Here is a 57,671-nt window from a genome sequence, read left to right as displayed (position 1 = left end):
TGGTCGGCTCCGCCGCGGGGCGGCCGTTCGTCGCGTCGCCGCTGCTCAAGCAGCGCTTCGACCTGGAGACGGGTGCGTGCCTGGACGACGACGAGGTGACCGTGCCGGTCTTCCCGGTCCGCACCGACTGAACTTGCCTCGTTCATGACATGTTGGAGCTCCGGCCACCGCGCACCTCTACTGTCCTGACGTTCGCCCCGCCGGGCCGACCGGACCGGCGGGCCCGCACGTCACCCGTGGAGTGATCGTGGAACGTCGGACCTTCTTGCGCACAGCGGTGATCGGCACCTCGGCGGCGGCTTTCGGCGGCACCCTGTGGCGGGGTGCCGCCTTCGCGGCCCCCGCCCAGCCGGCCACCGGCCCCTACGGCCCGCTGCAGGCGGCGAACGGCAACGGCATCCTGCTGCCGGCCGGTTTCACCAGCAGGATCGTCGCCCGCTCCGGGCAGACCGTCCCCGGCACGTCGTACTCCTGGCACAGCGCGCCTGACGGCGGTGCCACCTTCACCGACGGCAGCGGCTGGATCTACGTCTCCAACGCCGAGGTGTCCGCGGGCAGCGGTGGCGGGGCGAGCGCGGTGCGCTTCAGCTCCTCGGGGACGGTCACCTCGGCGTACCGGATCCTGTCCGGCACGAACAACAACTGCGCGGGCGGCCGGACTCCGTGGAACACCTGGCTCTCCTGCGAGGAGGTCACCCGCGGCTTCGTGTACGAGACCGACCCGTGGGGAGTGAACGCGGCGGTGCAGCGTCCCGCGATGGGCCGCTTCAAGCACGAGGCGGCGGCCGCGGACCCCGACCACGGTTACGTCTACCTGACCGAGGACGAGACGGACGGGCGGTTCTACCGTTTCCGCCCCACCTCCTGGGGCGACCTGTCGTCCGGCACGCTCCAGGTGCTGGTCGCGGGCACCGGCACCTCGGGCCCGGTGACCTGGACGACGGTCCCCGACCCGGACGGATCGCCCACCCAGACCCGGTACCAGGTCTCCGGCGCCAAGGTGTTCAACGGCGGTGAGGGCTGCTTCTACGCGGCGGGCACCTGCTGGTTCACCACCAAGGGCGACAACAGGGTGTGGGCGTACGACGCGAACACCTCGTCCCTCTCGCTCGCCTACGACGACTCGCTCGTCACGGGCGGCGCAGCTCCGCTGACCGGCGTCGACAACGTCACCCGCGCCGTCTCCGGCGACCTGTACGTCGCCGAGGACGGAGGGAACATGGAGATCTGCCTGATCACCCCGGACGACACCGTCGCCCCGTTCCTGCGGATCAGCGGCCAGTCCGGTTCGGAGATCACCGGTCCCGCCTTCTCCCCCGACGGCCGCCAGCTGTACTTCTCCTCGCAGCGCGGGACCAGCGGGAGTTCGTCCGGCGGCATCACCTACGAGGTCACGGGCCCCTTCCGCTCCTGATACACACGAGGGGGCAGCGGTCGCGGAGCCGGCGCCGCGACCGCTGCCCCTCCGCTGTCAGGCCTGGCCCTCGACCGCCGCCGGGTCCATCCAGACGACCTCCCAGATGTGGTGGTCGGGGTCCTGGAACGAACGGGCGTACATGAAGCCCTCGTCCATGGGGTCGTTGGCGGGCGACCCGCCGTTGGCGAGCGCCGCGTCGGCCAGCTCGTCGACCTTCTCGCGGCTTTCCGCGCTCAGGGCGACGAGGACCTCGGTCGTCCTCGACGCGTCGGCGATCTCCTTCTTGGTGAACTCCTTGAAGCGCGGCTCACTGATGAGCATGGCGAAGATCGTGTCGCTGATCACCAGGCAGGCCGTCGTCTCGTCGGTGAACTGCGGGTTGAAGCCGAACCCGAGCTTCGCGAAGAAGTTCTTCGTCGTCTCGAGGTCCTTGACCGGCAGGTTCACGAAGATCATCTGAGGCATGGCGTCCACTCTTCCGTCCGGCACTGTGCGGTGCTCCCGGCGCTCCCTGCGAGCGCTCACGAGAGGTTAGACGACCGGGGACCGCGAAACTCATCGCTGCCGGCCGCATCCCTCAGGGCACGGCGATCGGCGCCCCGCCCCTGAGCAGCTCGGCACCCAGCGGTGTGAGGGTGTGCAGGACCGAGCCGCCGTGGCGCAGGGTGCGGACCAGGCCCGCCTCGCGCAGGACACAGGCGTGCTGGCTCGCCGAGGCCAGGGAGACCCCGGTCCGGCGGGCCAGCTCGCTCGTCGTGCAGCCGCTGTCCACGGCCCGCAGGACCGCGGAGCGGGTGTGGCCCACGAGGCGGCCGAGCCAGGGGCCGGGCCCGGCGACGGCCGGGGCTCCGGGGTGGGTGACCGGGTAGACGAGGACCGGCGGGAGGCCCGGGTCGCGGTAGACGACGGGGGTGCCCCGGCAGAAGAACGACGGCTGCAGCAGCAGACCCCGGCCGTCGAGGCGCAGCTCACGGTCCACCGGGTAGTCCGCCTCCAGCACCGGGGCGCGCCAGCGGATCATCGGCGGCAGGGTGGCCAGGAGTTCGTCCGCCCCGCCGTCCAGCAGGGCGCGGCCCCGGACGGCACGGTCGGCCTCCACGCTCGCCCGGATGTGCGGCCAGTACGGCTCGACCGCGGCACGGTGATAGGCGCGCAGGGTGGAGATGAGCCGTCCCAGCGGCTCCGTACGCCCCTCGACGAGTCCTTCCGGCAGCGCGGGGCCCGCCGGCGGCCTGCGGCCGAGGGAGCGGTCTCCCGCCAGCAGTCCGAGCTCCTCGTGGATCCGGCCCGGCGGGGTGTCCCGCAGCGCCTCCATTCCGGCATCGAGTCCGAATGGTTCGGAGCCGTCCTGAGAAGGCGTCAGGAAGTCGGGGAAATAGCCTCGGGGCGGAACGACCGCGGACAGCAGGCGCGCTTCACCATTCAACCGGGTGCGGGATTCCTTCCGCCATTCCCCGAACACCGTGGAACCCCTCCGGTCCCTCAGCCGGTGAAAACTGAGAACGGTCTCCCACATCGCGTCCGGCCTCGTGGCCATCCGCACGCGCGAAAGGTCCACCCCGGACACATGGATACGCAGCACCGAACCCCCACCTGTTGCATCCGCAATTCCCCCACCGAAGCGTATGCACAGCGTCACAGGAGGTCACCACGGGGTTTCGGCCACACTTGAAATGTCTCGCCCGTACCCCCGTCACCCGAAAAGCTGTACGACGTCGGGTGCGTTACCGGAGTCACCGAAGAGCGGGTGAAGGCCGTGGGGGGCTTTGCCTGTTCGGCGGCGGTGAACGACGGTGCGGCTCCGCACCCGGCAGGGGTAAACGGGTGTGGTCCGGGGGTGGGGATCCCCGGGCCGCACCCAGGCCCCGCGTCCGCGATTTGCGCACCGAACGGTGAAAAGCCAACCACTTCTAATGGTTCGCTTTTCAATTGACGAAGCGGCGGCACCCCCGCACAGGGTGCCGCCGCTTCCGGGTAATCCGGCTCCGCCGTAGGACCGATGAGGGTCCGTGTGATCCGCCGGCGGTATCCGGAGTCGTGTCGGGTGCCGACCGCCGGTTCTCAGCGGCTGTCGCTGCCCCGCGACTGGGCGGCGGCCCGGCCCGCTTCCAGCCGGGCGACCGGAATGCGGAACGGCGAGCAGGAGACGTAGTCGAGGCCCACCTCGTGGAAGAAGTGCACCGACTCCGGGTCACCGCCGTGCTCGCCGCAGATGCCGAGCTTGAGGTCCGGGCGGGTGGCCCGGCCGGCTTCCACGGCGCTGCGTACGAGGGCGCCGACGCCGTCCTTGTCGATCGTCTCGAACGGGGACACCCCGAAGATGCCCTTCTCCAGGTACGCGGTGAAGAACGAGGCCTCCACGTCGTCGCGGGAGAAGCCCCACACCGTCTGGGTCAGGTCGTTCGTGCCGAAGGAGAAGAACTGCGCGGCCTCGGCGATCTGGCCGGCGGTGAGCGCGGCACGGGGCAGCTCGATCATCGTGCCGATGCTGAGCTTCAGCTCCGTACCGGTGGCCGCCTCGACCTCGGCGATCACCTGGTCGGCCTCCTCGCGGACGATCTCCAGCTCCTGGACCGTGCCGACGAGCGGGATCATGATCTCGGCCCGCGGGTCGCCCTTGGCGTTCTTGCGCTGTGCCGCCGCCTCCGCGATCGCGCGGACCTGCATCGCGAACAGGCCCGGGATGACCAGGCCGAGGCGGACACCGCGCAGTCCCAGCATCGGGTTCTGCTCGTGGAGCTTGTGGACGGCCTGCAGCAGGCGCAGATCGTTCTCGTTGGCGTCCTTGCGGGACTCGGCCAGCGCGACCCGCACGGAGAGCTCGGTGATGTCCGGCAGGAACTCGTGCAGCGGCGGGTCGAGCAGCCGGACGGTGACGGGCAGTCCGTCCATCGACTCGAACAGCTCGATGAAGTCGGCCTTCTGGAGCGGCAGGAGCGCGGCCAGCGCGGCCTCGCGCTCGTCGTCGGTGTCCGCGAGGATCAGTTTCTCGACCATCTCCCGGCGCTCGCCGAGGAACATGTGTTCGGTCCGGCACAGGCCGATGCCCTGGGCACCGAAGCGACGGGCCCGCGACGCGTCCTCGGCGTTGTCGGCGTTCGCCCGTACCCGCAGACGGCGTACCCGGTCGGCGTACGCCATGATCCGGTGCACGGCGGACACGAGCTCGTCGGCCTCGTCGGCGCCCGCGTGCATGCGGCCCTCGAAGTACTCGACGACCGGGGACGGCACGACCGGCACCTCGCCGAGGTACACCTTGCCGGTCGACCCGTCGACGGAGACGAGGTCGCCCTCCTCGACGACCGTGTCCCCGACCGTGAGCCGGCGGCGCTTGGTGTCGACCTCGATCTCCTCTGCGCCGCAGACACAGGTCTTGCCCATGCCGCGGGCGACGACGGCGGCGTGCGAGGTCTTGCCGCCGCGCGAGGTCAGGATGCCCTCTGCGGCGATCATGCCGTCGAGGTCGTCGGGGTTGGTCTCGCGGCGGATGAGGATGACCTTCTCGCCCGACCGCGACCACTTGACGGCGGTGTACGAGTCGAAGACGGCCTTGCCCACGGCCGCACCGGGCGAGGCGGCGATGCCACGGCCCAGCAGCACACTGGCGGCGCCGTGGTCGAAGCGCGGGAACATCAGCTGCGCGAGCTGGGCGCCGTTGACCCGCTGGAGCGCCTCGGCCTCGTCGATGAGGCCCTGGTCGACGAGCTGGGTGGCGATACGGAAAGCGGCACCGGCGGTGCGCTTGCCGACCCGGGTCTGGAGCATCCAGAGCTGGCCGCGCTCGATGGTGAACTCGATGTCACAGAGATCCTTGTAGTGGGTCTCCAGCGTCTCCATGATCTTCATCAGCTGGTCGTACGACGCCTTGTCGATCGACTCCAGCTCGGCGAGCGGCACCGTGTTGCGGATCCCCGCGACGACGTCCTCGCCCTGCGCGTTCTGGAGGTAGTCGCCGTAGACGCCCTGGTGGCCGCTGGCCGGGTCACGGGTGAAGGCGACGCCCGTTCCGGAATCGGGGCCGAGGTTGCCGAAGACCATCGAGCAGACGTTGACGGCGGTGCCGAGGTCGCCGGGGATGCGCTCCTGGCGGCGGTAGAGCTTGGCCCGGTCGGTGTTCCACGAGTCGAAGACCGCCTTTATGGCCAGGTCCATCTGCTCCCGCGGGTCCTGCGGGAAGTCACGCCCGGCGTCCCGGGTGACGATCTTCTTGAACTGCTTGACCAGCTTCTTCAGGTCGGCCGCGTCCAGGTCCACGTCGACCGTGACGCCCTTGGCCTCCTTCGCGGCCTCCAGGGCCTCCTCGAAGAGGTCGCCGTCGACCCCGAGCACGGTCTTGCCGAACATCTGGATGAGGCGGCGGTAGGAGTCCCAGGCGAATCGCTCGTCGCCGGCCTGGGTGGCGAGGCCCACGACCGAGGCGTCGGAGAGGCCGATGTTGAGGACCGTGTCCATCATGCCGGGCATCGAGAACTTCGCGCCGGAACGTACGGACACCAGAAGCGGGTCGTCGGCCTGACCGAGGTTCTTGCCCATCCGCTTCTCGAGCGCCTCGAGGTGCGCGCCGACCTCGTCGCGCAGCTCGGCCGGCTCGTCACCGCTGTCGAGGTAGACCTTGCACGCCTCGGTGGTGATGGTGAAGCCCGGAGGGACGGGCAGCCCGAGGTTGGTCATCTCGGCGAGGTTCGCGCCCTTGCCGCCCAGAAGATCTTTCAGATCCTTGTTGCCCTCGGTGAAGTCGTAGACGAACTTCTGGGGATCTTTGTTTTCCGACACGGGTCTCGACTCCTCGAGGACGCGGTGGCTGCCCTGACGGCGAGGAACATACCCAGATCGAAGGTGTCTGGGTACGCCTACGTGCGCGTCACGAGGCCTCAACCACCCGTCCGCCAGCACATCGAAAGTAACGCGTCGGTACCTCCGGAAGGAGGAACTCATTCACTTCTTGAAGTCATCATCACGAAGAGTGGCCATTTTCGCGCAATGCGATCACGCGAGGTAGTGGATGCTTTGATCGATCAAAGTAAACACTCCTGGCACCCAGTGCCGTCATTTGAGAAGTACAGTCGCCCAATGAGCGCTCATCTGAGCCAAACACCCCTCAGAGGTGGCGAGAATCACGCCACTCTTCGCGCTCAGATGTCACCATCCGGACGCGCGTACGCCGACAAACGGTCACCGCAAAGCCATGACGCCGCTACGCATGGTGAGTAAAACTCGACAACGGCAGAGCGAAGAGGCGCGAGTGTCGCCGAAGCGGGGCGGAACGCGATGGAGGGCACAGAAAAGCCCGCTCATCTGAGCGGGCCTTCGAGGGGGCACTCGGTGCCCTGACGCGGGGCCGTCGGCTCAGCCGCCCGAGGTGTCCAACTCCGCCTCGGCGCTCACGCCCGCACAGTCGTACGGGTCCTTGAGCCAGCCGTCCGGCAGTGCCACCCGGTTGTTGCCCGACGTACGCCCCCGGGGGCCGTCCGCGCCCTGTGGCCAGGGCTGGTCCAGGTCGAGCTCCTGGAGCTGACCGCCCAGTTCCTCCAGCGACGAGGTGACCGCCAGCCTCCTGCGCATGTCCGAACCGACCGCGAAGCCCTTGAGGTACCAGGCCACGTGCTTGCGGAAGTCGATCACGCCCCTGCTCTCGTCACCGATCCACTCCCCCAGCAGCGTGGCGTGGCGCAGCATGACGTCCGCGACCTGGCGCAGGCCGGGCGCCTGCCTCGTCCCCGCGCCCTCGAAGGCGCTGACGAGGTCACCGAAGAGCCACGGGCGCCCCAGGCAGCCGCGGCCGACGACGACGCCGTCACAGCCCGTCTCGCGCATCATCCGCAGGGCGTCGTCGGCGCTCCAGATGTCGCCGTTGCCGAGGACGGGGATCTCGGGGACGTGCTCCTTGAGGCGCGCGATGGCGCCCCAGTCGGCCGTGCCGCCGTAGTGCTGGGCGGTGGTCCTGCCGTGCAGTGCGACGGCCGTGACGCCCTCCTCGACGGCGATGCGGCCCGCGTCGAGGTAGGTGGTGTGGTCGTCGTCGATCCCCTTACGCATCTTTATGGTGACCGGGAGGTCGCCCGCCTGCGCCACGGCCTCGCGCAGGATCGCGCGGAGCAGGGGCCGCTTGTACGGAAGGGCGGAACCTCCGCCCTTGCGGGTGACCTTGGGGACGGGGCAGCCGAAGTTCAGGTCGATGTGGTCGGCGAGGCCCTCGTCGACGATCATGCGGACCGCCTTGCCGACGGTGACCGGGTCCACCCCGTACAGCTGGATCGAGCGCGGGGTCTCGCTCGCGTCGAAGTGGATGAGCTGCATGGTCTTCTCGTTGCGCTCGACCAGTGCCCGTGTGGTGATCATCTCGCTGACGAACAGCCCCTTGCCGCCCGAGAACTCACGGCAGAGGGTGCGGAAGGGCGCGTTGGTGATGCCGGCCATGGGGGCGAGCACGACCGGCGGCTGCACGGTGTGCGGGCCGATCCGGAGCAGCGGGAGGGCAGGGGCGAGCAAGGTCATGGCCCCATTGTCCCGCACGCCGGCAGCGGCGCGGGCGCGGACCGGTCGGGCCCCGGCGGGGACGGGCACGGGCCCGGACCACCGAGGTGGTCCGGGCCCGTGGTCGTACGGGTCGTACGAGGAGGTCAGCTCCCGGCCGGTGCGTCCTGCGCCGGCGCCGCCCCCGCGGCGGCGGCACGCTCACGCATCTTGCGCACCAGTTCCTGCTTCTTGTCCTCGGCCGCCTTGCGGTCGCTTTCACGCGCGGAGCCCGCGCCCTGCTGTTCGGCGCGGGACAGCTTCTTGCGCTGTCCGCCCACACCGAGGAGGCTGTTGCGGCTCTTGGCCACGGGGTTCTCCCATTCGTGGTGAGAAATGAGGTCCGAGGTGATCGGAGACCTCAGGGATCGATTCGGTGGGCGACGGGCGGTCGGCCCGTCGCGCGCTCACTCGTAGATCTGGAAGAACGAAGACATGCCGGAAAGGTACCCGTCGCGGGCGGGCCTCCACACCAGGTTTTCGGGCGGAGGCCCCCGGCGCGGGGTCAGGCGGTCGGATCGACCGTCGCCTGATGGGCCTCGGCCAGGTGCTCCTCGGCCTTCAGCCAGGGCAGGAACTGTGCGCCCTTGCGCCATCCGCAGGTGTCGCAGGCCAGTTGCCGCCGCGTCCCCGACTTCCTTACGTGGACGACGTGTTCACGGCCGTGCTGGTCCCATCTGCTGACCTTGCTCGTGGTTATGGACGGCATGCCGGCCTCCCCTGTGGACGAGTGCGCCCAGTGTGCACGAGGCCCCCGGCTCCATGAGGCGGAACCGGGGGCATCGTTATGGAGACGGGTGTCGTCAGCAGCCCAGCAGACGGGAGCCGAGGTAGCTCTGGATCTGGTCCAGGGAGACGCGCTCCTGCTTCATCGTGTCGCGCTCGCGCACGGTCACCGCGTTGTCGTCGAGGGTGTCGAAGTCGACCGTGACGCAGAACGGCGTACCGATCTCGTCCTGGCGACGGTAGCGGCGGCCGATGGCGCCCGCGTCGTCGAACTCGATGTTCCAGTTCTGCCGCAGGTCGGCGGCGAGGCCCTTGGCCTTCGGCGAGAGCTGCGGGTTGCGGGACAGCGGCAGGACGGCCACCTTGACCGGCGCCAGGCGCGGGTCGAGGCGCATCACTGCGCGCTTCTCCATGACGCCCTTGGCGTTGGGGGCCTCGTCCTCGCTGTAGGCGTCGAGGAGGAACGCCAGCATCGAACGGCCGACACCGGCTGCGGGCTCGATGACGTACGGCGTGTAGCGCTCGCCCTTCTCCTGGTCGAAGTAGAAGAGGTCGGTGCCGGAGGCCTTGGAGTGCGCCTTGAGGTCGTAGTCGGTGCGGTTCGCGACACCCTCCAGCTCGCCCCACTCGCTGCCGCCGAAGCGGAAGCGGTACTCGATGTCAGCGGTGCGCTTGGAGTAGTGGGAGAGCTTCTCCTGCGGGTGCTCGAACCACCGCATGTTCTCCTCGCGCATGCCCAGGCCGGTGTACCAGTTCCAGCGCTGCTCCATCCAGTACTCCTGCCACTGCTCGTCCTCGCCCGGCTTGACGAAGAACTCCATCTCCATCTGCTCGAACTCACGCGTGCGGAAGATGAAGTTGCCCGGAGTGATCTCGTTCCGGAAGGACTTGCCCATCTGCGCGATGCCGAACGGCGGCTTCTTGCGCGAGGTCTGCTGCACCTGGCCGAAGTTGGTGAAGATGCCCTGCGCGGTCTCGGGGCGCAGGTAGGCGACCGAGGCGGTGTCCTGGGTCGGGCCGAGGTGGGTGGAGAGCAGGCCCGAGAACGCCTTGGGCTCGGTGAAGGTGCCCTTGTTGCCGCAGTTGGGGCAGTTGAGGTCGGCCAGGCCGTTGACGGGCGGCTTGCCGTGCTTCTCCTCGTACGCCTCCTCCAGGTGGTCGGCGCGGTAGCGCTTGTGACAGGAGGTGCACTCGGTGAGGGGGTCCGAGAAGGTGGCGACGTGACCGGAGGCGACCCAGACCTCGGGGGCAAGGATGACCGACGAGTCGATACCGACCACGTCCTCGCGCGAGGTGACCATGTAGCGCCACCACTGGCGCTTGAGGTTCTCCTTCAGCTCGACGCCCAGTGGCCCGTAGTCCCACGCGGCCTTCTGGCCACCGTAGATCTCACTGCAGGGGTAGACGAAGCCACGGCGCTTGCTCAGGCTGACGATGGTGTCGATCTTGTCGGCGGCCACGGTGCTCTCTTCATTACGACGGCGGAACTGGACAGGGGCGGCGCGAAGCGCCTCGCTGGGGGCTGTACGCGAGACGGGCGGGCGAATGCACCAGATTACCGGCGGGCGCACCCCTTGGATCAAATCGGTGGGGCGCATCGCGGTCACCGGGTTCGGATCCGGGCATCTCATCAGCCTTGTTGACAATCGTTTCCACTTTTGTTGAAAATGACTGTCATGAACGTACGTCGCCTCATACCCACAGCCGCCGTCGCCGGAGCAGTAGCCCTCGGCCTCACCGCGCTCTCCGCCTGCTCATCCTCCGACGCGGCCGAGGGCGGAAGCGACGGCAGGCTGGACGTGGTGGCGTCCTTCTACCCAATGCAGTTCCTGGCCGAGGAGATCGGCGGATCCCACGTCTCGGTCACCACCCTCACGAAGCCGGGCACCGAGCCGCACGACCTGGAGCTCTCCCCGCGGCAGACCGGCGGCCTGAGCGAGGCCGACTACATCCTGTTCCTCAAGGGCGTCCAGCCCGCCGTGGACGACGCCGTCGCGCAGGCCGGCGTGGAGAACACCGTGGACGCGGCGGAGCTCACCACGCTCGAGAAGCACGGCTCCGAGGTCGGCCACGACCACGGCCACGAGGAGGGCGAGGAGCACGGCCACGAGGACGAGGAGGCCGGCCTCGACCCGCACATCTGGCTGGACCCGGTGAAGTACGCCGAGGTCGCCGAGGGTGTGGGCAAGTCTCTGGAAAAGGCCGACCCGGACCACGCCGCGGACTACCGCAAGAACACCGACGCCCTGGTCACCGAGCTGAACGCCCTGAACACGGCGTACGAGACGGGGCTGAAGAACACCGCCACCAAGACGTTCATCACCACGCACTCCGCCTTCGGGTACCTCGCCGAGCGCTACGGCCTCACCCAGGAGGGCATCGCCGGCATCGACCCCGAGGCCGAGCCCAGCCCGGCCCGGATCGACGAGATCCACTCCGTCGCCCGGAAGAGCGGGGCGACCACCGTGTTCTTCGAGACGCTCGCCAGCGACAAGACCGCCAAGACCCTGGCGAAGGACCTCGGGCTGAAGACCGGCGTCCTGGATCCGCTGGAGGGAATCACCGACAAGTCCGCGGGCGCTGACTACACCGAGGTCATGAAGTCCAACCTGACCGCGCTGCAGAAAGCACTCGGCGCGAAGTGACCCAGGCAGCACCCAGACCCGCACCGGAGGCGATCGTGCCCGAGTCCAGTACGCCAGAACCCGTGATCAGCATGCGCGGAGCCACGGCCACGCTCGGCGCGCGCCCCGTGCTGCGCGGCGTCGACCTCACCGTCCACCGCGGCGAGGTCGTGGCGCTGCTCGGCGCCAACGGGTCCGGCAAGTCCACCGCCGTACGCTCCGTCATCGGCCAGGTGCCGCTGACCGGCGGGACCGTAGAGCTGTTCGGCACACCACTGCGCCGCTTCCGCCGGTGGGCCCGCGTCGGATACGTACCGCAGCGCACCACGGCGGCGGGCGGCGTCCCGGCCACGATCCGCGAGGTCGTCTCCTCGGGACGGCTGTCCCGTACGAAGCTCGGGCTCCCGGGCCGGGCGGACCGGGAGGCCGTGGACCGGGCCATCGGGCTCGTCGGCCTCACCGACCGCGCCAAGGACTCCGTGAACGCCCTCTCCGGCGGCCAGCACCAGCGGGTCCTGATCGCCCGCGCGCTCGCTTCCGAGCCCGAGGTGCTGATCATGGACGAGCCGATGGCGGGCGTGGACCTGGCAAGCCAGGAGATCCTCGCCTCGACGCTGCGCGAGCAGGTCGCCGGCGGGGCGACGGTGCTGCTCGTCCTGCACGAGCTGGGCGCGCTGGAACCGCTGATCGACCGGGCGATCGTCCTGCGTGACGGCTGCGTCATGCACGACGGACCGCCTCCCGAAGCCGTGGGCCAGCACGCCCTGCCCGGCCACGACCACGTACACCCCCACGCGGCCTCCGAGCCCGTCCGGACGGGACTGCTGACCTGATCATGCTGGAATTCCTGAACCCCCCCTTCATGCAGCGGGCCCTGATCGCGGCGGTCCTGGTCGGGATCACCGCGCCCGCCATCGGCATCTACCTGGTCCAGCGCCGTCAGGCCCTGATGGGCGACGGCATCGGGCACGTCGCGATGACCGGTGTCGGCCTCGGCTTCCTGCTCTCCACCAACCCGGTGTGGATGGCGACGCTCGTCGCCGTGGCCGGCTCGGTCGTGATGGAACTGATCCGCTGGTACGGCCGCACCCGCGGCGACATCGCCCTGGCCATGCTGTTCTACGGCGGCATGGCGGGCGGAGTGATGCTGATCAACCTGTCGGACACCGGCTCCAACGCCAACCTGACCTCGTTCCTCTTCGGCTCCCTGTCGACGGTCTCCGAGGAGGACGTCACCGCGATCGTGGTGCTGGCCGCCTTCGTGGTGCTGGTCACCGTGGGGCTGCGGAGGCAGCTGTTCGCGGTCAGTCAGGACGAGGAGTTCGCCCGCGTCACCGGCCTGCCGGTGCGGGTGCTCAACCTGCTGGTCGCCGTGACGGCGGCCGTCACCGTCACCGTGGCGATGCGGGTCGTCGGCCTGCTGCTGGTCAGCGCGCTGATGGTGGTGCCCGTCGCCGCGGCTCAGCAGATCGCGAAGTCATTCAAGGTGACCTTCGTCCTGGCCGTCGTCATCGGCACGGCCGTCACCCTGGCCGGCACCGTGACCTCGTACTACCAGGACGTGCCGCCCGGCGCGACGATCGTGCTGCTGGCCATCGCCGCGTTCATCGTGCTCACGGCGCTCGCCACGCCGCTGGCCCGCAGGCGCGCCCGGGGCGGCACGAACGAGGCGGACCGGTGCACTCTTGAGGTACCGGCCGCCCGCCGGCCGAAGGACGACGTACAGGTGTGACCGTGACGCGTGGCCGGGCTGGCACAATGGCCCGACATACGTACGGGCGACACGAGGAGGCAGCTGTGGCGACGGCGCCGATCAGTGGCACGAACGCGGCTCCGGTGCGCGGCCGGTCGACCCGGCAGCGGGCGGCGGTCGCGGCGGCGCTCGACGAGGTCGACGAGTTCCGCAGCGCCCAGGACCTGCACGACGTCCTCAAGCACCGGGGCGACTCGGTCGGCCTGACCACGGTCTACCGCACGCTCCAGTCGCTCGCCGACGCCGGCGAGGTCGACGTCCTGCGCACGACCGACGGCGAGGCCGTCTACCGGCGCTGCTCGACGGGTGACCACCATCACCACCTGGTCTGCCGCGTCTGCGGCAAGGCCGTCGAGGTCGAGGGTCCCGCGGTGGAGCAGTGGGCCGAGACCATCGCCTCGCAGCACGGCTACGTGAACGTGGCCCACACGGTGGAGATCTTCGGGACCTGCGTGGACTGCGCGGGCGCCAAGAACTGAACCCGGACGCGCGACGACCGGTCCCGGAGGGGGCCCCGGCTCCCGGGGCCCCCTCCGTACGGTGTCAGCCCTTGCTGATCCCGTCGTCCTTGCTGATGTCCTCGGCGCCGCCGAAACGCCGGTCGCGCCGGGCGAACTCCAGGCAGGCGTTCCACAGGTCGCGACGGTCGAAGTCCGGCCACAGCACGTCCTGGAAGACCATCTCGGCGTACGCGCTCTGCCAGATCAGGTAGTTCGACGTGCGCTGCTCCCCGCTGGGGCGCACGAAGAGGTCCACGTCCGGCATGTCCGGGTAGTAGGTGTACTTCGCGAACGTCTTCTCGTTGACCTTCGAGGGGTCGAGCTTCCCGGCCGCGACGTCCTGGGCGATGCGCTGCGCCGCGTCGGCGATCTCGGCCCGGCCGCCGTAGTTGACGCAGAAGTACAGCGTCATCCCGTCGTTGTCCTTGGTCTGCTCCTGGGCGACCTGGAGCTCCTGGACGACGGACTTCCACAGCTTCGGCATGCGGCCGACCCAGCGGATGCGGATGCCCAGCTCGTCCATCTCGTCGCGGCGGCGGCGGATGACGTCCCGGTTGAAGTTCATCAGGAACTTCACCTCGTCCGGCGAGCGCTTCCAGTTCTCGGTGGAGAACGCGTACAGCGAGAGGTTCTTGACGCCCATCTCGATACAGCCCTTGAGAACGTCCATGACGACGCCCTCACCGACCTTGTGGCCCTCGGTGCGGGGAAGACCCCGCTCCTTGGCCCAGCGGCCGTTACCGTCCATCACGACGGCGACGTGCTTGGGCACGAGCTCGCCGGGGATCTTCGGCGGGGTGGCGCCGGAGGGGTGCGGCTCGGGGGCCTTGTACTCACGCCGGTTACGGCCGCCGAGCATCCCGCGTACTGCCATGGGCTTCTCTCGTCTCCCTGTGTCATTTCTCCACGTACCGCAGCGAGCGCAGACCGCGCTCCAGATGCCAGTGCAGATAGGCGGACACGAGCCCGCTCCCCTCCCTGACATGACGCGCCTCGGACGCGTCCGCCGTCTCCCAGTCACCGGTGAGCAGAGCGCTCAGCAGTTCGACGGCCTCCGCCGAGGGTACGACGCTGCCGGGCACCCGGCAGTCGCCGCATATGACGCCGCCCGCCGCGACGGAGAAGAACCGGTTCGGTCCGGGCATACCGCACTTGGCGCAGTCGACGAAGCTCGGGGCGTAGCCGTTGACGGCGAGGGACCGCAGCAGGAACGCGTCCAGGATGAGATTCGGCGCGTGCTCGGCGCGCGCCAGGGTCCGCAGCCCGCCGACGAGCAGCAGGTACTGCTGGACCGCGGGCTCGCCCTCGTGGTCGGTGAACCGCTCGGCGGTCTCCAGCATCGCGGTGCCCGCGGTGTAGCGGGCGTAGTCGGAGACGATGCCGCCACCGTAGGGTGCGATCGTCTCGCTCTGCGTGCACAGGGGAAGGCCCCGGCCGACGAGTTCGCTGCCGCGCGCGAAGAACTGCACGTCCACGTGGGAGAAGGGTTCGAGCCGCGCCCCGAATTTGGACTTGGTGCGGCGCACCCCGCGCGCCACGGCACGCACCCGGCCGTGGCCGCGGGTCAGGATCGTGATGATCCGGTCGGCCTCGCCCAGCTTCTGCGTACGCAGCACGACGCCGTCGTCCCGGAACAAGCTCATACGCCCATTGTCGCCCATGGGCGCACCGGCCGGGGCAGGGGCCGCGGGACGGGGCGGGAGAGGCCTCAGGAGGGCGTACGCGCCGCCTCCAGCAGCTTCGCGGTGTCCGCGGGGCAGAGCTGCAGCGCGCTGCCCACCGTCGTCAGCACCTGGCGCTCCGCCTGGGTGTAGGGGCCGTCGGCCAGCGCGATCCTGGCACCCAGCAGCAGGACCGTCTCCCGGCCGGCCACCGCCAGGTGCGGCGCGAGGGGCTTCAGCGTCTCGTGCAGCTCGATGGCGAGGGCCGCGCCACAGGCGTCGGCCGCGGGGTCGGCCCCCTCGCCGGATCCCGTGTCGGCGGCGAGTACCTCCACGACGGTGAAGAGCCGCTCCTGGGAGCAGTCGTCGAGTCCCGCGTCCCGGGCGACGGCCGCGGCCGTCTCCAGGACCGTACGGGAGGTGGTGCCGCCCGCCGCGAGCACGGCGAGCGTGACGGCGTGCACGGCCTCCCGCAGCATGGCGGAGAAGCGGGTGGTGGTGGGCTGGTCGAGGGTGCCGGGCTCGAAGTGCGTCCCGCAGGCGGCACACTCCACGACGGAACCGGCGCTGCCCCGCGCCAGCAGCGGCAGCCCGAGGACGGTGAGCCGGTGGCGGCCCGTGAGGCGCCGGTAGTTACGGTCTCCCCCGCAGCACGGGCAGAAGAACTCGCCGTCGCCGACGGTGTCCCAGGCCGTACGGGTGCCGTAGATGCGCAGTCTTATGGCGCGTTGTCCTTTGGCTGTCCGCACGTCGCACACCTCCGTAACTCCCCCGTAGCCCTTCGGGCACGGGAGGTGCCCCCAGGCAACATTGCCGCGTTGGACGTGATGTTAGCCACATGCGTGATGTGGCGTCAGTATCCCGGACGTCACAACACCCGGATATGGCCGAACCCCGCCCACCCTCGACGGGTGAACGGGGCTCCGGGGCCGGACATTTCAGCGGCGTTCGGACCTGTGTCCGCCCTGCCGCCCGACGGTGTCAGCGGGTCGCGCGGTTGACCGCGGAGACGACCGCCTTCAGGGAGGCGCGCGTGGTGTTGGAGTCGATACCGATGCCCCACAGCACCTTGCCGTCGATCGCGCACTCGATGTAGGAGGCGGCCTGGGCGCTCGCACCCTCACTCATCGTGTGCTCGGTGTAGTCCAGCAGGCGGGCATCGATGCCGATGGCCTGCAGCGCTTCGAAGAACGCGGAGATCGGGCCGTTGCCCGTGCCGGTCAGCACCGTGTCCGAGCCGTCGACGGTGGCCTCGACGGTGATGGTGTCCTGGCCGTCGGAACCGGTCGTCGTCTGACCGGATCGGATCTGCACGCGCCCCCAGGCGTTCTCGGGGCTCGGCAGGTACTCGTCCCGGAAGGTCGACCAGATCTGGGTCGGCGTGACCTCGCCGCCCTCGGCGTCGGTCTTGGCCTGAATGATCCGGGAGAACTCGATCTGCATCCGGCGCGGCAGGTCCAGCTTGTGGTCGTTCTTCAGGACGTAGGCGATTCCGCCCTTGCCGGACTGCGAGTTGACCCGGATGACCGCCTCGTAGGAGCGGCCGACGTCCTTCGGGTCGATCGGCAGGTAGGGCACCGCCCACTCGATGTCGTCGACGGTCACGCCCCGGGCGGCCGCGTCGGCCTCCATGGCGTCGAAGCCCTTCTTGATGGCGTCCTGGTGGGAGCCGGAGAAGGCGGTGTAGACCAGGTCGCCCGCGTAGGGGTGGCGCGGGTGGACCTCCATCTGGTTGCAGTACTCGCTCGTGCGGCGGATCTCGTCGATCTGCGAGAAGTCGATCTGCGGGTCGACGCCCTGGGAGAACAGGTTCATGCCCAGGGTGACCAGGTCGACGTTGCCGGTGCGCTCACCCTGCCCGAACAGGCAGCCCTCGATGCGGTCGGCGCCGGCCATGACGGCCAGTTCGGCGGCGGCGACGGCGGTGCCGCGGTCGTTGTGCGGGTGGACCGACAGGCAGACGTACGGGCGGCGGGTCAGGTTGCGGGACATCCACTCGAACCGGTCCGCGTGCGTGGACGGCGTCGAACGCTCCACGGTGGCGGGCAGGTTGAGGATGATCTCGCGGCCCTCCTCGGGCTGCCAGACGTCGCAGACGGCCTCGCAGACCTCCAGGGCGAAGTCCAGCTCGGTGTCGGTGAAGATCTCGGGGCTGTACTGGTAACCGAAGATCGTCTCGTCGCCCAGGATCTTGTCCGCGTACTCCATGACCAGGCGGGTGCCGTCCACGGCGATCTGCTTGACCTCCTCCTTCGAGCCGCGGAAGACCACACGGCGGAAGGTGGGGGCGGTGGCGTTGTACAGGTGGACGGTGGCGCGCCGCGCACCGACCAGCGACTCGACGGTCCGCTCGATCAGTTCCTCGCGGGCCTGCGTCAGGACGGAGATCGTCACGTCCTCGGGGATGGCGCCCTCTTCGATGATCGAACGTACGAACGCGAAGTCGGTCTCGCCGGAGGACGGGAAGCCGACCTCGATCTCCTTGTAGCCCATGCGTACGAGCAGGTCGAACATCTCGCGCTTGCGGGTCGGCGACATGGGGTCGATCAGGGCCTGGTTGCCGTCACGCAGGTCGGTGGACAGCCAGCGGGGCGCCACGGTGATGCGGTTGTCCGGCCACGTGCGGTCGGAGATGTCCACGGCGTCGTAACCGCGGTACTTGTGGACCGGCATCCCGGAAGGCTTCTGCAGCTGCTTCGCGTTGGTCACCGGCGTGGGGCCACCGACGGGGGTGACGGCATCGGTGTGCACGGGGGGATTCACTGCGGTCATGGCGTACGGCTCCTCTGAGGTCCAGCAGGGGCGGCCGACTGTGTCGCTGCAACAGCGAACTCCGCGGGGAGGGAGCCGGCCTACGACTACAGGCCCTCGCCGCGGCAGCTAAGAAGGAGCAGCCCGAAACGCATGATGCGGCAACACTAACCGAGGGGCGCCTGGTGCGTCGGTCCGTATCAGTATGCGGGATCAGGCCCTGATGGAGGCACAACGGTGATACATCACTCCATTTCGTCAATCACCATCGCAACCAGTGACATGACGGTGACGGAGTGCCACAGTCATTTGCATGCAGCCTCGACCGAACAACGGATTCCAGCCCGTCTTCTGCACCATCGTGCCGCCGCACGTCCTCGACAAGCTGTCCCAGGCCGACGATCCGCGCCTGGCCGATCCGGCACGGCGCACCCTTGAGGCCGACGGCGCCAGGCGCCACCACCGGCGTGTGACCGCGCTCGCCCGGACCACCGGGGCCGCCCGCACCTCCGCCCCGGTCCCGACCAAGCCCCACCGCACCCTGCACGACTGCCGGCACGGCACGGACCTGCCGGGTGTCAAGGTCCGCGACGAGGGCGACGAACCGACCCGGGACGCCAGCGTCAACCGCGCGTACGCCGGACTCGGCGCGACCTTCGACCTGCTGCTCACGGAGTACGGCCGCAGTTCGATCGACGGCAAGGGGCTGCCGCTCATCGGCTCCGTGCACTACGACGAGAAGTACAACAACGCCTTCTTCGACGGCGAGCAGATGGTCTTCGGGGACGGCGACGGCGAGATCTTCCTCGACTTCACGGTCGCCATCGACGTGATCGCCCACGAACTGGCGCACGGACTCACCCAGTACACGGCCAACCTGGCGTACGAGGGCCAGTCCGGCGCACTCAACGAGTCGGTGTCCGACGTCTTCGGCTCGCTGGTCAAGCAGCACTCTCTGGGCCAGAGCGCGGACCAGGGCGACTGGCTGATCGGCGCCGGGCTGCTCGCCCCCCGGGTCAGCGGCGTCGCGCTGCGCTCGATGAAGGCTCCCGGCACCGCGTACGACGACGACGTGCTCGGCAAGGACCCGCAGCCCGCCTCGATGGACGACTACGTAGAGACGGACGAGGACAACGGCGGGGTCCACATCAACTCCGGCATCCCCAACCGGGCGTTCTACCTCCTGGCCACGGCACTCGGCGGCAACGCCTGGGAACGGGCCGGCCGGATCTGGTTCGACGTGCTGACCGGCGGGGAGCTGGCCCAGGACGCGTCCTTCACGGACTTCGCCAAGCTGACCGTCTCGGCGGCGCAGCACAGGTTCGGGGAGGGCGACGAGGCCGAGGCGGTGCTGAAGGCCTGGTCGGAGGTGGGCGTGCCGACCCGGTGACCGGGTAGATACGAGCGGGGCCGTCCGACGGGGCCAGGCAGGAGCCGTACGCATGCGCATTCAGGTGAGCCGGACCGGCGGGTTCGCCGGTATCGCACGGCAGGGCGAGGTCGAGACCGGGGGACGGCCCGACGCCGCGGACTGGGAGGCCCTGGCCGAGGCGGCAGTCGCCGTCGGCCGGGACGGCCCGCCCGTGGGGGTGCCGGACGGCTTCCGCTACCGGATCACCGTGGGTGACCTGACGGTCGACTGCGCGGACCCCCGGCTGACCGAGGCGCAGCGGACCCTGATCTCCCGGGTCCTGAAGGAGGGCGCGTAACTCCCCCCGGCCGGCGGGCATGCTCCCGGGCCCTTCGGCCGCACGCGGTGAGGCCGGGCCCGGGAGAACGGCCTCAGAATCCGAGCTTGCGCAGCTGCTTGGGATCGCGCTGCCAGTCCTTGGCGACCTTCACGTGCAGGTCCAGGAAGACCGGGGTGCCGAGCAGCGCCTCGATGTGCTTGCGCGACTTCGTGCCGACGTCCTTGAGCCGCTTCCCCTTCGGGCCGATGATGATGCCCTTCTGGCTGGGACGCTCGATGTAGACGTTCGCGTGGATGTCCAGCAGCGGCTTGTCCGCCGGACGGTCCTCGCGGGGCAGCATCTCCTCGACGACGACCGCGATGGAGTGCGGCAGCTCGTCCCGTACGCCTTCCAGCGCGGCCTCGCGGATGAGCTCGGCGACCATCACCATCTCGGGCTCGTCGGTGAGGTCACCCTCCGGGTAGAGCGGCGGGCTCTCGGGCAGCAGGGGTGCGATGAGGTCGGCGAGCAGGCTCACCTGGCCCGCTCCGCGCCCGTCACTCCCCTTCTTCGAGGCGCCGCGTCCCCCTTCCTGCTCCTCCTTGACCGCCGAGACCGGCACGATCTCGGCCCACTCGAAGCCGAGTTCGTCGGCCAGGGCGGAGACGGCGAGCAGCTGCTCGGCGAGCACCTTGGGCGCGACCAGGTCGGTCTTGGTGATGATCGCGATCTTCGGGGTCTTCTTGATCCCGGCGAGTTCCTTGACGATGAACTTGTCGCCGGGGCCGAGCTTCTGGTCGGCGGGCAGGCAGAAACCGATGACGTCGACCTCGGCCCAGGTGGTCCGTACGACGTCGTTCAGCCGCTCCCCGAGCAGCGTGCGCGGCTTGTGGAGGCCGGGCGTGTCCACCAGGATCAGCTGGGCGTCGTCGCGGTGCACGATGCCCCGCACCGTGTGCCTGGTGGTCTGGGGGCGGTTGGAGGTGATCGCCACCTTCTGACCGACCAGAGCGTTCGTGAGGGTGGACTTGCCCGCGTTGGGGCGGCCCACGAAGCAGGCGAAGCCGGCCCGGTGGGGGGCGGTGGTCTCAGCCTGCTGCGCAGCAGCTTCTGTGTTCGGTCGAGCGCTCATGGCGCCCATTCTCCCCGATCCGGACGGCCGCGTTGCACAGCAGGGCGCCGCCGCCCCGGATCAGCCCGCGGTCGCGGTGGACCTGAGCGTTCCGTCGGGCCCCGCGAGCAGTACGGGAGTGTCGGGTCCGCCCAGGTCACGCACGGCGGCCCGGTCGGCGTCGGAGACGCTCGCGGCCTCGGAGACGAGGGCCGCCGCCTCCAGGGATGTGGCGCCGCTGGCCACAGCCATGGCGACGGCGGTCTGCAGCGCGCTGAGCTTCAACGACTCCAGGTCCACGGTGCCCGCGGCGTAGGTGCGTCCGGTCTCGTCCCGGACCGCCGCGCCCTCCGGCACTGCGTTGCGGGCGCGGACGCTGCGGGCCAGCGTGACGATCTTGCGGTCCTCGGGGCCGAGGTCGGTGCTGTCGGTCATGGGCCGAGCATACGAAGTGGGTGGCCACCCGCCCCGCGACGGGGTCTGTTCACCGCCGGCGGGGCGGGGGCTACGGCCGGTCGAGGCGCAGACGTTCCGCCTTGGGGAGCCCTGCGACCACCAGGTCGTAGCTGTCCTCCACGAGCTCCCGGACCATCCGGTCCGGGAGCCGGGAGACCGTCACGGTGTTCCAGTGCCGCTTGTTCAGATGCCAGCCGGGGACGATCGCCTCATGGTCCTTGCGGAGCCGCAGGGCCTCGTCCGGATCGCATTTGAGGCTGACCTGAAGCGGCCGCGCGTCGAGGACGCTGAGGGCGAACATCTTCCCCAGGACCTTGAAGACCGAGGCCTCGGGCCCGAAGGGGAACTCCTCCGCGCTCGCGTTGAACTCCAGGCAGAACGTGCGCAGCTCCTGGGGAGTCATGCCGCTTCCATTCCCTCCGGTTCCACCAGCACCGTGACGATCTTGTTCCGGCGGCCCGCCGGGGACTCCGCGGTCAGGCGGAGCTTGCGTCCGTCGGGAAGGTCGACGATCGAGGAGGCTCCGGAGATCGGGACCCGCCCGAGCGCCTTCGCCAGCAGGCCTCCGACCGTCTCCACGTCCTCGTCGTCGTACGCGTCGAGGCCGAACAGCTCCCCGAGGTCGCCGATGTCGAGCCGGGCGGTCACCCGGAAGCAGCCGTTCTCCAGCTCCTGGACGGGCGGGAGCTCGCGGTCGTACTCGTCGGTGATCTCGCCGACGATCTCCTCGAGGATGTCCTCGATGGTGACGATGCCGGCCGTGCCGCCGTACTCGTCGATGACGACGGCCACGTGGCTGCGGTCCTGCTGCATCTCGCGCAGCAGGTCCCCGGCGTTCTTCGTGTCGGGGACGAACGCGGCGGGGCGCATCGCCGTGGAGACCAGGTCCGCCTCCGCGTCCCGGTTGATGTGGGTCTTGCGGACCAGGTCCTTCAGGTAGACGATGCCGACGATGTCGTCCTCGTTCTCCCCGGTCACCGGAATACGGGAGAAGCCGGAGCGCAACGCCAGGGTGAGTGCCTGACGGACCGTTTTGTAGCGCTCTATGCAGACCAGGTCGGTGCGGGGCACCATCACCTCGCGCACGAGGGTGTCGCCGAGCTCGAAGACCGAGTGCACCATGCGGCGTTCGTCGTCCTCGATGAGCGATTCCTGCTCGGCGAGGTCGACCATCGCGCGCAGTTCCGCCTCGCTGGCGAAGGGGCCCTTGCGGAAGCCCTTGCCGGGGGTCAGCGCGTTGCCGAGGAGGATCAGCAGCTGCGGGATCGGTCCCATGATCCTGGCCACCGGCAACAGGACGTACGCCGCGGCCGTGGCGGTGTTCAGGGGATGCTGGCGGCCGATGGTGCGCGGCGAGACCCCGATGGCGACGTAACTGACGAGGACCATCACGCCCATGGCGAGGGCGAGGGCCTGCCAGGTCTCGGTGAACTCCTGGAGGCAGGCGTAGGTGACGAGCACGCCGGCCGACATCTCGCAGGCGACCCGGACGAGCAGAGCCACGTTGAGATAGCGGGTGGGGTCGGCGGCGACCTGTTCGAGTTTGGCGCTTCCCCGGCGTCCCGCCCGCACGGCCTCGGCCGCACGGAAGCTCGACGTACGCGCGATGCCCGCCTCGGCGCAGGCCGCGAGCCAGCCGACGACGATCAGCAGGACGGCGCCGGAGATGAGGGGGACGCTCACGAGACGGTGGGGGCCGGGGACGGACCGGTGAGTCCGCGCTCACCGCGCCAGCCGTCGACGATCGCCGCCTGGAGACCGAACATCTCGGCCTTCTCGCCGGGCTCCTCGTGGTCGTAGCCGAGGAGGTGCAGCACCCCGTGGACGGTGAGGAGCTGGAGCTCCTCGTCCATCGAGTGCTGCGTCTCGGCGTCCTCGCCCTGCTTCTTCGCGACCTCCGGGCACAGCACGATGTCACCGAGGAGCCCCTGCGGGGGCTCCTCGTCGTCCTTGGCCGGGGGACGGAGCTCGTCCATCGGGAAGGACATGACATCCGTGGGGCCCGGAAGGTCCATCCACTGGATGTGGAGCTGCTCCATGGCGGCGGTGTCCACCACGATCACCGAGAGTTCGGACAGCGGATGGATCCGCATCCGGGCGAGGGCGTAGCGGGCGATGTCGAGGATCGCCTGTTCGTCGACCTCGGTTCCGGACTCGTTGTTGACGTCGATCGACATGGTGCGCTGCGACTACTTCCCGTTGCGGCCCTTGGGGCCCTCTGCGTTGTCGTACTTCTCGTACGCGTCGACGATACGGCCGACGAGCTTGTGCCGGACGACATCCTGGGAGGTGAGCCTGGAGAAGTGCACGTCATCGACACCCTCCAGGATCTCCTGGACCTGGCGGAGACCGCTCTTGGTGCCCGTGGGCAGGTCCACCTGGGTGACGTCACCGGTGACGACGATCTTCGAGTCGAAGCCGAGACGGGTGAGGAACATCTTCATCTGCTCGGCACTGGTGTTCTGCGCCTCGTCCAGGATGATGAAGGCGTCATTCAGGGTCCTACCGCGCATGTAGGCCAGCGGCGCGACCTCGATCGTGCCGGCGGCCATCAGCCGTGGGATCGAGTCGGGGTCGAGCATGTCGTGCAGGGCGTCGTAGAGCGGGCGCAGATACGGGTCGATCTTGTCGAAGAGCGTGCCGGGCAGGAAGCCGAGCCGCTCCCCCGCCTCGACGGCGGGCCTGGTCAGGATGATCCGGCTGACCTGCTTGGACTGCAGGGCCTGGACCGCCTTGGCCATGGCGAGATAGGTCTTGCCGGTACCCGCGGGGCCGATGCCGAAGACGATGGTGTGCTTGTCGATCGCGTCGACGTACCGCTTCTGGTTGAGCGTCTTGGGCCGGATCGTGCGGCCGCGGCTGGAGAGGATGTTCTGCGTGAGCACCTCCGCGGGGGTCTCCGCGGCCTCCCCGTCGCCGTTCCCGCTCGCCCTGAGCATGGCGATCGAGCGTTCCACAGCGTCCTCCGTCATCGGCAGTCCGGTGCGGAGCACCAGCACCATCTCGTCGAACAGGCGCTGGATCAGGGCGACGTCCGTCGCGCTTCCAGTCGCGCTTATCTCGTTGCCCCGGACATGGATGTCGACGGCCGGGAACGCCGTTTCGATCACGCGCAGCAGCGAATCGCCCGACCCCAGCAGCATCACCATCGGGTGTGCGGCCGGAATGCTGATCTGGGCCCGCGCCTGCGGCTGTGTAGGTGACTGAGTCATGGGCCGGCCCTCGGGCCTGCGCATACCTCCCGTTGCAGGGCCGTCGCTGCTCGACCGCCTCTGGACTACCAGCGTACGACTCACCACCGACATCGCAGAGGGGTTTTACCCGGTGATCATCAGCCCTTCACTGACGGAAGCCGATGGTCGGGACGGCGCGGCGCAGGGGCCATGCCCTGCTCGTGGCGGGCAGCAGTTCTTCCAGGAAGGCGTAGCGCTCCAGTGCCGCCGGGTCCTGACCGGCGGTGGTGCGCACCTGCTGCCACCATCCGGCGATCTCCGCCCATCCGGGTGCGGACAGTGATCCGCCGAACTCCTGGACCGACAGGGCGGCCGTCAGTCCGGCGAAGGCGAGGCGGTCGGCGAGCGGCCAGCCGGCCAGTGTCCCGGTGACGAACCCGGCGACGAATACGTCGCCCGCTCCGGTGGGGTCCAGGGCCTCCACCTCGATGGCGGGCACCTCGGCGGCCGTCCCGGCCACCCGGTCGACCGCGTACGCCCCCTCCGCGCCGAGAGTGACCACGGCGAGCGGCACCCTCTCGGTCAGGGCGTGGGCGGCGGCGCGGGGGCAGTCGGTGCGCGTGTAGCGCATGGCCTCCTCGGCGTTGGGCAGGAAGGCCAGGCAGTGTCCCAGGTCCGGCAGGGCGTCCAGGTCCCAGCGGCCGGTCTCGTCCCAGCCGACGTCGGCGAAGACCATCGCGCCGTTCCGGGCCGCTGCGGCCACCCAGGGCTCACTGCGGCCGGGGGTCAGCGAGGCGACGGCGGCGCGGGCGCGCGGCGGGCAGTGCGGGAGCGTACGGCCGGGCACCGCGGAGGCGTCCGGGGCCGGGGCCTCATGGCCGTGCGAGACCATCGTGCGTTCGCCCTCGTACGCCATGGAGACGGTGACGGGCGAGTGCCAGCCGGGGACCGTGCGCGACATGGACAGGTCGATGCCCTCTCCTTGTTCGAGGGCGTCCCAGCAGTACTCGCCGTAGTGGTCGTCGCCGAACGCGGCGGCCAGCGAGGTGTGCAGGCCGAGCCGGGCGAGCGCGGTGGCCATGTTGGCGACGCCACCGGGGCTGGATCCCATCCCTCGCGCCCAGGACTCCGTCCCGCGCACCGGTGCGCTGTCCAGTCCGGTGAAGATGATGTCCAGGAAGACCGTGCCGGTCAGATAGACGTCACAGGCGGGATCCTGCGGGGCGCGCAGCCCGAGCAGCGGGTCGATGCCTGGATTGGTTGTACTCACCGTGCGCTCCCCGGCTGTGGCAGATCTGAACAGTGCGAATCCGGCCAGTGTGCCGGATCTGCCATCGCATCCGGAGGGCCCGCGCCGCACGGCGCATCTCCACTCCCACCTGCATAAACATGCGCTGCTACCCGACCTGATTATGCATAAACCTATATGTGACCCAGATCACAACGGGGCGGCTTTCCGTCGCCAGTGCGCGCTTGATACAAATTGCCCCGCGAGCACCGATCGGGACGGTCGACGACGAGTGCCGCTTCTCCCGCGTTGCCTGCTCCACCCTCCCCTGCCCCACCCCTGCCTTGCCCTCCCCTGCCTTCCCCCGCTCCACCCCTGCCTTGCCCTCCCCTGCCCTCTTCCGCCTCTTCTGGCATGTCCTCAGGAACGCCCATGTCCTCGCGCCCCCGCGCCGCGTGGCCCCTGGTCGCCGTCTTCACCGCCGGTTACCTCGCCGCCTACCTGCTCCCCACCATCGTCGGCCGGCTCAACACCTATCTGGGGCTGAGTTCGGCCCAGGCCGGTCTGGTCGGCAGCGCCCTCCTGCTCAGCTCGGCCTCGGCCGGCTTCGCGCTCGCGGGACGCGTCGAGAGATACGGGTCGCGGAGACCGGCGCGCGCGGGGCTGCTGCTCGCCGCAGTCGGCTACGGCTGCGCGGCACTGACCACGTCGGTGCCGCTGGTGGTCCTGGGCGTCGTGATCGGTGGTTTCGGCTCCGGTACGGCGACCGCCGTGGCGGCGTCCGGCATCGCCGCGCAGCACGACCCGCACCGGACCTCGTCGCTCGGGCTGCTCAGCGTCTCCGCCACGGCGGGAGCCCTGTACCTGACGGTTCCCCACCTGAGCGGCGGCCACCGGCTGCCCTTCGCCTCCATCGCACTGGTCGCGCTGCTCGTCTGGCCCGCCACCTCCCGGCTGGGAGGCCCCACTTCCGCGGGCGGGACGTCCGCGGTGCAGGGAAGGCTGCCGCACCGGCGGTCGGGGCTGGTGCTGGCGGGCGGGATGCTCGTCTGGTCCATGGCGCAGAACGCCCTGTGGGGCGTGAGCAGCCGGATCGGCGCCGACCAGGTGGGTCTCTCGGAGGTGACCATCGGCGCAGTGTTCGCGGCCGCCCTGGGTGCGGGACTGCTCGGTGTGATGGGCGCGGGCGCGCTGGGGGCGCGGCTCGGACGGGCGGTGCCGATCGGCCTCGGAACAATGATCATCGCGGGGAGCATCGTGCTCAGCTCCTCGGCCGAGGACCTGAGCTCCTTCGCGACCGGTGAGATCGCGTGGAACACCTTCTACCCGGTGGTCCTGTCGTACCTGATCGGGCTGGCGGCCTCGCTGGACGTGCGCGGCCGATGGGCGGTCCTGGCGGGTTCGGCGGCGTCGGTCGGCACGGCCTGCGGCCCCCTCCTCGGCAGCGTGCTCTCCCAGCAGGCGGGCTACGCGGTGATGGGGCTGATCCTCGGGGCCGCGACCCTCCTGGTCGCGGCCCCCGTCACCGCGGTGGCGCTGCACACCGGCGGCCGGCCGCTGGTGCCCGGTTCGGTGCGGCGCAGGGGTGGAGCCCCGGCCGCACTGCTCGCCGCCACGACCAACAGCCTGTCCGGCGCCGTGCCCAAGCTCGGCGCACCGGAGCAGGCGGTCACGGAGATCAGCATGCCCGCGCTGCGGCGCAGGCGGCTGGTGCGGAGCGCCTTCCGGACGGCTGGACCGGACGGCGGGACCGGTCAGTCGAACGCGTACGCCTCGACTTCGGAGAGGTAGCGCGACCTGCGTTCCTCGTCGTGGTCGAGGAACGCCGCCTCGAAGGAGTTGCGGGCCAGGGTCCGCAACTGCTCGCGGTCCAGGCCGAGCGCCTCGTGCACGGCGCGGAAGGTGTCTCCGACGTATCCGCCGAAGTAGGCGGGGTCGTCGGAGTTCACCGTGCAGAGCAGCCCCGCGTCCATCATGGACCGCAGCGGGTGCTGCTCCAGGACGTCGACGGCGCGCAGGCGTACGTTCGACAGCGGGCAGAGCGTCAGCGGGATCCGCTCGGAGACCAGCCGGTCCACCAGGTCCGGGTCCTCCATGCAGCGCAGGCCGTGGTCGATGCGCTCGACGCCGAGTACGTCGAGGGCCTCCCGGATGTACTCCGGCGGGCCCTCCTCGCCGGCGTGGGCGACCTTGCGCAGGCCGAGGGCCGTGGCCGCCGCGTACACCTCGCGGAACTTCGCGGGCGGGTGGCCGACCTCCGCCGAGTCGAGGCCGACAGCGCTGATGCGGTGGAGGTACGGCTTCGCGGCCTCCAGGGTCTCCAGCGCCGACTCCGCGGACTTGTCGCGCAGGAAGCACATGATCAGCTGGGTGGAGATGCCGTGCGTCTCCTCGCTGCGGTCCAGCGCCCTGCCGAGCCCTTCGATGACGGCGCCGATCGGGACGCCGCGGTCGGTGTGGGCCTGCGGGTCGAAGAAGATCTCCGCGTGCCGGACGCCCTGGGCGGCGGCGCGGGCGAGGTAGGCGTCGGCCAGTTCGGCGAAGTCGTCCTCGGTGCGCAGCACCGCCATGAGCGCGTAGTACAGGTCGAGGAAGGTCTGCAGGTCCTCGAAGAGGTACGCCTCGCGCAGCTCCTCGGTGTCCGCGTAGGGCAGGTCCACGCCGTTGCGCGCGGCGAGTGCGAAGGCCAGCTCGGGTTCGAGGGTTCCTTCGATGTGGAGGTGGAGTTCGGCTTTGGGGAGGTGCACGGGGTTCTCGTTACGTGTGGCGGGTGGGTACCGGGACCCTGATCAGGTCCTGGGCGATGGTCAGTTCGCCTTCGAAGCCGGCTGCCCTGGCCTGGCGTTCGAAGGCGTCGGGGTCGGTGTAGCGCTGGGAGAAGTGCGTCAGCACGAGGTGCCGTACGCCGGACTCCATCGCCACCCGGGCCGCCTGGCCGGCGGTGAGGTGGCCGTGGTCGGCCGCGAGCCGGCCGTCCTCGTCGAGGAACGTCGACTCGATGACCAGCATGTCGCATTTCTCCGCGAGGGCGAACGCGCCGTCGCAGAGCCGGGTGTCCATGACGAACGCGAAGCGCTGTCCGCGGCGGGTCTCGGAGACCTCTTCCAGAGGGATGCCGCGCAGGACGCCGTCCTGCTGGATCCGTTTGACGTCGGGCCCCGTGATGCCGTGCTCGGCCAGCTTCGCGGGCAGCATGCGCAGCCGGTCGGGTTCGGTGAGGCGGTAGCCGTAGGACTCGACGGGGTGCGAGAGCCGGTGGCCGTCGAGGGTGTACGCGTCGGTGGTGGCGAGGACCCCGTCCGCGGCGACAGGAGCCTCGGTCAGTTCGACCGACTCGCGATAGGCCGTCGCGTACCGCAGCCTGTCGAAGAAACGCTGTCCGCTCGCCGGGAAGTGGGCGGTGACGGGGTGCGGGACCCGGTCGAGGTTGATCCGCTGGATCACCCCCGCCAGACCCAGCGAGTGGTCGCCGTGGAAGTGCGTGACGCAGATGCGGTCGATATCGTGCGCGGCGACACCCGCCCGCAGCATCTGTCGCTGAGTTCCCTCACCGGGATCGAAGAGGATGCCCTGCCCGTCCCAGCGCAGCAGATAGCCGTTGTGGTTGCGGTGACGGGTCGGCACCTGGCTGGCGGTGCCGAGGACCACGAGTTCTCGTACGGACACGGGTGGGAGGCCCTAACCGGGGGGCCACTGCATCCCGCGACCGCCCAGGACGTGGGCGTGCGCGTGGAAGACGGTCTGGCCGGCGCCCGCACCGGTGTTGAGGACGATGCGGTAGCCGCTCTCGGTGATCTTCTCGTCGGAGGCGACCAGTCCCGCCTCGCGCAGCACGTCGGCGGCGGCCTGCGGGTCGCCGGCGGCCAGCGCGGCCGCGTCCGGGTAGTGCGCCTTGGGGATGACCAGGACGTGCGTCGGGGCCTGGGGGTTTATGTCGCGGAAGGCGACGGTCGTCTCGCTCTCGCGGACGATGGTCGCCGGGATGTCCCCGGTAACGATCTTGCAGAACAGGCAGTCGGTCTGCGGCTCTCCCGCCATGGCCCGGCCTCCTCGGTCGTTCGGTCCTCGTGATCAGTACACCGGCATGCTATCGGGCCGGACCGGGGCACGGGGGCGGCTCTCAGCTCCAGCGCCCGGTGCGCCCCATCAGCAGTGCCGCCGCGGCCGTCCCGGCGGTCGAGGTGCGCAGGACACTGGGGCCGAGCCGGTAGGCGGGTGCCCCCGCCTCGGCGAAGGCGGCGAGTTCCTGGGGGGACACCCCGCCCTCCGGGCCGACGACCAGCACGACGGTGCCGTGGGCGGGGAGTTCGGCGGTGGCGAGCGGCTCGCTGTCGCCGGCCCGGTCCTCGTGCAGGACGCCCGCGAAGTCCGCAGCGGCCAGCAGGGCGGCGACCTGTCTGGTCGTCATGACCTCCGCCACCTCGGGGAAGCGGACGCGGCGCGACTGCTTCCCCGCCTCACGCGCGGTGCTGCGCCACTTGGCGAGGGACTTGAGCCCCCGGTCGCCCTTCCACTGCGTGATGCAGCGCGCGGCCTGCCAGGGCACGATCGCGTCGACGCCCGTCTCCGTCATCGTCTCCACGGCGACCTCGCCGCGGTCGCCCTTGGGCAGGGCCTGGACGACGGTGAGGAACGGGGTGGGCGCGGGCTCCTCGTGGACGCTGTCGAGACCGGTGACCACGAGCCGGTCCTTGCCCTCGGCCGCCCGTACGACACCCTCCGCCCAGCGTCCCCGCCCGTCGGTCAGGACCACGCCCTCCCCCGGGTTCAGCCGCTTCACGGAAACCGCGTGCCGCCCTTCGGGTCCGTCCAGGACGAACTCCGGCCCGCCGGGCAGCTGTTCGACGACGAAGACCGGTGCCGTCACTGGGCACTCCTCACACTCACTGCCGCACGCGCGGCTTCCATTTCGGCGGCGAGCAGACCCACGAGCTCCCCGGCGGGCAGCTCGCGTGCCAGCCGGTGTCCCTGGCCCGCCCACAGGGCCATGCCCTGGGCGTCCCCGGCCTCGGCGGCGGCCCGGCGCAGCCCGCTGGTCAGCTGGTGCACCTGCGGGTAGGCGGCGGGAGCGTACGGGCCGTGCTCCCGGACGAACCGGTTGACCAGCCCCCGCGCGGGACGCCCGGAGAAGGCACGGGTCAGGGCCGTGGTCACGAACAGCGGGTTGGTCAGGGCCTGCTTGTGCAGCGGGTGTGCACCCGACTCGGGGCAGGGCAGGAACGCCGTACCGAGCTGGGCCGCGTCGGCCCCGGCCGCCAGCACGGCGGTGATCTGCGAGCCGCGCATCAGTCCGCCGGCCGCGATGACGGGCAGCCGCACGGACTCGCGGACCTCGGAGATCAGGGAAATCAGCCCGGTGCCGGTGAGGCCGGCCTGCGGGTCGTCGCGGTGCGTGGACTGGTGACCGCCCGCTTCGAAACCCTGGACACACAGGGCGCCGGCCCCCGACCACTGCGCGTTCCGCGCCTCCTGCGGAGAGGTGACCGTGACGACGGTGAGCGTCCCGGCGGCGGCGAACGCCTCGAGCACCTCACGGGTGGGGCATCCGAACGTGAAGGAGACCACGGGTACGGGGTCCTCCAGCAGGATCGCCACCTTGGCCTCGTAGGCGTCGTCCCCGCTGGAGTCCGGGTCGCCGAGAGGGGTCTCGTACCAGGCGCCCTCACCTGCGAGCTGGTGGCGGTAGACCTCCACGGCGCCGGGGTCGGCGACCAGCGGCTGCGGCATGAAGAGGTTGACGCCGAAGGGGAGCCCGGTCAGCCTCCGGAGCTGCTTGACCTCGTTGTACATCCCGTCGGCCGTCTTGTAGCCGGCGGCGAGGAATCCGATCCCGCCGGCCTCGGCCACGGCGGCGGCCAGCTCCGGTCGGGAGGCGCCGCCCGCCATCGGGGCCTGCACGACGGGGTATCGGCAGAGATCGGTCAGCGCCAAGGACATGAGCGCATCGTGCCACGTCCTGAGGATCGTGCCGAATCAGCGGTTGCACCCCACCGACGGGCCCCGGACACACGGCACCGCCCGCCGGTACGGGACCGGCGGGCGGTGCGGTGACAGGGTTCAGCGGCCGTTGAAGGCGTCCTTCAGACGGGAGAAGAGCCCCTGCTGCCCCGGCTGGAACTGCCCGGTGGGCCGCTCCTCACCACGCAGCTTGGACAGCTCCCGCAGGAGGCGCTCCTGCTCGGGGTCCATCTTCGTCGGGGTCAGCACCTCGACGTGCACGATCAGGTCCCCGCGCCCGCCACCACGCAGATGCGTGATGCCGCGCCCGTGCAGCGGGACCGACTGGCCGGACTGGGTGCCCGGCCTGATGTCGATCTCCTCCAGGCCGTCCAGCGTCTCCAGCGGCACCTGGGTGCCGAGGGCCGCCGCCGTCATCGGGATGGTGACCGTGCAGTGCAGATCGTCGCCACGCCGCTGGAACACGGCGTGAGGCAGCTCATGGATCTCGACGTACAGGTCGCCGGCGGGGCCGCCGCCGGGGCCGACCTCGCCCTCGCCCGCGAGCTGGATCCGGGTGCCGTTGTCGACACCTGCCGGGATCTTCACGGTGAGGGTGCGCCTCGACCGGATGCGGCCGTCGCCGGCGCACTCGGGGCACGGGGTCGGGACGACCGTGCCGAAGCCCTGGCACTGCGGGCAGGGCCGGGAGGTCATGACCTGACCGAGGAAGGACCTGGTGACCTGGGACACCTCGCCACGGCCGCGGCACATGTCGCAGGTCTGCGCGGAGGTGCCGGGTGCGGCGCCCTCGCCACTGCAGCTCGTACAGACGACCGCCGTGTCGACCTGGATGTCCTTGGTCGTACCGAAGGCCGCCTCGGAGAGGTCGATCTCCAGGCGGATCATGGCGTCCTGGCCGCGCCGGGTGCGCGAACGGGGTCCGCGCTGCGACGCAGTGCCGAAGAACGCGTCCATGATGTCGCTGAAGTTGCCGAAGCCGCCGGCTCCGAACCCTCCCGCGCCACCGCCGCCGCCCGAGGCGGACAGCGGGTCGCCGCCGAGGTCGTAGACCTGCTTCTTCTGCGGGTCCGAGAGCACCTCGTAAGCGGCGTTGATCTCCTTGAACCGCTCCTGGGTCTTCGGATCCGGGTTGACATCCGGGTGCAGCTCGCGGGCGAGCCGACGGAATGCCTTCTTGATCTCGTCCTGGGATGCGTCGCGGCGTACGCCTAGTACGGCGTAGTAGTCCGTGGCCACTTACGACTCCGCCAGGATCTGTCCGACGTAACGTGCCACTGCGCGTACCGCTCCCATCGTTCCGGGGTAGTCCATGCGGGTCGGTCCGACCACGCCGAGTTTGGCGACTGCCTCGTCGCCCGAACCGTAGCCGACCGCGACGACGGACGTGGAGTTGAGGCCCTCATGGGCGTTCTCGTGCCCGATCCGTACGGTCATGCCCGAATCCGTTGCCTCACCGAGCAGCTTCAGCAGCACGACCTGCTCCTCCAGTGCCTCCAGCACCGGCCGGATCATCACAGGGAAATCGTGCCCGAAGCGGGTGAGGTTGGAGGTGCCGCCGATGATCAGCCGCTCCTCCGTCTCTTCGACCAGGGTTTCGAGAAGGACGGAGAGCACCGTCGACACGGTGCCCCGGTCCTCGGTCTCGAAGGACTCCGGAAGGTCCTGCACCAGCCGGGGCACGTCCGCGAAGCGTCGTCCGACGACCCGGCTGTTGAGCCGGGCCCGCAGATCGGCCAGCGACATGTCACCGAACGGAGCAGGGCAGTCGATCATACGTTGTTCGACCCGGCCCGTGTCCGTGATCAGCACGAGCATCAGCCGGGCCGGAGCCAGCGACAGCAACTCCACGTGCCGGACCGTCGACCGGGTCAGCGAGGGGTACTGCACGACGGCGACCTGTCTGGTCAGCTGCGCGAGCAGCCGGACCGTGCGGCCCACGACGTCGTCGAGGTCGACCGCGCCGTCGAGGAAGTTCTGGATGGCCCGGCGCTCCGGCGAAGACAGGGGCTTGACGCCCGCGAGTCTGTCGACGAAGAGACGGTAGCCCTTGTCCGTCGGAATACGCCCCGCACTCGTGTGCGGCTGGGCGATGAAGCCCTCGTCCTCCAGCACCGCCATGTCGTTGCGGACGGTCGCCGGGGAGACCCCCAGGCTGTGCCGCTCCGTGAGCGCCTTGGAGCCGACGGGCTCCTCGGTGCCGACATAGTCCTGGACGATGGCGCGCAGCACTTCGAGTCTGCGTTCGCTGAGCACCGCGCACACCTCCAGCTGTGGTTCTCCGGCGTCTGCCTGGCACTCTGTGCATTCGAGTGCCAGCAATCCCCCCGGTCAGTGTACGGGGGGAGGGTGGTCCCGGGGCAAGGCCGACCGGCCACGCCGTCGCGGGACTGCGCAGGTCGTTGCCGATAGCGTCGCCGTATGGACGTCTCTTGGGAAGAGTTCGGCTGGGAGCGGTTGGGCAACGGTACGGGGCGGCGACGCCTTCCCGTCTGGGACGCGACCGCCGCACTGGTGGCCGGGGCGGACGGTGTGCTGCTCTACGACACGGGTTCGACGCTCCGGGAGGGAGTCGAGCTGCGCTCCCAGGCGGAGAGCATGCTGGGCCGGAGGGTGACGCATATCGCATTGAGTCATCCGCACTTCGACCATGTGCTGGGCACGGCCGCCTTCTCCGGGGCGGAGGTCTACGGGGCGGTCGGCACGGCGGATCTGCTGGGGCGGGGCGCCGGGGAACTGCGCGCGGACGCGCTTCGGCACGGCATGAGTGAGGCCGACGCCACTGCGGCGACGGACGCGCTGGTGGCCCCGCGGCATCAGGTGAGCGGCGAGTGGACGCTCGACCTCGGGGGCGGGCTCCAGGTGCTGCTGGCCAATGTGGGCCCCGGGCACAGCGGCCACGACCTCGCGGTGCTGGTTCCGGGGTCACCTGTCGTGGTGCTCTGCGGCGACCTGGTCGAGGAGTCCGGCGAGCCGCAGGCGGGCCGGGACGCGGTCCCCTCGCACTGGCCGGCGGCGCTGGACCGGCTGCTGGAGCTCGGCGGCGAGGACGCGTCGTACGTGCCGGGACACGGGGCGGTGGTGGACGCGGCGTTCGTACGGGCGCAGCGCGCCCGACTGGCCGCCCGCTTCGGCGTGTCGTGAAAGGGCCTCCGTTTATCGTCGTGCCATGCGCAGCTACCAGCCGGATCTGACCCCGCCGTGGAAGAAGTCCGCTCCCGCCCCCGAGGTCCCCGCAGAACCCGATCTGGTCGTCGAGGAGGCCGTCACCGGCTTCTGCGGTGCGGTGATCCACTGCGAGAAGACGGCTCAGGGCCCGACGGTCACGCTGGAGGACCGCTTCGGCAAGCACCGGGTCTTCCCCATGGAGCCGCGTGGTTTCCTGCTGAAGGGCAGGGTGGTCACCCTGGTGCGCCCGTCGGCCGGCGGCCCCGTCCGCCCCTCACGTACGGCCTCCGGTTCCGTGGCGGTCCCCGGAGCGCGGGCGCGTGTGGCGCGCGCCGGCCGCATCTACGTGGAGGGGCGGCACGACGCCGAGCTCGTGGAGCGGGTCTGGGGCGACGACCTGCGCATCGAGGGCGTGGTGGTGGAGTACCTGGAGGGCGTCGACGACCTCCCGGCGATCGTGCGGGAGTTCTCACCCGGTCCGGACGCCCGGCTCGGTGTCCTGGTCGACCACCTGGTGCCCGGTTCGAAGGAGTCCCGGATCGCCGCCCAGGTCACCGACGCGCACGTGCTGGTGGTGGGACATCCGTACATCGATGTCTGGGAGGCCGTGAAGCCGTCGTCCGTGGGTATCCCCGCGTGGCCGGTGGTGCCGCGCGGGCAGGACTGGAAGACGGGCGTGTGCCGTGCGCTGGGCTGGCCGGAGAACACGGGCGCGGCCTGGCAGCACATTCTTTCAAGGGTCGGCTCGTACAAGGACCTGGAGCCGCAGCTGCTGGGGCGTGTCGAGGAACTGATCGACTTCGTCACCCTTCCCGCCTGACACCCCCGGCACGGACCCGGCCCTCAGTCCACCAGGTCCCGCACCACGGCGTCGGCCAGCAGCCTGCCCCGCAGTGTGAGGACGGCGCGCCCCTCGTCGTACGGTCCGGGCTCCAGCAGTCCGTCCGCGACCGCGCGGCCGGCCGCAGCCAGGCCCGCGGGGGCGAGCAGCGACAGCGGGCAGCCCTCGACGAGCCGCAGTTCCAGCAGGATGCGCTCGACCCGCCGGTCCTCGTCACCGAGCACCTCACGGCCGGCGCCGGGCGAGCGGCCCTCGGCCAGGGCCTGCGCGTAGGCCCCGGGGTGCTTGACGTTCCACCAGCGCACCCCGCCGACGTGGCTGTGGGCCCCGGGTCCGGCACCCCACCAGTCGGCGCCGCGCCAGTACAGCTCGTTGTGCAGGCAGCGGCCCTCGGGCGTACGGGACCAGTTCGAGACCTCGTACCAGGAGAAGCCCGCCGCCGCCATCGCCTCGTCGGCGATCAGGTAGCGGTCGGCGTGGACGTCGTCGTCCGTCATCGGGACCTCGCCCCGGCGGATACGGCGGGCGAGCTGGGTCCCTTCCTCGACGATCAGCGCGTACGCCGACACGTGGTCGGGCCCGGCGCCGATCGCCGCGTCGAGGGAGGCCCGCCAGTCGTCGTCGGACTCGCCGGGGGTCCCGTAGATCAGGTCCAGGTTGACGTGCTCGAAACCGGCCGCACGGGCCTCGGCGACGCATGCCTCGGGCCTGCCGGGCGTGTGGGTGCGGTCGAGGACTTTCAGGACGTGCTGCCGGGCGCTCTGCATACCGAAGGAGACGCGGTTGAAGCCGCCCTCCCGCAGCGCCGCGAGATACGCCGGATCGACGGACTCCGGATTGGCCTCCGTGGTGATCTCGGCGTCCTCCGCGAGCCCGAACTCCTCCCGGATCGCAGCGAGCATCCGGACGAGGTCGGCCGCGGGCAGCAGCGTCGGTGTGCCGCCGCCGACGAAGACCGTGCGGACGGGGCGGGGGTCGTCGCCGAGGACCTTGCGGGCTTGGCGGACCTCCTCGACGAGATGGGCCGCGTAGTTGTCCCTGGAGGCCAGTGCGCCGCCGGAACCGCGCAGCTCGGTCGCGGTGTAGGTGTTGAAGTCGCAGTAGCCGCAGCGGGTGGCGCAGTAGGGCACGTGCAGGTAGAAGCCGAGCGGCCGGCCGGCGGCGCCTTCCAGGGCGTGGCGGGGCAGCGCCCCGTCGTCGGGCACGGGCTCACCATCGGGCAGTACGGAAGGCATACCGTCCATTGTCACTCGCCGGCGGAGCTGCCCCGCACGCCTGCCTCTCGGAGGCCGACCCCGTATGCCTTCCGTCGGACGGCTGTCACCCGGCGGCTGTGGCGCCGCCCGGCTCGTCCGCGTCTGCGTCGACCCGGATCACGAGCAGGGCCAGGTCGTCGTCGGGCGGTCGCTCGGCGAAGGCGTGGACGGCCTGCTTGATCCGGTCGGCCGTCGCGGCGGCCGAGAGCCCCGCGCAGCCCGCGAGGACCCGCGCGAGGCCGTCGTCGTCGTCGAACATCAGCCGCCCCGAGCGCCTTTCCGTCACTCCGTCGGTGACGCAGAGCAGGCTGTCGCCGGGAGCCAGGTCGAAGCTCTGGCTCCCGTACGCCACGTCCTCGACGACTCCGAGAAGCACCTGCGGCTCGGCGGCCGGGTGTACGGAGCCGTCGGGGCGCAGCAGCAGCGGGAGCGGATGGCCGGCGCTCGCCACGGTGCAGCGCACGCCGCCGCCCGGCTGTGGCACGAGGTCGCCGTAGAGGAGGGAGAGGAAGCGGGACTGGGAGCCGTCCTGCATCTGCTCGCCGCCCTGGATCTGCTGGCCGCCTGCCGCGGCGACCATGAGGGCGGCTGCCTCGGCCGCCTCCATGGCGTCGTCCAGCAGGAGCCGGTTGAGCCGGTCGAGGACCTCGCCGACGCGGTAGCCCTCCCGGGACAGCAGGCGCAGCCAGGGCCGCGCGAGACCGGTCACGACGGCGGCTTCCGGGCCGCTGCCCTGGACGTCGCCGAGCACGAAGCACCAGCGGCCGCCGGGGCACGGGAAGAGGTCGTAGAAGTCACCGCCGACCACGCCGTCGTCGCCCGGCTCGTACACCAGCGCGCTGGTGACCCCGGGTATCTCGGCGACCTTGCTGGGCAGCAGTCCGCGCTGCAGGATGCGGCTGATGGTGGCCTGACGGGTGTAGGCGCGGGCGGCGCCCACGGCGAGGCCGACCCGGCGTACGAAGTCCGCGAGGAGCGCGGCGACCTCGTCGGGGATGTGGTCGGTGCCCTCGCGGCCCACGAGGACGGCGCCGAGCGTACGCCCGCCCGAGATGATGCGGTGGGCGAGCGCGGCGCCCGTGACGTCCCCGCGCTCCGTCGTGGCGCTTCCCGGCCACGGGATGGGCACGGGGCCGGTACCGACGCTCCCGGGTAAGCGGAGCGGCTCCTTCTGCAGCGCGGGGCGCAGTAGCTCGGCCCGCGCCTCGTCGCGGTGCCAGACCCCTGCGAGCCTGGGGGCGGCCGCCGGTCCACCGCCCTCGCTCTCCAGCCATATCGCACACCAGTCGGCGAGCCCGGGCACCAGGAGTGGCCCCGCCGTCGATGCCACCAGGTCCTCGTCGAGGTGGCCCGCGAGGAGGCCGGACGCCTCGGCGAGGAAGGAGAGCCCGCCGCGCCCGGCCCAGCCCGCGTCGTCGCGCGCGGCGTGCCCGGCCGGCGGGGTCAGGGGTCCTTCGGCGCGCAGGGCACGCCTGCGGGTGGCCTCGTCGCCGGCCGGGGTGTCGGGCAGTCCGTAGCGGTCGTCGCCGGGCAGCCGGGCCCAGACGGTCTTGAGGCCGGTGCGGTAGGTGATGCCCCAGGATTCGGCGAGGGTGGCGACGAGCTGGAGTCCCCGGCCGTACTCGGCGGGGTCGGGCCTCTCGGCCCGGCCGTCGCGCACCGACCGGGCGGGGTGGTGGTCGGTGATCTCCAGCACCAGCGCGGCCGGTTCGGGTCCGGCGGAGTCCTCCAGCCTGAGGAGCAGCTCGACCGTCGTGCCGGCGTGCACGACCGCGTTGGTGACCAGTTCGCTGGCCACGGTCAGTGCGTCGTCGGTGAGCCGTTCGCCGAACTCACCGGCGGTAGGCAGGCCGAGTCCGGTCCAGTCGGCGAGCGCCGCCCTGACGAATCTGCGGGCCGCGGCCGAAGCCTGCGGGATGCCGGGCAGGCTCGTGCGGGCGACCGGACGCCGGTCGTCGCCCTGACCTGCGACGACGGCGCCGGGACGCTGGACGCTGTCCCGCTGCAAGGGAATGGGCCCCACGGTGCGGCTCCTGACGATCTCGCGAAACGCCGCTGACGTATCCCGACAGAGTGACAGACCGGGCGTTCCCATAAGCGCCGAGTGACGGAACTTCCCGGGGCCGGTGGGTGCTCGCGCACCCACCGGCCCCGGGCCGGAGTCACTCCTCGGCCGTCACGCCTCGCGGGAGCCCGCGTACATGTCGTCGATGAGGTCCTTGTACTCGCGCTCGACGACCGGCCGCTTCAGCTTGAGGCTGGGGGTCAGCTCTCCGTGCTCGATGTCGAGGTCGCGCGGCAGGAGCCGGAACTTCTTGATGGTCTGCCAGCGCTGGAGTCCCTCGTTGAGCCGCTTCACATAGCCCTCGATGAGCTCGACGGCCTGCGGGGAGGCCACCACGTCGGCGTACGGCTTGCCGCCCAGTCCGTTCTCCTCCGCCCAGCCGAGGATGGTCGGCTCGTCGAGCGAGATGAGGGCGGTGCAGAAGTTACGGTCCGCGCCGTGCACCAGGATGTTGGAGACGAACGGGCACACGGCCTTGAACTGTCCCTCGACCTCCGCCGGGGCGATGTACTTGCCGCCGGACGTCTTGATCAGGTCCTTCTTGCGGTCGGTGATCCGCAGGTAGCCGTCCTCGGAGAGCTCGCCGATGTCGCCGGTGTGGAACCAGCCGTCGGACTCCAGCACCTCCGCGGTCTTCTCGGGCAGCCGGTGGTAGCCCTCCATCAGGCCGGGGCCGCGCAGCAGGATCTCGCCGTCGTCGGCGATCCGGACCTCGGTGCCGGGGAGCGGCTTGCCCACGGTGCCGGTGCGGTAGGCCTCGCCCGGGTTGACGAAGGACGCGGCGCTGGACTCCGTGAGTCCGTAGCCTTCCAGGATGTGGATGCCCGCTCCGGAGAAGAAGAGACCGATGTCGGGGGCGAGGGCGGCCGAGCCCGAGATGCAGGCTCGGAGGTTTCCGCCGAAGGCCTCGCGGATCTTCGCGAAGACGAGGGTGTCGGCGACCTTGTGCTTGGCGCCGAGTGCGAACGGCACGGACGCCTTGCCCGTGCGGCGGAAGTTGTCCTGCGACACCGTGGCGTACTCGCGGGCGACGCCGGACGCCCACTGGAAGATCTTGTACTTGGCGCCGCCGCCGGCCCGCGCCTTGGCCGCGACCCCGTTGTAGACCTTCTCGAAGATGCGGGGAACGGCCGCCATGTAGGTCGGCCGGACCACCGGAAGGTTCTCGATGATCTTGTCGACCCGGCCGTCGACGGCCGTGACGTGACCGACCTCGATCTGGCCGGACGTGAGCACCTTGCCGAAGACGTGCGCGAGCGGCAGCCAGAGGTACTGGACGTCGTCCGCGGTGATCAGGCCGGTCGCCACGGTCGCCCTGGCCATGTACGACCAGTTGTCGTGCGGCAGGCGCACCCCCTTGGGGCGGCCGGTGGTGCCCGAGGTGTAGATCAGGGTGGCCAGCTGGTCCGGGGTGATCGCGGCGACCCGGTCGGTGACAGCGTCCGGGTTCTTCACCAGGTGTTCGGTACCCATGGCCTCGAGCTCGGCCAAGGTGAGGACCCATCCCTCGGGGTCGCCCTCCGCGGGCTCGGCGCCGGCCGGGTCGATGACGACGACATGCGCCAGTTCGGGCAGGGTGTCCCTGTTCGCCCGGGCCTTCGCCAGCTGGGCGGCGTCCTCGGCGATCAGGACGCGGCTGTCGGAGTCGGCCAGGATGAAGGCGGACTCCTCCGTGTTCGTGGAGGGGTAGATCGTCGTGGTCGCCGCGCCCGCGCACATCACGCCGAGGTCGGCGAGGATCCATTCGACGCGGGTGGACGAGGCGAGCGCGACACGCTCCTCCGGCTGGACACCCAGAGCGATCAGGCCGGCCGCGACGGCGTGGACCCGCTCGGCCGCCTGTGCCCAGCTCAGCGACTTCCAGTCGTCCGGGCCCTGGCCCGATGCGGCCGGCACCGGGTAGCGGTAGGCCTCCCCGTCCGGGGTGGCCGCCACGCGGTCGATGAAGAGAGTCGCCACGGAGGGCGGTCGGCTATCGATCAGGGTATGTGTGTCGCTCACGACGTCCTCCGGGCATGCGGGCATTGCTACGACCGTCTTGTGGGTGCTGCTGCTCGTCTGTCCTGCTTCTCGTTCCCGCTCGGCCTGCTTGTTTAACTGGCGAGTAACTAACGGGTGGTGATCAGAGTAGAGCGCGTGGCACCGTCGCGTAAGGGGCAACAGGCCGCCGCTTGATAACGAACCGTGCCCCTGCACCGCGAGTGTCCGCGGCACAGGGGCACGTGGGCCCGGCCCCGGATACACCCGAAGGCGTACTCCCGGGTGACAGCCGGGCGGGACGGGGCGGCTGCTACTTCGCGGCCTGTCGCTCTACTTCTTGGCCTTGCTCTCGCCGGCGGATTCGTCGGTCGACAGGACGGAGATGAACGCGTCCTGCGGGACCTCCACGTTGCCGACCATCTTCATCCGCTTCTTGCCTTCCTTCTGCTTCTCCAGCAGCTTCCGCTTACGGGAGATGTCACCGCCGTAGCACTTGGCGAGGACGTCCTTGCGGATGGCGCGGACCGTCTCACGGGCGATGACCCGGGAACCGATGGCGGCCTGGATCGGCACCTCGAAGTTCTGCCGGGGGATGAGCTTCTGCAGCTTGGCGACGAGCCGGACGCCGTACGCGTACGCCTTGTCCTTGTGCGTGACCGCCGAGAAGGCGTCGACCTTGTCGCCGTGCAGCAGGATGTCGACCTTGACCAGCTGGGCCGACTGCTCGCCCGTGGGCTCGTAGTCGAGCGAGGCGTAACCGCGGGTCTTCGACTTCAACTGGTCGAAGAAGTCGAAGACGATCTCTGCGAGCGGGAGGGTGTAGCGGATCTCCACCCGGTCCTCGGAGAGGTAGTCCATGCCGAGCAGGGTGCCGCGCCGGTTCTGGCACAGCTCCATGATCGCGCCGATGAACTCGCTGGGTGCCAGGACCGTGGCCCTCACGACCGGCTCGTGCACCTTGTCGATCTTGCCCTCGGGGAACTCGCTCGGGTTGGTGACGATGTGCTCCGTGCCGTCCTCCATCTCCACGCGGTAGACCACATTGGGGGCGGTGGCGATGAGCTCCAGACCGAACTCGCGCTCGAGGCGCTCACGGACGACGTCGAGGTGCAGCAGACCGAGGAAGCCCACACGGAAGCCGAAGCCGAGCGCGGCCGAGGTCTCCGGCTCGTACACCAGGGCGGCGTCGTTGAGCTGGAGCTTGTCCAGGGCCTCGCGCAGGTCCGGGTAGTCGGATCCGTCCAGGGGGTAGAGCCCCGAGAACACCATCGGCTTGGGGTCCTTGTAACCGCCCAGCGCTTCGGTCGCCCCCTTGTTCAGGGAGGTGATGGTGTCACCGACCTTGGACTGCCGGACGTCCTTCACACCGGTGATGATGTAGCCGACCTCGCCGACGCCGATGCCGTCGGCCGGAGTCATCTCCGGGGAGGAGACACCGATCTCCAGCAGCTCGTGGGTGGCGCCCGTCGACATCATCCTGATGCGCTCACGCTTGTTGAGCTGGCCGTCGACGACCCTGACGTAGGTGACGACACCGCGGTACGCGTCGTAGACGGAGTCGAAGATCATCGCGCGGGCGGGGGCGGCCGCCTGGCCGACGGGGGCCGGGACGTCCCGGACGACACGGTCGAGCAGTGCGTCCACGCCGACACCGGTCTTCGCGGAGACCTTGAGGACGTCCTCCGGCTGGCAGCCGATGAGGTTGGCCAGCTCCTCGGAGAACTTCTCCGGCTGGGCGGCCGGCAGGTCGATCTTGTTGAGCACCGGAACGATGGTGAGGTCGTTCTCCATCGCCAGGTAGAGGTTGGCCAGCGTCTGCGCCTCGATGCCCTGAGCGGCGTCGACCAGGAGGACGGTTCCCTCGCACGCCGCCAGCGACCGGGAGACCTCGTAGGTGAAGTCGACGTGGCCCGGGGTGTCGATCATGTTGAGGATGTGGGTCGAGCCCTTGTCCTCGCCCTCGGTGGGTGCCCACGGCAGACGGACCGCCTGGGACTTGATGGTGATGCCGCGCTCGCGCTCGATATCCATCCGGTCGAGGTACTGGGCGCGCATCTGCCGCTGGTCGACCACTCCCGTCAGCTGGAGCATCCGGTCGGCAAGGGTCGACTTGCCGTGGTCGATGTGCGCGATGATGCAGAAGTTACGGATCAGCGCCGGGTCGGTACGGCTCGGCTCGGGCACGTTGATGGGAGTCGCGGGCACGCAGGGTCCTGATTCTTGAGACGCCGGACGCCGTGTCTCGGGTCGATGTCGGGTCGGACGGATCGATACGTAGCCTCCATGGTCCCACGCCTGCGGGGCCGGGACCGGTTTGGGCCGGTCCGAGGGTGGCTGCTACCGTGGGCAGCTGTGCCTCGTGGCCCTCAGAAGCGGCGTGGCGCACATAGGAGATCCAACGAACCTGAAAAGGCTCTTTCGTGGCGAACATCAAGTCCCAGATCAAGCGGAACAAGACGAACGAGAAGGCGCGCCTGCGCAACAAGGCCGTCAAGTCCTCGCTCAAGACCTCGATCCGCAAGGCCCGTGAGGCTGCCGCTGCCGGTGACGTCGAGAAGGCCACTGTGGCCGTCCGTGACGCCTCCCGCCAGCTCGACAAGGCTGTCTCGAAGGGTGTCATCCACAAGAACGCCGCCGCCAACAAGAAGTCGGCGCTGGCTCTCAAGGTTGCCGCCCTCCAGGGCTGAGCTACTGATGTGATCGCCGGAACGGATTCAGCGGGCCCTCTCTCCCGCTCCTGACCGGCACCCCGCGCCGCACACCGAACCTGCGTTCGCCACGCGGGTGCGGCGCACAAAGTTGGATCCGAAGGCCCCGGCCGCGTCCTCCCCAGGACGACGGCCGGGGCCTTCGCGCTTCGTGTTCCGGGAGTTGGTGTTCCCGGAGAGGGCGGCGGCATCGGCTGACGGGCATGGCGGTTGATGGAGGGCTGGCTGGGGGGATTGGCCGGGGGGACCTGGCGGGGGGGGACCTGGTACGAGGTCGGCAGGGGCCCGATGCGGGTGCCGCGGGGTGCCGGTGAAGGGCCGGTGCGGGTGCCGGCTAGTGCCGGTGAAAGGGCTGGTGCGGGTGCCGGCGAAGGGGCCGGAGGCCCTCGGGTCAGCGGCCGCCGGAGCGCGCGGCCCGGGCTACGGCGACCACTGCCTTCTCCAGGGCGTACTCGGGGTCGTCCCCGCCGCCCTTGACGCCGGCGTCGGCCGCCGCGACCGCGATCAGGGCGGCCGCCACTCCGTCCGGTGTCCATCCGCGCATCTGCTGGCGGACCCGGTCGATCTTCCAGGGCGGCATGCCGAGCTCCCGCGCCAGGTCGGCCGGTCGGCCGCCCCGGGCCGAGGAGAGCTTGCCGATCGCCCGGACACCCTGGGCAAGGGCGCTGGTGATCAGTACGGGGGCGACGCCGGTGGACAGCGACCACCGGAGGGCCTCCAGCGCTTCCGCCGCCCGGCCCTCGACCGCGCGGTCGGCGACGGTGAAGGAGGAGGCCTCCGCCCGGCCCGTGTAGTAGCGGCCGACGACCGCTTCGTCGATGGTGCCTTCGACATCCGCGGCCAGCTGCGAGACCGCGCTCGCCAGCTCCCGCAGGTCACTGCCGATGGAGTCCACCAGCGCCTGGCACGCCTCCGGGGTCGCCGAGCGCCCGAGTGCCCGGAACTCCGCCCGCACGAAGGACAGCCGCTCGGCCGGTTTGGTGGTCTTGGGACACGCCACCTCACGCGCGCCCGACTTCCGCGCAGCGTCCAGCAGCCCCTTGCCCTTGGCGCCGCCCGCGTGCAGGAGCACCAGGGTGATCTCCTCGGCCGGGGCGCCCAGATACGCCTTGACGTCCTTGACGGTGTCGGCGGACAGGTCCTGCGCGTTGCGGACGACCACCACCTTGCGCTCGGCGAAGAGCGAGGGGCTGGTGAGCTCGGCGAGCGTGCCGGGCTGCAGCTGGTCCGGGGTGAGGTCGCGGACGTCCGTGTCGGCGTCGGAGGCGCGGGCCGCAGCCACCACATGCTGCACAGCACGGTCCAGGAGCAGGTCCTCCTGGCCCACGGCAAGCGTCACGGGGGCGAGCGGGTCGTCGGTGGAACTGCGTCTGGTGGCCATCGCGGTCCAGCATCCCACGCCCTTGTGACAACGCCGGGGGCAGCCGACCCCGGCCGTACCGCGCCCGGGCATACCGGAGAATGGCCGGGTGAGCGATGTAAGACATGTGCTGGTGCTGCCCGACCGCGACGCGGCCGAGGAGGTCGCCGGTGAGTTGCCCGACCGGTTCGGGGTGACCGAGGAACCGCAGCTCGTCCGAGATGCCCTGGCCGGCGAGGACGATGCCGAGGACGCCCAGTGGCTGGTGGTGGTGGAGGACCCGGCCGCACGGCTGGACTCCGCGGCGCTCGATGCGTTGGCCGGGGAGTACGAGGGCTGGCTGGAGGCCCCGTGAAGGGTGCGGCACGCGCGGCGCCGGGGAGTACGAGCCGTGGCTGGAGGTCCCGTGAAGGGTGCGGCACGCGCGGCCGCCGGTGGTAAGCGGTGGCGACCGCACGGCCGGTGCGCGATGCACGGCCCTACGGCCGGTACCGGAACCCTCAGCCGCACGGCCCGGCACTCGGTAGACGACCAGGGGGCGTGCCCGCAGCCACACCGTCGGCGGGAGGTGCCCCGGACGCGCGGTGGCCCGCACTCCGAGTGGTGTCAGCCCTTGGGGATGATCTGAATGTCCATCTCGATCTTGATGCTCGGGCCGACCACGGCGATGCCGCGCGCAAGCATGGTCTGCCAGGTGAGCGTGAAGTCCTCGCGGTGCAGCTCGGTGGTCGCCCGGCAGGCGGCCCGGGTCTCGCCCTCCAGGCCGTTGCCCAGACCGAGGTACTGGGTGTCCAGCGTGACGGTACGGCTGACCCCGTGCAGGGTGAGCGCGCCCGTGACGCCCCAGCGGGAGCCGCCGCGGTGCACGAAGCGCTCGCTGTAGAACTCGAGGGTCGGGTAGCGCTCGACGTCGAGGAAGTCGCCGGACCGCAGGTGGTCGTCGCGCATCTGGACGTTCGTGTCGATCGATGAGGCGTCGATGACTACGTGCATGGCGGAGTCCTCCATGCGGTCGGCGATCCGCACAGCACCGGCGAAGGTGTTGAACCTGCCATGGATGCGGGCCATACCGATATGACGCGCCGTGAACCCGATCTGGGTGTGCGACGGCTCGATCTCCCATTCACCCGGGTCGGGGAGCTGTGGGGGCTGGGCCACCTGGAGCGAGACGTCGCCGAGGCCGGCATGAGCTCCCTGGGCCACGGTGACCGGACCGTGGAAGGGCGTGAAGCCCTCGGCGGTGACTCCCAGCCGGTATTCCCCCGCCGGCACCGTGGCGACCACGTTTCCGAACGGGTCTGTCTCCCCGCCGACGACCTTGCGGCCCGCACTGTCCGTGACGACGAAATCGGCTTGGCGCACGGGCTCGGAGACGGGGTCCAGCACTCGGCAGCTCAGCATCCCCGCGTTGTGCGGCATCGGTAGCCCTGGGAGGGCGTTGCTCGGTGCGTTGCCGGACTTCGCTCTGCTGCCTAGCCAACGGCCGAACATGTGCACGTACTCCCCAGGGGCGGTTCTCACCTCGGACCCTGACAGCCTGACGTCGTTGTCGGATCAGCGGCCCGCCGACGAATACGCATTCGATCACCGTTGCGATGTTCGGGGCAAACGCAGCAGCTCAGAGGGGGTTGCCCCGGGCTGTACCCAGCTGTGCACCCCTGTACGCAGGTACTACCGAAGGTCCGAATTGAGGAGGGGTCGGCACGCGTGCCCTACGTGTCACACGGACCGGGGCGAGCGCACCTGGGGCAAAGCGGTGAGGACCAGACCGAAGTGGTCGCGGTAGGCGGCGAGCACCTCGGCGTCGCCGCCCAACTCCGTCTCGTGCCGCTCGCCCCGCACGGTCGTGATCAGGGTGCGGCCACGGAGCGTCACCCGGCCCTCCCCGGTACGCCGGGAGCAGACGAGTGACCGGGTGAAGTGGGAATCCGGCGAGGTCCGGTGGTACCAGGACCCGGCCCGGAAGTCCGCCAGCTCGCGCGGCCGCGGATCGAGGCGGAACTGCTGCGAACCGTCGCGCAGCAGGTCGAGGTCTCCCTGCGGCGTCTCTTGGAAGCGGAAGCTGCCGCAGGGATCGTCCTGTTCGGCGCGAGCCTCCAGTTCGAGCGGGCGCAGGGCGTGGTCGCCGAACCCGACATCGGCGAGCCACGGGCCCGTACCGTCGTCGGTCTCCACTCGCAGTGCGACGTGGTCGTACGGGATGCCGAGGCGTCCGTCGTCGCCGAACACCCGGGCCTGGAGCAGGGTTACCCGGAAGCCGAGTTCGCCCAGCAGTGCGGCGAAGGCGCCGTTGAGCTCGTAGCAGAAGCCGCCCCGGCGGTCCGCCACGATCTTTTCGACGAGCTTGTCCTCCTCCAGCACGATGTCCTGAGCCAGGTGGATCGACAGGTTCTCGAAGGGAACAGTCAACAGGTGCCGGAGCTGCAGCTCCCGCAGCGCGGCGACATCGGGGCGGACTGGCCAGGGCGCACCGATGCGTTCCAAGTAGGCGTCGACCCAGGCGGGCTGTCGGGCCGGCTGCTTCGCTTCCTCACTCATGCCGGAAGTCTGTCGCGGTGTGTCGGCCGACGCCATGAGGTCCTGGACCTAGGACCGCCGACGGATACGCCGGCGGTTCAGCCGACGGATTCGCCGACGGAACCGCCGTCGGCCGGCGGTGGCTGGTGTGTCGGCCATGACGGAGCGAGAGCCGGCGTGCGGCCAGAAGCAGCGCAAGCAGGATGCACCCGCCCCTGAAGCGCGAACATCCTGCCGGGCTCCGGTCCGTGGCAGTGCCGCAACGAGAGCGGGGCTGGCGCGACGGCGGAGCACGCACCGGGCGTGTCCCGCGTTCATGAGCGGCCTGCCGCACGCAGCCCCGCACCGGCACCCGTCACCGCGATCGCGCCGTGTGTGTCGGTGCGCAGGACCTTCGCTCCCACCGATCGGAGCGATTCGACCGTACGGGCCGCCGGATGGCCGTACGGGTTGTCCCTGCCGCAGCTGATGAGCGCGAGCCTCGGGCGTGCGCTGCGCAGAAGCGCGGTGTCCTGGTGGGCTGAGCCGTGGTGCGCGACCTTGAGCACGTCCACGCGGGGCAGCGCCGGATAGCTACGCAGCACCCCCTGCTGAGCCGGGGGCTCGAGATCGCCGAGGAGCAACAGCGTCAGACCGCCCGACCTGACGAGGAGTGTGACGCTGGAATCGTTGGGTTCCTCGGTCACGGGGGCCGGTGCCGCCCCCGGGACGCCGGCCGCAGGCCAGAGCACCTGCCAGTCGAGCGGTCCCGCCCTGCGGCGCTCCCCCGGAACGGCCCGGGCCATCGGGACGTGCGCCGCCGCAGCCGTTCTCTTCACGAAGGCGGCCTGTTCCGGCGGTTCGTCGAGAGTCGTCGTCTGGATCGTGCCGACCTCGCGGCCCTCCAGCACACCGGGCAGGCCGCGCACATGGTCGGCGTGGAAGTGGGTGAGCAGAAGCAGAGGCACCCGGCTGATGCCGAGATCCCGCAGGCACCGGTCCACGAGGCGGGGTTCGGGACCGGTGTCCACGACCACTCCCGTGCCCTCCCCGGCGGCGAGGACCATGGCGTCCCCCTGCCCCACATCACAGAGGGCGAAGGTCCAGCCCGGCGGCGGCCATCCCGAGATGAGGCGGGTGATCGGCACCGGTCTCAGCACCGCGAGCACCAGCAGCAGCGCGGCGGCGGAGCATACCCAGGGGTGGCGTGCCAGGCGGCGGGCCGAGAGCACCAGCAGGGCTGTGAGGACGGCGAGGAGGGCAGCACCTCGCCAGCCACCCGGCCAGTCGGCCTCCGCCCCGGGGAGTGCGGCACCGGTGCGGGCCACGGACGCGATCCACCCGACCGGCCAGCCGGCGATCTCGGCCAGCATCTGGGCCACCGGTATGGACACAGGGGCAGCGGCGAGCGCGGCGAAGCCCAGGACCGTCGCGGGCGCCACCGCGAACTCGGCCAGCAGATTGCAGGGAATCGCCACCAGGCTGACCCGCGACGCGAGAACCACGACGACGGGTGCGCAGACCGCCTGGGCGGCTCCCGCCGCGGCCATCACCTCGGCGAGCCGGGCAGGTACCCCGTGCTGCTGAAGAGCGCCGCTCCATCTCGGGGCGAGGGTGAGGAGCGCCCCGGTGGCGAGCACGGAGAGCAGGAAGCCATAACTGCGGCCCAGCCACGGGTCGTACAGCACGAGCAGCAGAACGGCCGCGGCCAGCGCGGGAATCAGCGATCTGCGCCTGCCCGTCCCGATGGCGAGCAGTGTGATGAGGCCGCAGGCAGCCGCCCGCAGAACACTCGGCTCCGGACGGCAGACGATCACGAAGGCGAGCGCGACCCCGCCACCGGTCAGGGCCGTCATGCGCAGGGAAATACCCAGCCGGGGTGCCAGACCGCGGCGTTCGCTGCGCGAGGCCGTGCCCGGCGGTCCGATGAGGAGGAACAGCAGAATCGACAGGTTGGCCCCCGACACGGCGAGCAGGTGGGTGAGGTCGGTTGCCTTGAAGGAGTCGGCGAGATCGGGCGGAACCCGTGAGGTGTCTCCGACGACCAGTCCTGGCAGGAGTGCCCGCGCATCGGCGTCGAGCCCGTCGGTGGCCTCCCGCAGCCCCGCCCTCAGTTGGCCCGCTGCCCGTTGTAGGAGGGTGGGTTGCCTGCTGACCCGTGGTGGATCATCCGCGTCGGTGCTGAGTACGGCCGCTGAGCGCTCCCCCTCATGCCTGGGTGGCGCGAGCCGCCCGCTGATCCGGAGGCGTGTCGAGGGAAGCAGCCTCTGCCACCGCTCCGCCGCGTCACCCGGTGCGACCATGACGAGGATCGGCGTACGGAGCTTGGTGACCGACCCGTCCGGAGCGGTCAGCCGGTCCACCTCGGCGTCAAGGAGCAGGGACACCGGAGTGCTGTGGTCGCCGCGTACCCGCGGCCGGGTCCGCCGGGGGTCGGAGGTGACGGTCACCTCCGCTTCGACCCGAGCGTATGACTCGGCCAGTCCGGGGACGGGACCGCTGCGGACCTCCGCACCGTGGAGCCCGGCCGCCGCCGCCCCGGCCGCCGCGCAGAGCAGCACCCCGGCCACGGCAGTGGTACGTGTCCGCGCCCGCCGGGAGGGCCTTGCCGGCTCCGGGCCGGCCATCGGCTCCGTACGTCCGCCCGCGCCGGCCATCGGCTCCGTACGTCCGCCCGCGCCGGCCACCGGCTCCGTACGTCCGTCCGGATGGCTCCGATGCTCCGAGGGAGCCCCGTCCACCGGACCGGCCGCGTCCTCCCTGCTGCGGTGGGCTCGCGCCGCGACGCGCGGCAGGGCGAGGAGGCCCAGACCGGCGCACGCGCAGAGAACCGCCCCGACCGCCACCCACCGGCCCGGAGCACCCAGGGCCAGGGCAGCTGCCGCCCAGGTCGCCAGGGCGGGAGGGACCAGCCGTAGATCGGCTGGAGCCTCCTGACGCGGGTCGGCGTCACCGAGCCGCCGCCCCGAGTCCGTGTGGACCTCAGGAACGCTCATGGCCTGACCAGCGGTCGGAGATCCGCGAACCGGCGGTCCCCGATGCCGTTGACCTCGCGTAGTTCGTCGACCGAACGGTAACCTCCGTGCTCCGTCCGGTAGTCGATGATGTGCTGGGCGAGCACCGGTCCGACGCCCGGCAGGGTGTCCAGTTGTTCGACGGTGGCCGTGCCGAGGCTCAGCGGCGCAGCCGGACCGGCCTGTCCCCCCGCGCTTCCGCCCGCCCCGGCGCCGCCAGCGGGCGGCGGCGCAAGTGGCATGCCGACTGCTACCTGTTCGCCGTCCGTCAGGACACGTGCGCGGTTGAGCACGGTGACATCGGTGCCTTCTCGGACACCTCCCGCGGCTCGTAGGGCGTCCGCGACGCGGGAGCCGGAAGGCAGGTACTGGATCCCCGGCCGGCGCACCTTGCCGCTCACGTCGACGACGATCTGTCCGCCGGGTGCGGCACCGGCCTTCGATCCGGGGTCCGGGCCGGGCGGGAGACCTGGAGGCTGAGCGTTCGGGGACTCCGGCCCGCCCGCCTGTACAGCGGCCGCTGCCTCCGTGACCCGGTCGGGAGACCGTACGGGCTCGGGGCGGGCCGACCAGAAGTGGGTGCACGCGAGCACCGCCGCCCCGACCAGGACGACGGCGAGCGCGGCGAGCGCCCGAGGCTCAAGGCCGCATCGCGACTGCACCCACAGGGGCAACCGGTCCCGCAGTGCGGGCCCGAGCTCCCGCCACCGGCTGGGACGCACGACGGAGCCATCGGGCTCCCTGTGGCGCGGCGGGAGTGCCGAGCAGGCCGAAGGGGCTGCCGTGGCGCCGGCGTCGGGGGCCGGGGACGGCTGCGGAGCCGCCGCCCAGGATGGTGCCGCACGGGCCCGGCTGGGCTCGCCGGTCGCCGCCGCTGACATGCCCGCCCCAGCCGCCCCCGCGCGCGTAGACGCCGTCGTCGTCGCGGCAGCCGCCACGGCCGCAGCTACCGCCGATCGGTCGCCGGTCATGAGTGCGTCCGCGCGGAGCCGCGAAGCCGCGCTGACCGCCGCGTCCGCCCCGCGCACAGTGCGCCGTCGACGGCCGAGCCGGGCGGCGCCGGACGCGGTGCCCGGCGAGGTGCCGGCGGCTCCGCCGGGGCGGACACCGGACCTGTGCCGGGCACGCCCGGCCGGAGCGGACCCGCGGGACACCTGATGTGCGGCGCGGTGCGTGGCCCGCTGCGTCGGCGGGTGGGTCGGCGGATCCATCGCCGCAGGCGCGGGGAGATCCGCGAGCTGATGCACGGCCGGGTTCGCCGCGCCGCCGGTCGCGCTCAGCGCGTCAGTGACACCGAAGGAGGTGGGAGGTGATCGGAAGGTCATGCCACACGACGCTAGACATGTCTGCGGAAATCCGCCGAGCCGACCCAATTACAGTGGATAACCCGTCAGTTGTGGAAAACGTCATCACCCGCCCGGATGAAGAGAGAAGGCCCACCGGCGCTGTGGTCGACCGAGTCGACAGCACAGTTCCGGCCGGGGTCACAACAGCACAGTCCCGGCCGAGGTCACAGCACAGTCCCGGCCAGGGGGCCGCACAGTCCCGGCCTGGGTGAGGGCCGGAAAGAGATTCAGCGCGGCGCGACCACAGCCCCCAGCAGACCCGGCCCGGTGTGCGCCCCGATCACCGCGCCCACTTCGCTCACATGCAGGTCCACAAGCCCCGGAACCCGCCCCCGCAGCCGCTCCGCCAGACGCTCCGCCCCGTCGGGAGCGGCCAGATGGTGTACGGCGATGTCCACGGCACCCGTACCGGCCCGCTCCGCGACGATCTCCTCGAGCCGTGCGATCGCCCTGGACGCCGTCCGCACCTTCTCGAGCATCTCGATCCGGCCGCCGTCGAGTTGAAGCAGCGGTTTGACGGCCAGTGCCGATCCCAGCAGTGCCTGTGCGGCGCCGATGCGCCCACCTCTGCGCAGGTAGTCGAGCGTGTCGACGTAGAAGAACGCCGACGTGCCCTCCGCGCGCTTCTCGGCCGCTGCGACCGCCTCGTCAAGGCCGTCACCCGCCTCGGCGGCCTCGGCGGCGGTGAGAGCACAGAACCCGAGGGCCATGGCGACCATGCCGGTGTCGACCACGCGTACAGGCACAGGTGCGTCCTTCGCGGCGAGCACGGCTGCGTCGTACGTACCGGAGAACTCGGCCGACAGGTGCAGGGAGACGATGCCGGTGGCCCCCGCCTCCGCCACGGCACGGTACGCGGCGGCGAAGACTTCCGGGCTGGGCCGTGACGTGGTCACGGAGCGGCGCTTCTGCAGGGCCAGCGCGAGCGAGCGGGCCGAGATCTCCGTGCCCTCCTCCAGGGCCTGATCACCCAGGACGACGGTCAACGGCACTGCGGTGATGCCGTGCCGTTCCATCGTCTGGGGCGGCAGGTAGGCCGTTGAATCGGTGACGATAGCGACATGGCGGGACATGAGCCGGAGGTTACCTTCCGGGGTGGGGGCACGGCAGCCCGGGACCGGCCTGCTGATCAATTCCGGTCCGGCCATTATTCGGCTTCGAGGCGCCTCGGAAGATTCCGGAGCCTTTCAGTACGCGTACGGACATGTCCGTGGCAGCCCAGCCGACGGTCTGCGTCTCCGCAACCCGAGGACGTCAGTTCGTGGACTCCGGTCTGGCCGACTTCTGCCACGGATAGCCCGTGTGCAGCCGCGGGTCCGGCGGGGTGAGCGACGGCGGCGTCACCCCGTCCGCCGGAGCGCTCCAGTTGTGCCCGGCCGTTTCACTCCGGGGCGCCGGGTCCTCGGTCGTCCAGTGGCGCAGGGCACCGGCCTCCAGGTCGATCTGCGCGTTGAGCGCCGCCAGATCGTCGTCGGCGAACTGCACGGCCCGGTCACGCGCCGCCCAGCGCAGCGACTCCGCCGAGTGTGTGATGCGCTCCGTGCGCTCCCGCAGGCCCGGCAGCAGCGTCGCCACTGTGGCCCGGTCCGGCTCGCGCTCCAGCCGCTTGAGGTCGTTGTCGAGCTCGCGTCCGTGCGCGCTCAGGCGTTGGAAGAGGCCCAGCGACTCCGAGAGGGAGTCGTCCTCCGCCGCGCCGGCGCTCAGCGCGTCCTGGGTGGCCCGCATCGATGTGCGCAAGGTGAGCCTGAGCTGTGCGAGCTCCCCCGGCACGCCGGGTTGACCGTAGCTCTTGGCACGCAGCGCGGTGTCCTCCACCGAGCGGCGCGCTTGTGTGATCGTCCGGTCCACGCCGCGTTTGGCCGCGCGCACCGTCTTCACGCCCGCGTACACCCCGAGGGCCATGAACGCCACCAACAGCAGCGTCAGGATCAGGATCACGTCTTCCATGAGCGCCCCTCGGTCGTGGGATCGGCCACCCGCGTGCGGCCGCCCCTTCTACCGTAAACGGAACGGGCAGGCCGAGGGTTCCGCCGGAACCCCCAGCCTGCCCGTAAGGGAAAGCCCTGACACGCCCGCGCGGCTCATCCAGTGTTCCCACGCATGGACGCGCGCCGCCCGAACACTGTCACGCGGAGCCCGGACACCGTCACGCAGGGCCGATGCGGCGCTCACGCAGGGCTCACGGCGCCGTCACGCAGGGACGATGTTGACCAGCTTCGGCGCCCGCACGATCACCTTGCGGATTCCGGCCCCGCCCAGCGCCGCGACGACGTTCTCGTCCGCCAGGGCCAGTGTCTCCAGTTCCTCGTCCGAGATCGACGGGGAGATCTCCAGGCGCGCCTTCACCTTGCCCTTGATCTGCACCACGCAGGTCACGGTCTCGTCCACGACGTACGCCGGGTCGGCGACCGGGAAGTCCTGGTGCACGACGGACCGGGTGTGACCCAGCCGGCGCCACAGCTCCTCCGCCACGTGCGGCGCCAGCGGTGCGATCAGCAGCACCAGCCGCTCGGCGACCGAACGCGACAGCGGACCGCCCGCCTTCGTCAGGTGGTTGTTCAGCTCGGTGACCTTGGCGATGGCGGTGTTGAAACGCATCCCTGCCATGTCCTGGCTGACACCGTCGATGGCCTTGTGCAGCGCCCGCAGCGTGTCCTCGCCGGGCTCCGAGTCCACGACGGTGACCTCACCGGTCTCCTCGTCGACGACGTTGCGCCACAGCCGCTGCAGCAGCCGGTACTGGCCGACCACCGCCCGGGTGTCCCACGGACGTGAGACGTCCAGCGGGCCCATCGCCATCTCGTACAGCCGCAGGGTGTCCGCCCCGTACTCCCCGCAGATCTCGTCCGGCGTCACGGCGTTCTTCAGGGACTTGCCCATCTTGCCCAGGACGCGACTGACCTTCTCACCGGCGTGGTAATACGCCCCGTCGCGCTCCTCGACCTCGGTGGCCGGGACGGCGATACCGCGGCTGTCACGGTAGACGAACGCCTGGATCATGCCCTGGTTGTACAGCTTGTGGAACGGCTCGGCGGACGAGATGTGCCCCAGGTCGTGCAGCACCTTCGACCAGAAACGCGCGTACAGCAGGTGCAGGACCGCGTGTTCCGCGCCGCCGACGTACAGGTCCACACCGCCGGTGGGCTGCCCCTCCCGCGGGCCCATCCAGTACTGCTCGATCGCCGGGTCGACCAGCCGCTGGTCGTTGTTCGGGTCCAGGTAGCGCAGCTCGTACCAGCAGGAGCCCGCCCAGTTCGGCATGGTGTTGGTCTCGCGGCGGTAGTTCCGCGGGCCGGCGCCGTCGCCCAGGTCCAGGACGACGTTGACCCAGTCGGCGTTCCGGGACAGCGGGGTCTCGGGCTGGGTGTCGGCGTCCTCCGGGTCGAAGGTGCGCGGCGAGTAGTCCTCGACCTCGGGCAGTTCCAGCGGCAGCATCGACTCGGGCAGCGGGTGGGCGATGCCCTCCTCGTCGTACACGATCGGGAAGGGCTCACCCCAGTAGCGCTGACGGCTGAACAGCCAGTCGCGCAGGCGGAAGTTGACCGTCCCCTCACCGACACCGTGCGCCTGCAGCCACTCCGTGATCTTCGCCTTGGCGTCGACGACACCCAGGCCGTTCAGCGAGACCTCGTCGTTGGCCGAGTTGACCAGCTTCGCCTCGTACGAGGCGAACGCGTCCTCCCACGTCGACGTGTCCAGGCCACGGTCGTCCGAGGGCTCGACGACACAGCGCATCGGCAGCTCGAAAGCGCGCGCGAAGGCGAAGTCGCGTGCGTCGTGCGCCGGTACGGCCATGATCGCGCCGGTGCCGTAGCCCATCAGGACGTAGTCGGCGATGAAGACGGGAACCTTCTCGCCGCTGACGGGGTTGGTCGCGTAGGCGCCGGTGAAGACACCCGTCTTGTCCTTGGCCTCGGCCTGCCGCTCGACGTCGGACTTGGCCGCGGCCTGCTTGCGGTACGCCGTGACGGCCTCGGCCGGGTTGGCGTGCCCGCCGGTCCAGACCGGATGGGTGCCGTCGGGCCAGGCGGCGGGGATGATCCGTTCGACCAGCTCGTGTTCGGGCGCCAGCACCATGTAGGTGGCGCCGAACAAGGTGTCCTGACGGGTGGTGAAGACGGTGATGTCTCCCGCCCCGTCGACGGGGAAGTCGACGCGCGCACCCTCGGAACGGCCGATCCAGTTGCGCTGCTGCAGCTTGATGGCCTCGGGCCAGTCCAGCCCGTCCAGATCGTTCAGCAGCCGGTCGGCGTAGGCCGTGATGCGCATGTTCCACTGGCGCAGCTTGGCCTTGAAGACCGGGAAGTTGCCGCGCTCGGAGCGGCCGTCGGCCGTCACCTCTTCGTTGGCCAGCACGGTCCCCAGCCCCGGCGACCAGTTGACGGGCGCGTCCGACGCGTACGCCAGGCGGTACTGCCCCAGGACGTCGGCGCGGTCGGCGGCGCTCAGCGCAGCCCACTCACGGCCGTCCGGCAGTGGGCGCTCGCCGCTCTCGAACTGCTCGACCAGCTCCGCGATCGGCCGGGCCCGGTCGGCCTCGGTGTCGTACCAGGAGTTGAAGATCTGCAGGAAGATCCACTGGGTCCACCTGTAGTAGTCCGAGTCGATCGTCGCGAAGGAACGGCGCTTGTCGTGCCCCAGTCCCAGTCGGCGCAGCTGGAGCTTCATGTTCTCCATGTTGGCCTCGGTGGAGGCCCGCGGGTGTGTACCCGTCTGCACGGCGTACTGCTCGGCCGGCAGGCCGAAGGCGTCGAAGCCCAGGGTGTGGAGGACGTTGTGCCCGGTCATCCGCTGGTGGCGGGCGTAGACGTCGGTGGCGATGTAACCCAGCGGGTGGCCGACGTGCAGACCCGACCCCGAGGGGTACGGGAACATGTCCATGACGAAGCGCTTCGGCTTGGCGGCCAGGCCGGAATCGTCCGCCAGGTCACCGGTCGGGTTGGGTGCCTCGTACGTCCCCTCGGCGTCCCAGAAGTCCTGCCAGCGTGCCTCGATGTCGGCGGCCATCGCTGCCGTGTAGCGGTGCGGCGCGGCCACCTCGGCCGCGGTGTTCGTCTCGCTCATGATCCTCAAAGCTCCATCGATCGTCATCTGCCGGCATCCACGTCCACGGACACACGTCTTACGGACACACGTCTACGGAAACGAAAAATCCCCTCGCACAGGAGGGGACGCCGCGCCGAGTCCGACCAGGCATTCTCACCGGTCGGGAGTGATCAGCGCGGCTCGCTAAGCAGAAGGCCTACGGCACGCATGGCGTCAGGGTACCGCACGGGCCCGGCGCCCGGCCCTGCGTATATCCGCTCGGGCGGCCGTGCGCATCTCGACACCCCTGAGGTCCGGCGAGCACACCGTCGGCGCGAATCTTCCACGCGACCCACAAACTCCGGAGGTCACTCCGCGTACTGCCCGCTATCGGGGCAACAGCGCAAACGGAAACACTCGGGGTGCTGCCGTTGCCCTCTCCCGGCTACGAGGATCTGGAGGAGTCCGTCCCCAGCGGCGAGAAGCTGGCGGTGGACTGGACGCTGTGCCAGGGACACGGCCTGTGCCCGGACATCGTTCCGGAGCTGGTCAGGATCGGACCCGACGGCTATCCGGCGCTCGCCGACGCCGCGGTCCCGGTCCACCTGCGGGGCCGGGCCCAGCGTGCCGTACGACGATGCCCCGCCCTGGCCCTCCGTATCGAGCAGGCGCCCACCGAACGCCCCGCGCTGTCGAGCGCCCCGCGCGGGGCGCTCGACAGCGGACGGGGCTGACCCGCACACCGCCGGGGGACGAGAGAGACGACGGACACGAGGAAACCATCGACCAGCGCTGATCACAGTGCGTCACCGGCAGCGGCAGCGGCAAGGGGCCCCGGGCGCCCGCTGATCAGGCCGACCGCGACCAGGGC

Annotated in this window: 50 protein-coding genes and 1 pseudogene (1 of these 51 running past the window's edge); 14 read left to right on the top strand and 37 right to left on the bottom strand. The window is 70.6% G+C overall.

The window, feature by feature from the left end; translation table 11 throughout:
* Both nirD and ABZ441_RS11720 read left to right on the top strand, forming a co-directional pair.
* A protein-coding gene (gene nirD, locus ABZ441_RS11725) for a nitrite reductase small subunit NirD (RefSeq protein WP_358971276.1) crosses the window boundary here: on the top strand, positions 1-131 show its 3' portion. Its footprint begins 229 nt before the window's first position; the window shows 131 of its 360 coding nt (coding positions 230-360); its start codon lies off the left edge, out of view; its stop codon occupies positions 129-131.
* A gap of 116 nt (positions 132-247) precedes the next feature.
* Entirely contained in the window at positions 248-1,414 is a 1,167-nt protein-coding gene (locus tag ABZ441_RS11720; protein ID WP_358971273.1) for an alkaline phosphatase PhoX, read from the top strand.
* 57 nt (positions 1,415-1,471) lie between these two features.
* Here ABZ441_RS11720 and ABZ441_RS11715 read toward each other — a convergent pair whose 3' ends face one another.
* The 7 genes from ABZ441_RS11715 to ABZ441_RS11685 all read right to left on the bottom strand — a co-directional run bounded on the left by ABZ441_RS11715 (position 1,472) and on the right by ABZ441_RS11685 (position 10,116).
* Positions 1,472-1,882 carry a VOC family protein gene (locus ABZ441_RS11715; protein WP_358971270.1) on the bottom strand — a complete coding sequence of 137 codons (411 nt, stop codon included), beginning with the start codon at positions 1,880-1,882 and terminating at the stop codon, positions 1,472-1,474.
* 112 nt (positions 1,883-1,994) lie between these two features.
* On the bottom strand, positions 1,995-2,999 hold the full coding sequence (locus ABZ441_RS11710) for a helix-turn-helix domain-containing protein (protein WP_358971268.1): 1,005 nt from the start codon (positions 2,997-2,999) through the stop codon (positions 1,995-1,997).
* A gap of 479 nt (positions 3,000-3,478) precedes the next feature.
* Positions 3,479-6,190, bottom strand: a complete 2,712-nt coding sequence (ppdK, locus tag ABZ441_RS11705) for a pyruvate, phosphate dikinase (protein WP_358971265.1) — start codon at positions 6,188-6,190, stop codon at positions 3,479-3,481.
* Positions 6,191-6,763: 573 nt separating this feature from the next.
* Complete coding sequence (gene dusB, locus ABZ441_RS11700; protein ID WP_358971262.1) at positions 6,764-7,912, bottom strand: tRNA dihydrouridine synthase DusB; 1,149 nt, start codon at positions 7,910-7,912, stop codon at positions 6,764-6,766.
* Between the two features lie 125 nt (positions 7,913-8,037).
* Positions 8,038-8,241, bottom strand: coding sequence for a DUF6243 family protein (locus ABZ441_RS11695; RefSeq protein WP_358971259.1), 204 nt, complete (start codon positions 8,239-8,241; stop codon positions 8,038-8,040).
* Between the two features lie 194 nt (positions 8,242-8,435).
* A complete protein-coding gene (locus ABZ441_RS11690) occupies positions 8,436-8,639 on the bottom strand; it encodes a hypothetical protein (RefSeq protein ID WP_358971256.1) in 204 nt (67 codons plus the stop codon).
* Between the two features lie 94 nt (positions 8,640-8,733).
* Positions 8,734-10,116, bottom strand: coding sequence for a glycine--tRNA ligase (locus ABZ441_RS11685; RefSeq protein WP_358971253.1), 1,383 nt, complete (start codon positions 10,114-10,116; stop codon positions 8,734-8,736).
* A gap of 216 nt (positions 10,117-10,332) precedes the next feature.
* Here ABZ441_RS11685 and ABZ441_RS11680 point away from each other — a divergent pair, with 216 nt between their 5' ends.
* The 4 genes from ABZ441_RS11680 to ABZ441_RS11665 all read left to right on the top strand — a co-directional run bounded on the left by ABZ441_RS11680 (position 10,333) and on the right by ABZ441_RS11665 (position 13,512).
* Complete coding sequence (locus tag ABZ441_RS11680; protein WP_358971250.1) at positions 10,333-11,301, top strand: metal ABC transporter substrate-binding protein; 969 nt, start codon at positions 10,333-10,335, stop codon at positions 11,299-11,301.
* A 71-nt stretch (positions 11,302-11,372) separates the two neighbouring features.
* A complete protein-coding gene (locus ABZ441_RS11675; RefSeq protein WP_358971606.1) occupies positions 11,373-12,113 on the top strand; it encodes a metal ABC transporter ATP-binding protein in 741 nt (246 codons plus the stop codon).
* Positions 12,113-13,012, top strand: coding sequence for a metal ABC transporter permease (locus ABZ441_RS11670; RefSeq protein WP_358971603.1), 900 nt, complete (start codon positions 12,113-12,115; stop codon positions 13,010-13,012). Before ABZ441_RS11675 ends, ABZ441_RS11670 begins: the two co-directional genes overlap by 1 nt.
* 65 nt (positions 13,013-13,077) lie before the next feature.
* Positions 13,078-13,512, top strand: a complete 435-nt coding sequence (locus ABZ441_RS11665) for a transcriptional repressor (protein WP_205020399.1) — start codon at positions 13,078-13,080, stop codon at positions 13,510-13,512.
* Positions 13,513-13,576: 64 nt separating this feature from the next.
* On the opposite strand, the gene ABZ441_RS11660 is transcribed toward ABZ441_RS11665, so the two are convergent.
* The 4 genes from ABZ441_RS11660 to leuA form a co-directional block, all read right to left on the bottom strand.
* Positions 13,577-14,407, bottom strand: coding sequence for an isoprenyl transferase (locus ABZ441_RS11660; RefSeq protein ID WP_358971246.1), 831 nt, complete (start codon positions 14,405-14,407; stop codon positions 13,577-13,579).
* A 22-nt stretch (positions 14,408-14,429) separates the two neighbouring features.
* Positions 14,430-15,176 (bottom strand): DNA repair protein RecO, encoded by a 747-nt coding sequence (gene recO, locus ABZ441_RS11655; RefSeq protein WP_351325214.1) that lies wholly within the window; start codon positions 15,174-15,176, stop codon positions 14,430-14,432.
* Positions 15,177-15,241: 65 nt separating this feature from the next.
* Positions 15,242-15,943, bottom strand: coding sequence for a TerB family tellurite resistance protein (locus ABZ441_RS11650; protein ID WP_358971244.1), 702 nt, complete (start codon positions 15,941-15,943; stop codon positions 15,242-15,244).
* Positions 15,944-16,175: 232 nt separating this feature from the next.
* On the bottom strand, positions 16,176-17,966 hold the full coding sequence (gene leuA / locus ABZ441_RS11645) for a 2-isopropylmalate synthase (RefSeq protein ID WP_358971241.1): 1,791 nt from the start codon (positions 17,964-17,966) through the stop codon (positions 16,176-16,178).
* 292 nt (positions 17,967-18,258) lie between these two features.
* Here leuA and ABZ441_RS11640 point away from each other — a divergent pair, with 292 nt between their 5' ends.
* A complete protein-coding gene (locus tag ABZ441_RS11640) occupies positions 18,259-19,335 on the top strand; it encodes a M4 family metallopeptidase (protein WP_358971238.1) in 1,077 nt (358 codons plus the stop codon).
* A gap of 52 nt (positions 19,336-19,387) precedes the next feature.
* Entirely contained in the window at positions 19,388-19,654 is a 267-nt protein-coding gene (locus tag ABZ441_RS11635; protein ID WP_358971235.1) for a protealysin inhibitor emfourin, read from the top strand.
* Positions 19,655-19,727: 73 nt separating this feature from the next.
* Here the strand turns inward: ABZ441_RS11635 and ABZ441_RS11630 are convergent, their stop codons facing one another.
* The 7 genes from ABZ441_RS11630 to ABZ441_RS11600 form a co-directional block, all read right to left on the bottom strand.
* Positions 19,728-20,756 carry a GTPase Era gene (locus tag ABZ441_RS11630; protein WP_358971232.1) on the bottom strand — a complete coding sequence of 343 codons (1,029 nt, stop codon included), beginning with the start codon at positions 20,754-20,756 and terminating at the stop codon, positions 19,728-19,730.
* Between the two features lie 51 nt (positions 20,757-20,807).
* Complete coding sequence (locus ABZ441_RS11625; protein ID WP_358971229.1) at positions 20,808-21,161, bottom strand: cytidine deaminase; 354 nt, start codon at positions 21,159-21,161, stop codon at positions 20,808-20,810.
* Between the two features lie 70 nt (positions 21,162-21,231).
* Positions 21,232-21,585 (bottom strand): MmcQ/YjbR family DNA-binding protein, encoded by a 354-nt coding sequence (locus ABZ441_RS11620; RefSeq protein WP_358971226.1) that lies wholly within the window; start codon positions 21,583-21,585, stop codon positions 21,232-21,234.
* Complete coding sequence (locus ABZ441_RS11615; protein WP_358971224.1) at positions 21,582-22,865, bottom strand: hemolysin family protein; 1,284 nt, start codon at positions 22,863-22,865, stop codon at positions 21,582-21,584. The genes ABZ441_RS11620 and ABZ441_RS11615 overlap by 4 nt, the downstream gene beginning before the upstream one ends.
* Complete coding sequence (ybeY, locus tag ABZ441_RS11610) at positions 22,862-23,359, bottom strand: rRNA maturation RNase YbeY (protein WP_205020388.1); 498 nt, start codon at positions 23,357-23,359, stop codon at positions 22,862-22,864. The genes ABZ441_RS11615 and ybeY overlap by 4 nt, the downstream gene beginning before the upstream one ends.
* Before the next feature lie 12 nt (positions 23,360-23,371).
* On the bottom strand, positions 23,372-24,394 hold the full coding sequence (locus ABZ441_RS11605) for a PhoH family protein (RefSeq protein WP_358971221.1): 1,023 nt from the start codon (positions 24,392-24,394) through the stop codon (positions 23,372-23,374).
* Between the two features lie 127 nt (positions 24,395-24,521).
* Entirely contained in the window at positions 24,522-25,625 is a 1,104-nt protein-coding gene (locus tag ABZ441_RS11600) for a PfkB family carbohydrate kinase (RefSeq protein WP_205020386.1), read from the bottom strand.
* A 390-nt stretch (positions 25,626-26,015) separates the two neighbouring features.
* On the opposite strand from ABZ441_RS11600, the gene ABZ441_RS11595 reads away from it, so the two are divergent.
* Entirely contained in the window at positions 26,016-27,374 is a 1,359-nt protein-coding gene (locus ABZ441_RS11595) for an MFS transporter (protein WP_358971217.1), read from the top strand.
* Here ABZ441_RS11595 and ABZ441_RS11590 read toward each other — a convergent pair.
* From ABZ441_RS11590 to hrcA, 7 genes are all read right to left on the bottom strand, one after another.
* Positions 27,338-28,330, bottom strand: coding sequence for an adenosine deaminase (locus ABZ441_RS11590; protein WP_358971214.1), 993 nt, complete (start codon positions 28,328-28,330; stop codon positions 27,338-27,340). The genes ABZ441_RS11595 and ABZ441_RS11590 overlap by 37 nt on opposite strands.
* A 10-nt stretch (positions 28,331-28,340) precedes the next feature.
* Complete coding sequence (locus ABZ441_RS11585; protein ID WP_358971212.1) at positions 28,341-29,249, bottom strand: ribonuclease Z; 909 nt, start codon at positions 29,247-29,249, stop codon at positions 28,341-28,343.
* A 12-nt stretch (positions 29,250-29,261) separates the two neighbouring features.
* Positions 29,262-29,621: a histidine triad nucleotide-binding protein gene (locus ABZ441_RS11580; RefSeq protein ID WP_358971210.1), complete on the bottom strand. Its 360-nt coding sequence runs from the start codon at positions 29,619-29,621 to the stop codon at positions 29,262-29,264.
* Positions 29,622-29,703: 82 nt separating this feature from the next.
* The gene (locus ABZ441_RS11575) at positions 29,704-30,450 is read right to left on the bottom strand and encodes a 16S rRNA (uracil(1498)-N(3))-methyltransferase (protein WP_358971207.1); all 747 of its coding nucleotides are present in this window, start codon (positions 30,448-30,450) and stop codon (positions 29,704-29,706) included.
* Complete coding sequence (locus ABZ441_RS11570; RefSeq protein WP_358971204.1) at positions 30,447-31,520, bottom strand: nitronate monooxygenase; 1,074 nt, start codon at positions 31,518-31,520, stop codon at positions 30,447-30,449. The genes ABZ441_RS11575 and ABZ441_RS11570 overlap by 4 nt, the downstream gene beginning before the upstream one ends.
* A 120-nt stretch (positions 31,521-31,640) precedes the next feature.
* Positions 31,641-32,780: a molecular chaperone DnaJ gene (gene dnaJ / locus ABZ441_RS11565; protein ID WP_358971201.1), complete on the bottom strand. Its 1,140-nt coding sequence runs from the start codon at positions 32,778-32,780 to the stop codon at positions 31,641-31,643.
* The gene (gene hrcA / locus ABZ441_RS11560; protein ID WP_358971199.1) at positions 32,781-33,797 is read right to left on the bottom strand and encodes a heat-inducible transcriptional repressor HrcA; all 1,017 of its coding nucleotides are present in this window, start codon (positions 33,795-33,797) and stop codon (positions 32,781-32,783) included.
* Positions 33,798-33,962: 165 nt separating this feature from the next.
* Between hrcA and ABZ441_RS11555 the strand changes: the two genes are divergently transcribed.
* Together ABZ441_RS11555 and ABZ441_RS11550 are read left to right on the top strand one after the other, a co-directional pair.
* Complete coding sequence (locus ABZ441_RS11555) at positions 33,963-34,685, top strand: MBL fold metallo-hydrolase (protein ID WP_358971196.1); 723 nt, start codon at positions 33,963-33,965, stop codon at positions 34,683-34,685.
* Positions 34,686-34,710: 25 nt separating this feature from the next.
* A complete protein-coding gene (locus tag ABZ441_RS11550; protein ID WP_358971193.1) occupies positions 34,711-35,529 on the top strand; it encodes a DUF3097 domain-containing protein in 819 nt (272 codons plus the stop codon).
* A gap of 23 nt (positions 35,530-35,552) precedes the next feature.
* Here ABZ441_RS11550 and hemW read toward each other — a convergent pair whose 3' ends face one another.
* The 4 genes from hemW to lepA all read right to left on the bottom strand — a co-directional run bounded on the left by hemW (position 35,553) and on the right by lepA (position 43,056).
* Positions 35,553-36,785 carry a radical SAM family heme chaperone HemW gene (gene hemW / locus ABZ441_RS11545; protein ID WP_358971190.1) on the bottom strand — a complete coding sequence of 411 codons (1,233 nt, stop codon included), beginning with the start codon at positions 36,783-36,785 and terminating at the stop codon, positions 35,553-35,555.
* 85 nt (positions 36,786-36,870) lie between these two features.
* Entirely contained in the window at positions 36,871-38,829 is a 1,959-nt protein-coding gene (locus ABZ441_RS11540) for an ATP-binding SpoIIE family protein phosphatase (protein WP_358971187.1), read from the bottom strand.
* Between the two features lie 153 nt (positions 38,830-38,982).
* Positions 38,983-40,872 carry an AMP-binding protein gene (locus ABZ441_RS11535; protein WP_358971184.1) on the bottom strand — a complete coding sequence of 630 codons (1,890 nt, stop codon included), beginning with the start codon at positions 40,870-40,872 and terminating at the stop codon, positions 38,983-38,985.
* Between the two features lie 309 nt (positions 40,873-41,181).
* Positions 41,182-43,056, bottom strand: a complete 1,875-nt coding sequence (gene lepA / locus ABZ441_RS11530; RefSeq protein ID WP_358971181.1) for a translation elongation factor 4 — start codon at positions 43,054-43,056, stop codon at positions 41,182-41,184.
* Positions 43,057-43,271: 215 nt separating this feature from the next.
* On the opposite strand from lepA, the gene rpsT reads away from it, so the two are divergent.
* Complete coding sequence (rpsT, locus tag ABZ441_RS11525; protein WP_014156344.1) at positions 43,272-43,538, top strand: 30S ribosomal protein S20; 267 nt, start codon at positions 43,272-43,274, stop codon at positions 43,536-43,538.
* 412 nt (positions 43,539-43,950) lie between these two features.
* Here the strand turns inward: rpsT and holA are convergent, their stop codons facing one another.
* Positions 43,951-44,940 (bottom strand): DNA polymerase III subunit delta, encoded by a 990-nt coding sequence (holA, locus tag ABZ441_RS11520; protein WP_358971177.1) that lies wholly within the window; start codon positions 44,938-44,940, stop codon positions 43,951-43,953.
* A gap of 88 nt (positions 44,941-45,028) precedes the next feature.
* Here holA and ABZ441_RS11515 point away from each other — a divergent pair, with 88 nt between their 5' ends.
* Positions 45,029-45,274: a hypothetical protein gene (locus tag ABZ441_RS11515; protein WP_358971174.1), complete on the top strand. Its 246-nt coding sequence runs from the start codon at positions 45,029-45,031 to the stop codon at positions 45,272-45,274.
* 251 nt (positions 45,275-45,525) lie between these two features.
* Here the strand turns inward: ABZ441_RS11515 and ABZ441_RS11510 are convergent, their stop codons facing one another.
* From ABZ441_RS11510 to leuS, 7 genes are all read right to left on the bottom strand, one after another.
* Positions 45,526-46,410 (bottom strand): YceI family protein, encoded by an 885-nt coding sequence (locus ABZ441_RS11510; RefSeq protein ID WP_358971171.1) that lies wholly within the window; start codon positions 46,408-46,410, stop codon positions 45,526-45,528.
* A gap of 228 nt (positions 46,411-46,638) precedes the next feature.
* Positions 46,639-47,457, bottom strand: a complete 819-nt coding sequence (locus ABZ441_RS11505; protein ID WP_358971168.1) for an arylamine N-acetyltransferase — start codon at positions 47,455-47,457, stop codon at positions 46,639-46,641.
* A 293-nt stretch (positions 47,458-47,750) separates the two neighbouring features.
* Entirely contained in the window at positions 47,751-50,411 is a 2,661-nt protein-coding gene (locus ABZ441_RS11500) for a ComEC/Rec2 family competence protein (RefSeq protein WP_358971165.1), read from the bottom strand.
* Entirely contained in the window at positions 50,408-51,310 is a 903-nt protein-coding gene (locus tag ABZ441_RS11495) for a ComEA family DNA-binding protein (protein ID WP_358971601.1), read from the bottom strand. Before ABZ441_RS11495 ends, ABZ441_RS11500 begins: the two co-directional genes overlap by 4 nt.
* 692 nt (positions 51,311-52,002) lie before the next feature.
* Positions 52,003-52,848, bottom strand: a complete 846-nt coding sequence (locus tag ABZ441_RS11490; RefSeq protein ID WP_358971163.1) for a DegV family protein — start codon at positions 52,846-52,848, stop codon at positions 52,003-52,005.
* A 181-nt stretch (positions 52,849-53,029) separates the two neighbouring features.
* The gene (locus ABZ441_RS11485) at positions 53,030-53,722 is read right to left on the bottom strand and encodes a hypothetical protein (protein ID WP_358971160.1); all 693 of its coding nucleotides are present in this window, start codon (positions 53,720-53,722) and stop codon (positions 53,030-53,032) included.
* Between the two features lie 243 nt (positions 53,723-53,965).
* Complete coding sequence (leuS, locus tag ABZ441_RS11480) at positions 53,966-56,839, bottom strand: leucine--tRNA ligase (protein ID WP_358971158.1); 2,874 nt, start codon at positions 56,837-56,839, stop codon at positions 53,966-53,968.
* A gap of 371 nt (positions 56,840-57,210) precedes the next feature.
* Between leuS and ABZ441_RS11475 the strand changes: the two are divergent.
* Positions 57,211-57,534 (top strand): annotated as a pseudogene (locus ABZ441_RS11475) (ferredoxin); the annotation flags it as partial.
* Positions 57,535-57,671 lie beyond the last annotated feature (137 nt).

Origin of the sequence: Streptomyces sp. NPDC005752, from assembly GCF_040630715.1 — a bacterium.
GTDB lineage: Bacteria > Actinomycetota > Actinomycetes > Streptomycetales > Streptomycetaceae > Streptomyces.
The sequence above is the reverse complement of the archived record's forward strand: the minus strand, read 5'-3'. Positions and strand labels throughout refer to the sequence as shown.

Bases quoted from the DNA above. Each gene is read 5' to 3' on its own strand.
- ABZ441_RS11605 (WP_358971221.1), bottom strand. From the start codon at position 24,394: ATGACTCAGTCACCTACACAGCCGCAGGCGCGGGCCCAGATCAGCATT.
- ABZ441_RS11715 (WP_358971270.1), bottom strand. From the start codon at position 1,882: ATGCCTCAGATGATCTTCGTGAACCTGCCGGTCAAGGACCTCGAGACG.
- hemW (WP_358971190.1), bottom strand. From the start codon at position 36,785: ATGCCTTCCGTACTGCCCGATGGTGAGCCCGTGCCCGACGACGGGGCG.
- ABZ441_RS11505 (WP_358971168.1), bottom strand. From the start codon at position 47,457: ATGAGTGAGGAAGCGAAGCAGCCGGCCCGACAGCCCGCCTGGGTCGAC.
- ABZ441_RS11680 (WP_358971250.1), top strand. From the start codon at position 10,333: ATGAACGTACGTCGCCTCATACCCACAGCCGCCGTCGCCGGAGCAGTA.
- leuA (WP_358971241.1), bottom strand. From the start codon at position 17,966: ATGACCGCAGTGAATCCCCCCGTGCACACCGATGCCGTCACCCCCGTC.
- ABZ441_RS11500 (WP_358971165.1), bottom strand. From the start codon at position 50,411: ATGAGCGTTCCTGAGGTCCACACGGACTCGGGGCGGCGGCTCGGTGAC.
- ABZ441_RS11690 (WP_358971256.1), bottom strand. From the start codon at position 8,639: ATGCCGTCCATAACCACGAGCAAGGTCAGCAGATGGGACCAGCACGGC.
- dusB (WP_358971262.1), bottom strand. From the start codon at position 7,912: ATGACCTTGCTCGCCCCTGCCCTCCCGCTGCTCCGGATCGGCCCGCAC.
- ABZ441_RS11620 (WP_358971226.1), bottom strand. From the start codon at position 21,585: ATGACTCCCCAGGAGCTGCGCACGTTCTGCCTGGAGTTCAACGCGAGC.
- ABZ441_RS11550 (WP_358971193.1), top strand. From the start codon at position 34,711: ATGCGCAGCTACCAGCCGGATCTGACCCCGCCGTGGAAGAAGTCCGCT.
- ABZ441_RS11630 (WP_358971232.1), bottom strand. From the start codon at position 20,756: ATGGGCGCCATGAGCGCTCGACCGAACACAGAAGCTGCTGCGCAGCAG.
- ABZ441_RS11555 (WP_358971196.1), top strand. From the start codon at position 33,963: ATGGACGTCTCTTGGGAAGAGTTCGGCTGGGAGCGGTTGGGCAACGGT.
- ABZ441_RS11625 (WP_358971229.1), bottom strand. From the start codon at position 21,161: ATGACCGACAGCACCGACCTCGGCCCCGAGGACCGCAAGATCGTCACG.
- ABZ441_RS11490 (WP_358971163.1), bottom strand. From the start codon at position 52,848: ATGTCCCGCCATGTCGCTATCGTCACCGATTCAACGGCCTACCTGCCG.
- ABZ441_RS11495 (WP_358971601.1), bottom strand. From the start codon at position 51,310: ATGTCAGCGGCGGCGACCGGCGAGCCCAGCCGGGCCCGTGCGGCACCA.
- ybeY (WP_205020388.1), bottom strand. From the start codon at position 23,359: ATGTCGATCGACGTCAACAACGAGTCCGGAACCGAGGTCGACGAACAG.
- ABZ441_RS11580 (WP_358971210.1), bottom strand. From the start codon at position 29,621: ATGGCGGGAGAGCCGCAGACCGACTGCCTGTTCTGCAAGATCGTTACC.
- ABZ441_RS11485 (WP_358971160.1), bottom strand. From the start codon at position 53,722: ATGGAAGACGTGATCCTGATCCTGACGCTGCTGTTGGTGGCGTTCATG.
- ABZ441_RS11570 (WP_358971204.1), bottom strand. From the start codon at position 31,520: ATGTCCTTGGCGCTGACCGATCTCTGCCGATACCCCGTCGTGCAGGCC.
- ABZ441_RS11635 (WP_358971235.1), top strand. From the start codon at position 19,388: ATGCGCATTCAGGTGAGCCGGACCGGCGGGTTCGCCGGTATCGCACGG.
- recO (WP_351325214.1), bottom strand. From the start codon at position 15,176: ATGAGCTTGTTCCGGGACGACGGCGTCGTGCTGCGTACGCAGAAGCTG.
- leuS (WP_358971158.1), bottom strand. From the start codon at position 56,839: ATGAGCGAGACGAACACCGCGGCCGAGGTGGCCGCGCCGCACCGCTAC.
- ABZ441_RS11640 (WP_358971238.1), top strand. From the start codon at position 18,259: ATGCAGCCTCGACCGAACAACGGATTCCAGCCCGTCTTCTGCACCATC.
- holA (WP_358971177.1), bottom strand. From the start codon at position 44,940: ATGGCCACCAGACGCAGTTCCACCGACGACCCGCTCGCCCCCGTGACG.
- ABZ441_RS11675 (WP_358971606.1), top strand. From the start codon at position 11,373: ATGCGCGGAGCCACGGCCACGCTCGGCGCGCGCCCCGTGCTGCGCGGC.
- ABZ441_RS11595 (WP_358971217.1), top strand. From the start codon at position 26,016: ATGTCCTCGCGCCCCCGCGCCGCGTGGCCCCTGGTCGCCGTCTTCACC.
- ABZ441_RS11660 (WP_358971246.1), bottom strand. From the start codon at position 14,407: ATGGCAGTACGCGGGATGCTCGGCGGCCGTAACCGGCGTGAGTACAAG.
- ABZ441_RS11510 (WP_358971171.1), bottom strand. From the start codon at position 46,410: ATGTTCGGCCGTTGGCTAGGCAGCAGAGCGAAGTCCGGCAACGCACCG.